50 protein-coding genes and 1 pseudogene (1 of these 51 running past the window's edge) are annotated in these 57,671 nt (G+C 69.7%); 19 read left to right on the forward strand and 32 right to left on the reverse strand.

The genetic code is table 11. The features are described from left to right. Positions 1 to 131 precede the first annotated feature (131 nt). The 4 genes from NAM01S_RS19615 to NAM01S_RS19630 form a co-directional block, all read right to left on the reverse strand. Entirely contained in the window at positions 132 to 569 is a 438-nt protein-coding gene (locus NAM01S_RS19615; RefSeq protein ID WP_307188692.1) for a PIN domain-containing protein, read from the reverse strand. 17 nt (positions 570 to 586) lie between these two features. Continuing rightward, on the reverse strand, positions 587 to 808 hold the full coding sequence (locus tag NAM01S_RS19620) for a hypothetical protein (RefSeq protein WP_157107805.1): 222 nt from the start codon (positions 806 to 808) through the stop codon (positions 587 to 589). Positions 809 to 870: 62 nt separating this feature from the next. Further along, positions 871 to 3,573 (reverse strand): ComEC/Rec2 family competence protein, encoded by a 2,703-nt coding sequence (locus tag NAM01S_RS19625; protein WP_067787346.1) that lies wholly within the window; start codon positions 3,571 to 3,573, stop codon positions 871 to 873. Further along, entirely contained in the window at positions 3,570 to 4,634 is a 1,065-nt protein-coding gene (locus NAM01S_RS19630; RefSeq protein WP_084483096.1) for a ComEA family DNA-binding protein, read from the reverse strand. Before NAM01S_RS19630 ends, NAM01S_RS19625 begins: the two co-directional genes overlap by 4 nt. 214 nt (positions 4,635 to 4,848) lie before the next feature. On the opposite strand from NAM01S_RS19630, the pseudogene NAM01S_RS19635 reads away from it, so the two are divergent. Continuing rightward, positions 4,849 to 5,067: pseudogene (locus tag NAM01S_RS19635) on the forward strand (imine reductase family protein); the annotation flags it as partial. 10 nt (positions 5,068 to 5,077) lie between these two features. Here NAM01S_RS19635 and NAM01S_RS19640 read toward each other — a convergent pair. The 12 genes from NAM01S_RS19640 to NAM01S_RS19695 all read right to left on the reverse strand — a co-directional run bounded on the left by NAM01S_RS19640 (position 5,078) and on the right by NAM01S_RS19695 (position 17,036). Further along, positions 5,078 to 5,920 (reverse strand): DegV family protein, encoded by an 843-nt coding sequence (locus tag NAM01S_RS19640; protein ID WP_067787349.1) that lies wholly within the window; start codon positions 5,918 to 5,920, stop codon positions 5,078 to 5,080. Positions 5,921 to 5,923: 3 nt separating this feature from the next. Next, the gene (octT, locus tag NAM01S_RS37090; RefSeq protein ID WP_067787481.1) at positions 5,924 to 6,673 is read right to left on the reverse strand and encodes a diglucosylglycerate octanoyltransferase; all 750 of its coding nucleotides are present in this window, start codon (positions 6,671 to 6,673) and stop codon (positions 5,924 to 5,926) included. 856 nt (positions 6,674 to 7,529) lie between these two features. After that, on the reverse strand, positions 7,530 to 8,189 hold the full coding sequence (locus NAM01S_RS19650; RefSeq protein WP_067787350.1) for a histidine phosphatase family protein: 660 nt from the start codon (positions 8,187 to 8,189) through the stop codon (positions 7,530 to 7,532). Then, entirely contained in the window at positions 8,186 to 8,590 is a 405-nt protein-coding gene (gene rsfS / locus NAM01S_RS19655) for a ribosome silencing factor (RefSeq protein WP_067787352.1), read from the reverse strand. Before rsfS ends, NAM01S_RS19650 begins: the two co-directional genes overlap by 4 nt. A 6-nt stretch (positions 8,591 to 8,596) precedes the next feature. Then, positions 8,597 to 9,238, reverse strand: coding sequence for a nicotinate-nucleotide adenylyltransferase (gene nadD / locus NAM01S_RS19660; protein ID WP_084483097.1), 642 nt, complete (start codon positions 9,236 to 9,238; stop codon positions 8,597 to 8,599). 155 nt (positions 9,239 to 9,393) lie between these two features. Continuing rightward, positions 9,394 to 9,825, reverse strand: a complete 432-nt coding sequence (locus tag NAM01S_RS19665) for a hypothetical protein (RefSeq protein ID WP_218018422.1) — start codon at positions 9,823 to 9,825, stop codon at positions 9,394 to 9,396. 12 nt (positions 9,826 to 9,837) lie between these two features. Continuing rightward, entirely contained in the window at positions 9,838 to 11,961 is a 2,124-nt protein-coding gene (locus NAM01S_RS19670; RefSeq protein ID WP_067787356.1) for an ATP-binding protein, read from the reverse strand. Positions 11,962 to 12,119: 158 nt separating this feature from the next. Beyond that, positions 12,120 to 12,998 (reverse strand): hypothetical protein, encoded by an 879-nt coding sequence (locus NAM01S_RS19675; protein ID WP_067787357.1) that lies wholly within the window; start codon positions 12,996 to 12,998, stop codon positions 12,120 to 12,122. A gap of 57 nt (positions 12,999 to 13,055) precedes the next feature. Further along, on the reverse strand, positions 13,056 to 13,400 hold the full coding sequence (locus tag NAM01S_RS19680) for an MmcQ/YjbR family DNA-binding protein (protein WP_067787359.1): 345 nt from the start codon (positions 13,398 to 13,400) through the stop codon (positions 13,056 to 13,058). Between the two features lies 1 nt (position 13,401). After that, positions 13,402 to 14,829, reverse strand: coding sequence for a vWA domain-containing protein (locus tag NAM01S_RS19685; protein WP_067787360.1), 1,428 nt, complete (start codon positions 14,827 to 14,829; stop codon positions 13,402 to 13,404). A 3-nt stretch (positions 14,830 to 14,832) separates the two neighbouring features. Continuing rightward, on the reverse strand, positions 14,833 to 15,708 hold the full coding sequence (locus tag NAM01S_RS19690) for an AAA family ATPase (RefSeq protein WP_067787362.1): 876 nt from the start codon (positions 15,706 to 15,708) through the stop codon (positions 14,833 to 14,835). A 62-nt stretch (positions 15,709 to 15,770) separates the two neighbouring features. Beyond that, complete coding sequence (locus NAM01S_RS19695) at positions 15,771 to 17,036, reverse strand: glutamate-5-semialdehyde dehydrogenase (protein WP_067787364.1); 1,266 nt, start codon at positions 17,034 to 17,036, stop codon at positions 15,771 to 15,773. 115 nt (positions 17,037 to 17,151) lie between these two features. Between NAM01S_RS19695 and NAM01S_RS19700 the strand changes: the two genes are divergently transcribed. The 3 genes from NAM01S_RS19700 to NAM01S_RS19710 all read left to right on the forward strand — a co-directional run bounded on the left by NAM01S_RS19700 (position 17,152) and on the right by NAM01S_RS19710 (position 20,604). Then, positions 17,152 to 18,030 (forward strand): ribokinase, encoded by an 879-nt coding sequence (locus tag NAM01S_RS19700; protein ID WP_067787366.1) that lies wholly within the window; start codon positions 17,152 to 17,154, stop codon positions 18,028 to 18,030. Between the two features lie 107 nt (positions 18,031 to 18,137). Then, positions 18,138 to 19,499 carry a type I glutamate--ammonia ligase gene (locus NAM01S_RS19705; RefSeq protein ID WP_067787368.1) on the forward strand — a complete coding sequence of 454 codons (1,362 nt, stop codon included), beginning with the start codon at positions 18,138 to 18,140 and terminating at the stop codon, positions 19,497 to 19,499. 13 nt (positions 19,500 to 19,512) lie between these two features. Further along, positions 19,513 to 20,604 carry an amidohydrolase family protein gene (locus NAM01S_RS19710; RefSeq protein WP_067787369.1) on the forward strand — a complete coding sequence of 364 codons (1,092 nt, stop codon included), beginning with the start codon at positions 19,513 to 19,515 and terminating at the stop codon, positions 20,602 to 20,604. Here NAM01S_RS19710 and NAM01S_RS37365 read toward each other — a convergent pair. Continuing rightward, positions 20,562 to 20,789: a GNAT family N-acetyltransferase gene (locus NAM01S_RS37365; protein WP_373862688.1), complete on the reverse strand. Its 228-nt coding sequence runs from the start codon at positions 20,787 to 20,789 to the stop codon at positions 20,562 to 20,564. The two genes, NAM01S_RS19710 and NAM01S_RS37365, sit on opposite strands and share 43 nt — an antisense overlap. Before the next feature lie 129 nt (positions 20,790 to 20,918). Here NAM01S_RS37365 and NAM01S_RS19720 point away from each other — a divergent pair, with 129 nt between their 5' ends. Next, positions 20,919 to 22,142, forward strand: a complete 1,224-nt coding sequence (locus tag NAM01S_RS19720; RefSeq protein WP_067787373.1) for an RtcB family protein — start codon at positions 20,919 to 20,921, stop codon at positions 22,140 to 22,142. Here NAM01S_RS19720 and NAM01S_RS19725 read toward each other — a convergent pair. After that, a complete protein-coding gene (locus tag NAM01S_RS19725; protein ID WP_084483098.1) occupies positions 22,132 to 22,962 on the reverse strand; it encodes an LAGLIDADG family homing endonuclease in 831 nt (276 codons plus the stop codon). The two genes, NAM01S_RS19720 and NAM01S_RS19725, sit on opposite strands and share 11 nt — an antisense overlap. A 160-nt stretch (positions 22,963 to 23,122) precedes the next feature. Then, positions 23,123 to 23,605 carry a hypothetical protein gene (locus NAM01S_RS19730; protein ID WP_067787375.1) on the reverse strand — a complete coding sequence of 161 codons (483 nt, stop codon included), beginning with the start codon at positions 23,603 to 23,605 and terminating at the stop codon, positions 23,123 to 23,125. A 638-nt stretch (positions 23,606 to 24,243) separates the two neighbouring features. Between NAM01S_RS19730 and NAM01S_RS19735 the strand changes: the two genes are divergently transcribed. After that, positions 24,244 to 26,376: a RecQ family ATP-dependent DNA helicase gene (locus tag NAM01S_RS19735; protein ID WP_067787377.1), complete on the forward strand. Its 2,133-nt coding sequence runs from the start codon at positions 24,244 to 24,246 to the stop codon at positions 26,374 to 26,376. A gap of 1,215 nt (positions 26,377 to 27,591) precedes the next feature. On the opposite strand, the gene NAM01S_RS19740 is transcribed toward NAM01S_RS19735, so the two are convergent. Together NAM01S_RS19740 and NAM01S_RS19745 are read right to left on the reverse strand one after the other, a co-directional pair. Beyond that, positions 27,592 to 27,900, reverse strand: coding sequence for a hypothetical protein (locus NAM01S_RS19740; RefSeq protein ID WP_067787380.1), 309 nt, complete (start codon positions 27,898 to 27,900; stop codon positions 27,592 to 27,594). Further along, positions 27,897 to 28,148 (reverse strand): DUF6364 family protein, encoded by a 252-nt coding sequence (locus NAM01S_RS19745; protein ID WP_067787381.1) that lies wholly within the window; start codon positions 28,146 to 28,148, stop codon positions 27,897 to 27,899. The genes NAM01S_RS19740 and NAM01S_RS19745 overlap by 4 nt, the downstream gene beginning before the upstream one ends. Before the next feature lie 96 nt (positions 28,149 to 28,244). On the opposite strand from NAM01S_RS19745, the gene ligD reads away from it, so the two are divergent. The 7 genes from ligD to NAM01S_RS19780 all read left to right on the forward strand — a co-directional run bounded on the left by ligD (position 28,245) and on the right by NAM01S_RS19780 (position 36,187). Beyond that, a complete protein-coding gene (gene ligD / locus NAM01S_RS19750; protein ID WP_067787383.1) occupies positions 28,245 to 29,210 on the forward strand; it encodes a non-homologous end-joining DNA ligase in 966 nt (321 codons plus the stop codon). A 210-nt stretch (positions 29,211 to 29,420) separates the two neighbouring features. Next, on the forward strand, positions 29,421 to 30,371 hold the full coding sequence (locus NAM01S_RS19755; protein WP_067787385.1) for a D-isomer specific 2-hydroxyacid dehydrogenase family protein: 951 nt from the start codon (positions 29,421 to 29,423) through the stop codon (positions 30,369 to 30,371). Between the two features lie 520 nt (positions 30,372 to 30,891). Further along, positions 30,892 to 31,878, forward strand: coding sequence for an alpha/beta hydrolase (locus tag NAM01S_RS19760; protein ID WP_067787386.1), 987 nt, complete (start codon positions 30,892 to 30,894; stop codon positions 31,876 to 31,878). 1 nt (position 31,879) lies between these two features. Further along, a complete protein-coding gene (locus tag NAM01S_RS19765) occupies positions 31,880 to 32,779 on the forward strand; it encodes an SDR family NAD(P)-dependent oxidoreductase (RefSeq protein WP_067787388.1) in 900 nt (299 codons plus the stop codon). Between the two features lies 1 nt (position 32,780). Next, a complete protein-coding gene (locus NAM01S_RS19770) occupies positions 32,781 to 33,710 on the forward strand; it encodes a ferritin-like domain-containing protein (protein ID WP_301318051.1) in 930 nt (309 codons plus the stop codon). A gap of 11 nt (positions 33,711 to 33,721) precedes the next feature. After that, a complete protein-coding gene (locus tag NAM01S_RS19775; protein WP_067787489.1) occupies positions 33,722 to 35,230 on the forward strand; it encodes a flavin-containing monooxygenase in 1,509 nt (502 codons plus the stop codon). A 195-nt stretch (positions 35,231 to 35,425) separates the two neighbouring features. After that, positions 35,426 to 36,187: a MerR family transcriptional regulator gene (locus tag NAM01S_RS19780; RefSeq protein WP_067787491.1), complete on the forward strand. Its 762-nt coding sequence runs from the start codon at positions 35,426 to 35,428 to the stop codon at positions 36,185 to 36,187. 65 nt (positions 36,188 to 36,252) lie between these two features. On the opposite strand, the gene NAM01S_RS19785 is transcribed toward NAM01S_RS19780, so the two are convergent. Both NAM01S_RS19785 and NAM01S_RS19790 read right to left on the reverse strand, forming a co-directional pair. Beyond that, positions 36,253 to 37,008 (reverse strand): ABC transporter permease, encoded by a 756-nt coding sequence (locus NAM01S_RS19785; RefSeq protein WP_067787390.1) that lies wholly within the window; start codon positions 37,006 to 37,008, stop codon positions 36,253 to 36,255. Positions 37,009 to 37,057: 49 nt separating this feature from the next. After that, entirely contained in the window at positions 37,058 to 38,338 is a 1,281-nt protein-coding gene (locus NAM01S_RS19790; RefSeq protein WP_067787392.1) for a glycosyltransferase, read from the reverse strand. Between the two features lie 68 nt (positions 38,339 to 38,406). On the opposite strand from NAM01S_RS19790, the gene NAM01S_RS19795 reads away from it, so the two are divergent. From NAM01S_RS19795 to NAM01S_RS35135, 3 genes are all read left to right on the forward strand, one after another. Then, positions 38,407 to 40,971 (forward strand): cytochrome P450, encoded by a 2,565-nt coding sequence (locus tag NAM01S_RS19795; protein WP_067787394.1) that lies wholly within the window; start codon positions 38,407 to 38,409, stop codon positions 40,969 to 40,971. A 111-nt stretch (positions 40,972 to 41,082) separates the two neighbouring features. Further along, positions 41,083 to 42,183: a methyltransferase gene (locus NAM01S_RS19800; RefSeq protein WP_067787395.1), complete on the forward strand. Its 1,101-nt coding sequence runs from the start codon at positions 41,083 to 41,085 to the stop codon at positions 42,181 to 42,183. 29 nt (positions 42,184 to 42,212) lie between these two features. Continuing rightward, a complete protein-coding gene (locus NAM01S_RS35135) occupies positions 42,213 to 42,383 on the forward strand; it encodes a hypothetical protein (protein WP_157107806.1) in 171 nt (56 codons plus the stop codon). A gap of 4 nt (positions 42,384 to 42,387) precedes the next feature. Here the strand turns inward: NAM01S_RS35135 and NAM01S_RS19805 are convergent, their stop codons facing one another. Genes NAM01S_RS19805 through NAM01S_RS19840 form a run of 8 tightly spaced genes read right to left on the reverse strand, consistent with a single transcriptional unit; the run spans position 42,388 to position 53,625 of the window. Next, positions 42,388 to 43,335 carry a UbiA prenyltransferase family protein gene (locus NAM01S_RS19805; RefSeq protein ID WP_253798973.1) on the reverse strand — a complete coding sequence of 316 codons (948 nt, stop codon included), beginning with the start codon at positions 43,333 to 43,335 and terminating at the stop codon, positions 42,388 to 42,390. Then, positions 43,311 to 43,931 (reverse strand): nitroreductase family protein, encoded by a 621-nt coding sequence (locus tag NAM01S_RS19810; RefSeq protein WP_084483107.1) that lies wholly within the window; start codon positions 43,929 to 43,931, stop codon positions 43,311 to 43,313. The genes NAM01S_RS19805 and NAM01S_RS19810 overlap by 25 nt, the downstream gene beginning before the upstream one ends. A gap of 11 nt (positions 43,932 to 43,942) precedes the next feature. Continuing rightward, entirely contained in the window at positions 43,943 to 44,929 is a 987-nt protein-coding gene (locus NAM01S_RS19815; RefSeq protein ID WP_253798971.1) for a ScbA/BarX family gamma-butyrolactone biosynthesis protein, read from the reverse strand. Further along, positions 44,926 to 45,852, reverse strand: coding sequence for a nucleoside-diphosphate kinase (locus NAM01S_RS19820; RefSeq protein WP_067787402.1), 927 nt, complete (start codon positions 45,850 to 45,852; stop codon positions 44,926 to 44,928). Before NAM01S_RS19820 ends, NAM01S_RS19815 begins: the two co-directional genes overlap by 4 nt. Beyond that, positions 45,849 to 46,940 (reverse strand): SDR family oxidoreductase, encoded by a 1,092-nt coding sequence (locus tag NAM01S_RS19825; protein ID WP_067787404.1) that lies wholly within the window; start codon positions 46,938 to 46,940, stop codon positions 45,849 to 45,851. Before NAM01S_RS19825 ends, NAM01S_RS19820 begins: the two co-directional genes overlap by 4 nt. After that, positions 46,933 to 47,199, reverse strand: coding sequence for an acyl carrier protein (locus NAM01S_RS19830; RefSeq protein ID WP_067787406.1), 267 nt, complete (start codon positions 47,197 to 47,199; stop codon positions 46,933 to 46,935). Before NAM01S_RS19830 ends, NAM01S_RS19825 begins: the two co-directional genes overlap by 8 nt. Continuing rightward, positions 47,196 to 50,921: an AMP-binding protein gene (locus NAM01S_RS34180; protein WP_084483100.1), complete on the reverse strand. Its 3,726-nt coding sequence runs from the start codon at positions 50,919 to 50,921 to the stop codon at positions 47,196 to 47,198. The genes NAM01S_RS19830 and NAM01S_RS34180 overlap by 4 nt, the downstream gene beginning before the upstream one ends. Continuing rightward, the gene (locus NAM01S_RS19840) at positions 50,911 to 53,625 is read right to left on the reverse strand and encodes a phosphoenolpyruvate synthase (protein ID WP_084483101.1); all 2,715 of its coding nucleotides are present in this window, start codon (positions 53,623 to 53,625) and stop codon (positions 50,911 to 50,913) included. Before NAM01S_RS19840 ends, NAM01S_RS34180 begins: the two co-directional genes overlap by 11 nt. 219 nt (positions 53,626 to 53,844) lie before the next feature. Between NAM01S_RS19840 and NAM01S_RS19845 the strand changes: the two genes are divergently transcribed. The 3 genes from NAM01S_RS19845 to NAM01S_RS19855 are packed head-to-tail and all read left to right on the forward strand — an operon-like array spanning position 53,845 to position 56,308. Continuing rightward, positions 53,845 to 54,558 (forward strand): ESX secretion-associated protein EspG, encoded by a 714-nt coding sequence (locus tag NAM01S_RS19845; RefSeq protein ID WP_067787408.1) that lies wholly within the window; start codon positions 53,845 to 53,847, stop codon positions 54,556 to 54,558. Positions 54,559 to 54,602: 44 nt separating this feature from the next. Then, positions 54,603 to 54,977 carry a hypothetical protein gene (locus NAM01S_RS19850; protein ID WP_067787410.1) on the forward strand — a complete coding sequence of 125 codons (375 nt, stop codon included), beginning with the start codon at positions 54,603 to 54,605 and terminating at the stop codon, positions 54,975 to 54,977. Further along, positions 54,974 to 56,308, forward strand: coding sequence for a hypothetical protein (locus NAM01S_RS19855; RefSeq protein ID WP_067787412.1), 1,335 nt, complete (start codon positions 54,974 to 54,976; stop codon positions 56,306 to 56,308). Before NAM01S_RS19850 ends, NAM01S_RS19855 begins: the two co-directional genes overlap by 4 nt. A 317-nt stretch (positions 56,309 to 56,625) precedes the next feature. Here NAM01S_RS19855 and proB read toward each other — a convergent pair whose 3' ends face one another. Next, on the reverse strand, positions 56,626 to 57,671 hold the 3' portion of the coding sequence (gene proB / locus NAM01S_RS19860) for a glutamate 5-kinase (protein WP_067787494.1). It continues 70 nt past the right edge of the window; only the last 1,046 of its 1,116 coding nucleotides appear in the window; the start codon falls outside the window, past its right edge; it ends in the stop codon at positions 56,626 to 56,628.

A 57,671-nucleotide genomic window follows, 5' to 3' on the forward strand; every position in this document is an offset into this window, starting at 1 on the left:
CCGTTCGCTCACGCCAGCGCCTCGCTAGCGCTCGGCTCTGGCGTGCGCGAAGCGCGCTGAGTCATGGTTCGCTCACTCCGTTCGCTCACGCGCCCGATCCTACGTCCCCCCACCGACACCCCCGCCCGCTCTCACAGACTCCCCCGCGGCACTACCCACTCGTGCACGAACTCGGGGACGACATGAGCGATGTGTTCGAAGTCGGAGTCGTAGTGCACCACGATCGCCCCGTACTGCACCGCCGCAGCGGCTACGGTTACATCGATTACGCCGACCGACCGCTTTCGACCGCAGCGCCACAGGCGTCCCTGGATGTCCACAGCTAACTCATGCGTACGCCGAGTGTGTGGCAGCAGCGAGTGCTGTACCAGCTCTGCGCGAAGCGCGTCCCACTTGGCCGGGTTTCGCGCGGTGAACAGCATTTCCAGGATCTGAGCGGTCGTGGTGACGAGCACCGAGCGGTCGTCCACGTAGCGACTCAGCACCTTCTGCTCGTCGAGTTGCCCTGCCTTCATTCGAGACCACGCGCTGCAGTCCAAAAGAAATCTCTTTTCGACAGCAGGGCTCAACGGGTCGAGAGGCAGCGTCAGCCGCGCGCCCTCGCTCGAAAATCCTTGTCCAACAGCTTCGGTAGGTCCGTGCCGAGCTCGAGGATGCGTCCCACCGAGATGCGCTGGCGCCGCTGCGTCAGTGCCAGTTTGACCAGCTCCAGCAGCATCTCCTGTTTGGTAGCGAACCCGAGCTCGTCCTTTGCCGCCTCCAAGAACCCCTCCGGGGCTCGCACGGTGGTCGCCTTCATGTTTGCCATGGGCATGCCCCTCATTGATAGCCGACTCCTCTCGTGATTCTAGGGTGATCAACTTCGGTCGTTCACGGATTGCGGGTGAGGATGTGCAGGTGGGGTGGGGTGCCGGTGATGAGGATGTCGCCGTGGTGGTCGGTGCGGGCGATGGTGGTGCCGAGGGCGTGGAGAGTGGTGAGGATTTTGGGGTGGGGGTGGCCGAAGGTGTTGTTCGCGCCGGAGCTGATGATGGCCAGGCGGGGATGGACGGCGGTGAGGAATTCTTTTGTGGTGGTTTGGGATCCGTGGTGGGGGACCTTCAGGATGTCGGCGCGCAAGGCGGTTGGGTTGCGGAGTAGGCGGAGTTGGGCTGGGGATTCGATGTCGCCGGTGAGGAGGATTCGACCGGCGGGGGTGGTGGCGGTGAGGACGAGGGAGCGGTCGTTGGGTTCGTCGGCGGGTTGTCTTGGGCGGGGGTGCGTGGCGGAGGGTGAGAGGACCGTCAGTTCGACTGGGCCGAACTGCATTACATGACCGGCGGACAGTTCGAGTATCGGGATTTCGGCCCGTGCCGCGATCTCGGCGATCTGCGCGACGCTGGTAATGGGTGTTCGGTCGTCGGGAGCAGGCGGGCGCTGAGTCGCAGGGCCGGAGCCGATTTCGCCGCCACCCGGCGCCGCCTCGGTACGACGGGTGGCACCACCGCCGACTTCGTCACCTCGCAGCGCCGCTTCGTCGCACCGACCGCCCGGCATGACGAGCGGCTGGACATCACGGTTGATGGGAATCGGTCTCGGCACGATGCGCTCGGGCAGGGGGTACGCGGTCTCAGGCTCGGAGACGTTCGCCGGTATCGGCTTGTCGCGCGGGCTGGACTGGCGCTCAATGCCTTTGGGTACGGGATGGGTGGGGGTCGCGGCGTGGTCGAGTTCGCCGGGGGCGATGGCGATCGCGGCGACGGTGCGGCCGTGGATGGCGCCGGTCAGGCCGCCGATGTGGTCGGCGTGGGGGTGGGTGAGGGCGAGGAGGGCGATGTGGTGGATGCGGAGGCGGTCCAGGCAGGTGCGCATGGTGCGGGGGTCGGGTCCGACGTCGATGACGATGGCCGTTCCGTGGCCGACGGAGAGGGCCAACCCGTCGCCTTGGCCGATGTCGCAGGCCGCGAGTACCCAATCGGACGGTGGCCAGCCCGGGTTCCACAGCCGGACTGGCAGCAGGACGGCCGCCGAGGACAACACGATGACCGCCGTGACTCGGCGGACCAGAGCGATGCGCAGCACACTCACCGCGACGAGGACGAACGCGGCCGCGGTCAGGCCGCCGATCGATCCGCCGGGCACGGTGATCGTCGCGCCCGGTAGAGCGGCGGTGCGCTCGGCGACGGTGAGCAACCACCACAGCGGCGGGCCCGCGCAACGCAGAACCAGTTCGGCGACGGGCGGCCACGCCGAGGCGCAGGCGGCACCGAGCGCGCCGACGACGGTGAGCGGCGCGATCACCGGTGCGACAAGCACATTCGCCAGGATCGCGACGACGCTGATCCGGCCGGTCAGGGCGACCATGATCGGCACGGTGACCGTGAAGGCGGCTGCCGAGACGGCGACCACCTCGGCGGGCAGCCGCCACCAGCCGCGGGCGCGCAGCCAGTCGGCCCAGCTCGGCGCGAGCAGGATGAGCCCGGCCGTCGCGAGCACCGACAGCGCGAATCCGGCGTTCACCGCGAGTTCCGGCCAGACCAACAGCAAACCGATCACCGCCGCGCACAGTGCGGGCAGCGCCTGTTTGCGCCGGCCGGTGACGAGTGCGAGCAGCGTGATCGCACCCATCGCGGCCGCGCGGAGAACACTCGGATCCGGCCGGGCGACCACCACGAACATGACCAGCGCCGCGGTCGCGGCCGTCGCCGCCGCACGCGGACCCAACGTGAGCGTGCGTACGACGAACAACACGACCGTCAGAAGGATCGTGAAATTCGCTCCGCTCACCACGCAAAGATGCTGGAGCCCAGCAGTTTTGAAGTCCTCGCGGACCGGTTCGGGTAGGCCCGAGGTATCTCCGAGTACCAAGGCCGGAATCAGTCCTGCGGCGTCCTCGGGCAGCACGGCAGCGGCCGCGTCCGCGAAGTCGTGACGCACCGACGCGGCCGCTCGCTGCCACCACGGCGGTGCTGCGACGGGCTTCGGTGGCCCGAGCGCATGCAGGGCGGCGACCGTCAGATCGCGGTTCTTCGGCGGCTGCGGCTGCGCCCGGAACTCGATCGGCTGTCCGGGCAACAGTTCGCCCCACTCCCGCCCCGAGGCAAAGACGACCACCCGGCCGCCGGAATGCACCCTCGCGTCGGCGCGGTGATACTCCCGCAGCGCGGCCCTGACGACCCAGCGCCGCTCCCCACCGAAGCCATTGCTCGGCAACGGTTTCGGATCATCGGTCGGCGTGACGACGATTCGCATCGAAAGGCCGTACGCCTCGCGCATCGGATGCGACGCGACGCGATAGTCCCGCCACGCCGCCGCCAACGCGAAGCCCGCGCCGAGCAGGACAGCCGCCAACACTGTCGACGCGACTGCCCGATGCACCTCGGCACGCGTGAAACGACCCTGTCGCGACATCGCCGCCAATCCGGCTGCTGCCACGGCCGATCCGAGCGCCACCGCGATACCGACCAACCAGCCCGAGACCAGCACGACGATCGTCACACCCCAGCAGCACAGTGCGGCGGGCAGCAGACGGGCGTCCACGATCCGCGAACGTTCGGCCGATTCCGGCGCCCGCGAACCGAGTGACGAGGTCATATCGTCACCAGATCGCGCAGGCGGGCCAAGCGGGCGGGGCCGATGCCGTCGACCTCGCCGAGCTGTTCGAGGTCGGTGAAGCGGCCGTTGGCCCTGCGCCAAGCGGTGATCGCGCTCGCCGTGACGGGTCCGATGCCGGGCAGGGCGTCCAGCTCCGCTTCGGTGGCCTTGTTGAGATCGACTTTGCCGGTCGGTCCGGCGCTGGGGCGGGAGGAGGCCCCGCCGGTCGCGGTGATCGTGGTGCTGCCGGACTGGGACGACGTTCCGGGAGCCGGGGCGGTGGGGCCGACGAGGATCTGGTCGCCGTCCTGAACGCGCTGGGCCAGGTTGATGCCGGTCAGATCAGCGCCGTCGCGGGCGCCACCCGCCGCGGCGAGCGCGTCAGCCACCCGAGCACCGTCGGGCAACCGAACCAGTCCGCCGCGCTGGACCAAGCCGACCACGCTGACGACCAGCTCGGCGGCTTCGGGTGCGGGCAACGCTCCCGTCGCGGCCGGAACGGTCTGCGCCGAAACAGGATGCGTACCAACCGGAGTCGCGCTGGTGCGTACTGCGGGCAACGGCGGTACCGCGTGCGCCACCGGACGCTCCCGAAAGACCATCACCGTCGCGACGACCACGGCCGCCAGACCGACCATCGCCAGAGTGAGCACTCCCCGGCGGCCTGGATTGATTCGCGCACCGTGAAAACGTTCCGGGACAAGACGTTCCCACCAGCCCGGACCGCGCGGCGGTTCGTCCAACCAGCGCGGGGTCTGCACCTGACCGACCGGCTCGTCGTCGTCCACCTCTTCGCCCGATTCCGTGGCGCGACGATTCGGCGACGGCAGCCGCTCGAAATGCCAACGACCTGCGGCTTTTCCGGCTACATCAGCGGGATGATCCGTCTCGTTCTCGGGTGACGCGTAGGCAGGCACCTCCCCACGAGCAGCTTCCCGGAGACTGCCACCGGAGGTAGCGGGCGCCCCGGAGCCGAACCCAGCCCCGCGGCTCGCCCCTACCCGGACGGTCAGCGCCCCGAGCTGCCGTCGTATCCGCTCGCGTTCGTCGTGTCGTCCCATGCCCGCGACCGTACGCAGCCGCCAGACCGAACAACCCGCTGCGACCAGGCATTTCGCTAGACCTGTTGATAACCCCATCCCTGGGGACAACCCGCCGGCGCGGAGCTCCGGCCGATGTGTCACCCACCACGCAGGGTTGACCTTCACATCGATATGAGACTTTACGTTCGGCCCATGACCCCACAGGACTCGATCACCCCGGACAACCGCGTCAGCCTCGGACGCCGCCGACTATCCGGGCACCTTCGGCACCATGACGATGAACCTGACCGGTCTGGAGCACATCGCGCGCACCAGCGAAGAGCAGGGCGTCGACACCGAGCTGCCGCGGCTGATGAAGGAGATCGCCGAACGCGCCATCGCCGAGGGTCACGGCAGCCACAGCTACCTGTCGGTCTACGAAGTCTTCAGGAAGGCGGTTCCGCGGGGCTGACTCTCGGCGTTCACGCGCACCCGCCGGGCACCACCAGCACACCGACCGCGCCGAGACCCAGGTGCACGCCGAGCACCGGGCCGAACTCCGCGACGATGAGCTCCCGGATTCCCGGAATCAGTTCGCGCAGTTGGCCTGCCAGGGTTTCGGCCGCCTCGGCTGCCTCCAGGTGCTGCACGGCCACCGCCGCACCGTCTTCACCCGCGGCGTCCACTGCCGCGGCGACGAGTTTCGCGTACGCCTTGGAACGGGTGCGCGCCTTCTCGCGCAACTCGAGCCGACCCTCGACGATCTGCAACAGCGGTTTGGTGACCAACTCGCTGCCGAAGAACGCCGCCGCGCTGCTCAACCGTCCGCCGCGGCGCAGCTGCTCGGTGCGGTTGACCAGGAAGAAGGTGCGCGCCCGGCTGGCGGTGGCGACGGCCGTGTCGTAGACGATGTCCAGCGGCGCACCGGCCCGCGCCCTACGCGCCGCCGCGAGGGTCGGCAATCCGGTGGCCAGACCCGCGCCGAGGGAATCGACGAGCCGAACGTGGTCGGCGGCGTCCATGTCGCGCACGGCCTGCCTGCCCGCCTCCCAGGTACCGGACAGCTGACGCGAAAGGTGCACGGCCACAACACCGTCCCCGCCGCTGCGCGCCAACGCCCGCTCGTAGACCTCGCGCAGCTCGCCGGGCGAGGCGGCCGACGTGGTGACGGTGTCGGCGGCGTAGTCGATGTCGATCGGTTCCACGCCCTCGCGGATGGCGCGGTCGCCGACCAGGACGTGCAACGGGACGACGGCGATATCCAGCTCGTCGACGAGTGCGGCAGGGAGGCTCGCGGACGAATCGGTGACGACCACGACGGCCACGGACTACCGAACCTCCTGCAAGGTCTTGACCATCGCGTTGGCGACGGCGGTGTGCCCGGCCCAACCCCAGTGGATCCCATCCGGATTGGCGTCGCCGGAGAAGATGTTCTCCCGCACCGCTTCACCGAGATCGACCAGCGGCACCGAGCTGCGCTCCGACCACGCCTGCAGCGCCTTCACCGCGCGCGGCCTTCCGGAGTGCACCCGCCCGTAGGCCTCGCAGTTGTGCACCGAGGGCAGCACCGCGACGAACGGTAGATCCGGGCGCAGCTGCGCCAACGCCTCGCGGGATTGCTCCAGGTAGTCGACACTCACCTTCGGCGGCAGCGCGACCGGGCGACCCAGCTTGGACAGCTTCGGTTGCAGCCAGTTGTACACCGAACGGACGCGCCTGCGCAGACCCGGCGGACGCACATAGCGGATCAGCTCGCGCAGCGCGGTCGGCAGCGGCGACGGCAGGGTGTCCATACCGCCGACGGCGAAGACCACCGCGCCCGCGTTCGGCACGGCCGCCCACACCCGCGGGTCGCCGATCAGCGCCCAGTAGGCGTCGCGGCAGGTCCAGCCGATCCGGCCGACCAACTCCACATCCCAATCCAGTTCGGCGCCGACGAGATTCGGCCAGATTCGCGGATCGTCGGCGGGCAGACCGCCCTTCGGACCGAAGTAGGACAGCGAGTCGGCGATCACCAACAGCACCGGACGCTTGGCCGGGACCTCCTCGGGCGCGGGAACGACCTCACCGGCCGTCACCACACTCGCGCCTTCGCCCACCAGCTCCGCGGCAAGCTCGGAGGTATCCGAAACCGGTGCCGCGGACGGGATCAGCGCCGAAACGGAGGCCGTCGACGGGTTTGGCTCGGATAACGCAGCGGGAGCCGACACGGCAGCAGATGCCGCCGGAGCTTGCGGCGCTGAAACCGCGACCGTCGCAGCGGCATCGGACGTCGCAGGATCCACCGGCGCCGATTCACCGGTCAGCGCAGACTCGGCAGCTCGCCCTTGTGCATCCGCCGAATTCGATGCCGCAGCAGAGGCTGATGCGGAGGCCGAGGTCGCGATGTCGTCCTCTTCGACGCGCGGAACGCTCTCACCCGCAGCCACTTCCGTTGGGGTCTCGGCGGGATCAGGCGTCGCCGAATCGTCCTCGACGCCACGCCGCACTTCGTCCGACGCGACACCGGCACCCGCTACGGATCCCGAATCCCCGTCGGCGACTTCGGTTCCCGACGCGCTGTTCCGCACCGCACCGGTCTCCCGGTCCGATTCCGCATCGTCCTCGCCGCCCGGTTCCGCCGCATCCCCGCCCGGTTCCGCCGCGTCCCCGCCCGGCTCACCACCGTCGGCCGAACCCGCCGCAGCCTCGACATCCTTCTCCGGCGGCGGCCCACCGAACAACGCGTCCGGCAGCTGCCGTTCCGGCTTGGCCGTCACCTGCTTGAACAACTCGTCCGGCACCGTGCGCAGGGGTTCATCACCCTTCGCGGCGCTCTTCGCGGGCGGCGCGGGCTCGGCGGCGGGGCCGCCGAACAGCGCGTCCGGAAGCCGGCGTTCCGGCTTGGCGGTCACCTGCTGGAACAGTTCGTCCGGCACCGACCTGATCGGCTCTTCAGAGGACATCGGGAGCTACCTTTGCCGCTGCGTTCCACACATCGAGGCGCCACCCGGGCTGTTCGATGCCTGGACCGTGGCTGCTCAGTTGCACCCAGCTGGTATTGGCCAGTCCTCCGAGGATCGGCCAGTTCTGCGGCGGCAGGTCGAGCAGCGCGGCCGTCAGGGCGGCGATCAGCCCGCCGTGCGCCACCAGGATGATAGTCCGGCCCGGCCAATCCTGTCGCTCGCTGAACAGTTCCTGCACCACAGGAAGCGAGCGCGCGCCCACCTCGAGTTTGCTCTCGCCGTTGGGCGGCCGATAGGTGGCGTCGAGCCGCCAGGCGACCCGTGCCCCTGGGTAATCGGCGTCGACCTCGAGGTGGGTGAGCCCTTCCCAGTCACCGAGATGGGTCTCCCGCAGGCGCGGATCGCGCACGACGGGCATCGACGTGTGCTCGGCGAGGGCGAGCGCGGTGTCGTAGGCGCGCTTGAGATCGGAGGAGACGATCGCGATGGCGTTGCGCGAGACCAGCTCGCGCGCCGCCTCTTTGGCTTGTCTGCGACCGAGTTCGGTGAGATCGGTGTCGATCTGGCCCTGCATCCGATCCGAGGCATTCCATTCGGTCTGCCCGTGCCGCAACAGGATCAAGGTGCGCACACCGGCATACTTGCTCACTCGGCGCCGTTCCCCTCGTCACCCTCGGCGGCGCGCGGATCACCGACACCGGACACCGGAACCACCGGGCAGTCCTTCCACAGCCGTTCCAGCGCATAGAAATTGCGCTCGTCGTTGTGCTGGATGTGCACGACGACGTCGACGTAGTCCAGCAGCGCCCAGCGACCCTCGCGGGTGCCCTCCCTGCGGACGGGCTTGTGGCCGGCCTGCCGCAGCCGCTCCTCCACGTTGTCGACGATCGCGTTGACCTGGCGTTCGTTCGGCGCGGATGCGATCACGAAGCAGTCAGTGATCACCAGTTGCTCGGAAACGTCGAGCACGACCACATCGGCAGCCAGCTTCTCGTCCGCCGCCCGCGCGGCGACCTGCGCCATCTCGACCGCCTCGACAGATGCGCTCATGCCTTCTCAGCTACCTTCCGCTGCTCCGGGCACGTAGAGGTGCCGCTTCGATATGTACTGGACCACGCCGTCGGGGACGAGGTACCACACCGGCCGATTCTCGGCGGCGCGTCGCCTGCACTCACTCGACGAGATGGCCAGGGCCGGGACCTCGATCATCGTCACCGCATCGGCCGGAAGATCACGCAGATGTTCCTGGAGATGATCGGCGTTCAGCTCGTAGCCCGGACGGCTCACCCCGACGAACTTCGCCAGTTCGAACAGTTCCGCCCAATCCTGCCACGAGAGGATGTTGGCCAGTGCGTCCGCTCCCGTGATGAAGTACAGCTCGGCGTCCGGATACTGCGCGCGCATCTCGCGCAGGGTGTCCACGGTGTAGGTGACCTTGCCGCGGTCGATGTCGGCCCTGCTCACCGAGAACCGCGGGTTGGAGGCCGTCGCGATGACGGTCATCAGGTACCTGTCCTCGGCCGGACTGACCTTCTTGTGTGCTTTCTGCCACGGCTGTCCGGTGGGGACGAAGATCACTTCGTCGAGGTCGAACCGGTTGGCGACTTCGCTGGCGGCGACCAGGTGCCCGTGGTGGATCGGGTCGAAGGTGCCGCCCATCACCCCCAGCTTGCGTCCGGTCCGGCCTGTCTCTTGCATGAGTGCCGAGCTTAATGCTCGGCCGCCGGCCACCGCCCGGACGCCCGGCTCCCGGGCGGGCGTCCGGTACAGCGGCACCGGACCCGCCCGGCGCCGGAAGGCCGCCGCTCGCGACCGGGTGGATCACCGTGGGATGCGGCAGGACGCCGCGCTGCTCAGGCCCCGTCCGCCGAACCGAACCGGCGCACGAACTCCCCGGCAAGTCCCGCGCCCGCCGCGGCGACCAGCGCGCCGACGGCGGGATGAACGATCAGGCCGGTCACCGCGCCCGCCAGTTCGGGCAGCCGCCGCGCGAACCAGTTGCGCACGTATTCCATGGTCGACAGGTCCGGCTCGTCCGCCGTCACCGCCTCCTCCAGTTCGTCGACCCGCTCCGCGGCCTGGTCCCGCAGCGGACCGTCGGTGGGCAGCTGCGCCCGCAGCCGCTCGAACTCGGCGCGCAGACCGGTCAGGTCGACGCCGGCGTTCTGGGTGGAGTCTCGGCCCGCCTCGACCCGGCTGACGGTGTTGTGGTGTCCCACGGCGATCTGGCCTGGCACGTCACCGCCGACGTTCAGGTGGTAGTTGGCTCCGGATGTCTCGGTCACGGTGCGGTCCTCTCAGGTCGGGGGGATGGATGGGATCGGGAGTTCCGAGGTGCTGGACGGCGGCGGAAGGGTCACCGTCGGCGATGGCGGAATGGTCGTCGTCGAGGACGGGGCGGTGGTGGAAGAGGACGAGCCGGTCGGCGAGGTGGTCCCGGTCGGTGGGAGCACCGCGACGCCGCGCAGTTCGAAGGTGATGGCCGAGCCACCCGAGTCGGACGGAATGACCAGCTTGGCGGCGTAGTCACCGGGCTCGGTCGGGCTGAAGGTGAAGTCGTACACGCATCCGCCCACTCCGACGGGCGGACAGGGGTTGGGCGTCGCCTGAAAGACCGGGTCGCCCGAGAGCGCGGCGGCCGCCTCGTTGTCGCAGGACAACCAGGGAAACCCGTCCGACCGGGTCACGGGTTCCCCGCCAACCACCGCTTCGAAGGTGACCAGGTAGGTCTGGGGAGAGCAGTCGGTGGATCCCGGTCCTGGGTCGGCACGCGGCGGTGCGGGCGTCCGCGGCGGGACCTGGGCCGGGCCGGTGGTCTGCGCCAAGGTCGTGGTGACCGGGATCAGACCGGTCGTCGCCGTGGGCAGCACCGTCGTGATCGGCGCCTGCCCGACCGCGGGCGGCGCGTCGCCGGAGGTGAGGCGTACTCCGGTGACCGTCGCGGCGAGCGCGAGCGCCGCGACCACGGAGCCCGTCGCGACCGGATGACCGAGCGCGGTCGAACGCAGCGCCTCCCGCACCGTGTGCGAACCCGCCTGCTTCGTGGCGACGACCGTCGCGCTCGCACCCACGCCGGCTGTCATCCCGACGGCCATGCCGAGCGCCTGCTCGCGAACGTGCGTTTCCCTGGTGAAGTACGCGAGATCGGCGGCGTGCCCGACGTGGGTCGCCGCCTGCAGGCCTAGCGCGAGCACCTCTTTCCAGCATCCCCACCGCAAGGACCTGCCGAGGACCGGTGAGACCGCCCTGGCCAGTTCGCGCACCGGGTCGTGCCGTCCGCGCACCATTCCGGCCCGGAGCACCCGCACGACGACGATGTCGACCTCGCGTATCTCCGCGGGCGTCGCCGTCCCGACCACCCAATCGCGCAGCTGGACAAGGTAATCGGACGGATCGGGCGGCGGACCCTGCCACTCGGCGGTGAGCGCCGTCGGATTGCCGGTCAGCCGGTAGCCGGAGGCGAACGGTTCGGCGAGGTGGATGCGCTCGAGCGCGGTCAACGCCGCCGCCGCGTCCGGTCGGCGGATCAGCACGCCGAGCACGGTGGGGGTCACCGTGGCGCCGGCCAGCGCGCACAGCGCCCGGAGCGCATCGCGCACGTGACCGGCCAAGCCGGCGACCATCGCCCGCTGGAGCACGCCGGGATCGGCGAAGAACTCACCGGAGCCCGAGGCACCGACCCACGCGGCGGCGCGCACCAGGGCGAGCGGATGCCCGCGCGCCGCCCGGCACAACTGTCTCGCCGCTTCCGTGTGGCGGCCGAGCCCACGACCGAGCGTGCGCGCGAGCAGCGCCATCGCCTGCGGCTCCGGCAGGCCCTGCAACTCCAGCGAATAGCCGTGGCCCCACAGGGTTCTCGTCGTCGTCGCGACGATCAGATCCCCCGAGGGCACCGCGTCCAGCACGCTGTCCAGGTCGGCGGCGGAGCCCTCGAAATCGTCGAGGACGATCAGCGCGCGGATCGATCCCATCAACCGGCGCAGCGCGGTGGGGTCCGGCCGGTAGTCGACCGCGTCGTAACAGGCTTCGAACAGAGATTGCAGCAGATCCTCGACGGCGAGCCCGGCCGCCGAAAGATAGACGACGGGGTGACCGCCCCGGGCGCGGTCGGCGGCGAAACGGCGAAGCAGCGTCGTCTTGCCGACGCCCGGTGGTCCCGAGATCTCCACGGGCACAGACCGATCCAACGAAGTGGCCACGCCGTGCAGCTCGCGCAGCCGCCCGATCATGTCGCCGCGCGGCGGCGGAATCGGCAACCCGACCGGCCTGCTCCGCCGTCGCACCGCGGGCGGTGGGCCGTCGCGGACGAAGACCTGTGATCCGTGCGCGTTGATGACGACGTTGTGTTCGCCGACGACAACCTGCCCCGCAACGCTCCCGCCGACGCTGACTCGGTGGACCCTACTGTTTTCCCCATCCATGCGAATCTCCCCGGCGACCTCGGTCGTAGCGCAAGAGTAATCGATGGATTACTTTCCGGCTCAGCATTATTCGCGCGCCGAATGGGAATGTCTTTAGTTCGGACAATCAGTCAATTCTTGGCATACCCAAACGGCTGAGCATCCGCAGAAGAACGCCGTCAGCGCTCCCGCATGTCCGCGAGCTGGTTGCGGGTGTATTCGAGTTCGAGGCTCACCTGCGCCGAGGGTTCGCGTGCGGCCAGCGCCTCCAGTTCGGCGAGCACCGCACCGAGCGCGGCGATCCCGTCCGCCCGCTCGGTCTCGGAGTCGGCGGTCCAATACCGCAGCCAGGCCGCCGAACGCAGACAGCGCGAGCGAGGACCGATCCGGTCCAAGTCGCCCCAGAGCTCGGCGGCCCGCAGGTACACGAGCCGGGCCCGGTCCTCCGCGCCGCCCGCGTCCAACGCGGAGGCGGCCGACCAGACCAGCTCGGCTTGAAGTTCGACACGCGCGCGATCGGCGCGTATCAGTCGCGCCCCTTCGAGAAACTGCTCGCCCGCTTCGCGATACCTGCCGACGACACGCAACGATTTGCCGAATTGCCCACGCAGCACCGCCATTTCGGCCGCCGGATAGGGCGCGACGCCCGCCGCGAGCGGCGGCTCGAAGAGCCCGACGGCCTCGGCGTGCCGTCCCGCCCTGTGCAGTGCGCGCGCCGCGACCAAGGTCAGGTGCACCGCGTCCGCGTCGGACACACCACCCCAGCGCGCGGCGGCGTGCAGCGCCGTTTCCGCCAGCTCCAGCTCCCGCCCCGGTCTGCCTGAGAGCACCATGACGAGCTGCGAATGCCACCGCGCGAGCGTCTCGACCGGCAGCGCGCCCGCGCCGAGGGCCAGCGCATTGCGCAGGTACTCCTCCGCCTCAGCGGGCGCGTCGAGCAGCCGGGCCGCGGCCAGCTCGGCCAGGCGCTCGGCTTCCTCGCCCCGTTCGTCCCCTCCCCCGTCGCCGCTCTGCTCGGCACACCCCGACCCGACGCCTTCCGGCGCTTCGTTCCCCATGCGGGGATCGTTCGCGAAACCGCCAAAGAAACGCTTAACGAATCCTGATCGTCTCGGTCATGGCTTGGGGCGCTTGGATTTCGGCAGCTTGCCGACGATCGCGTCGTAGGACTGGTCGACGAGCTCGCGCAGTTCGTCGGCCGGGACCGCCCCGCCGAGGCGGATACTGTTCCATCCGTAGCGGCCGATGTATGCCGAGGCGGTGACGTCGTCCGGGTAGATGCGCACGAGTTCGTCGGCCTCCTCGCGATTTCGCCCGCATTTGAGGCCGACCGCGTCGCCACCGCCGAGGAACGCGAAGATCTTGTCGCCGACCTTCGCGACGACGTCGCCCTCCCACGGTTCGTCCTGCCACGCGCCCGGTTTGGCGAGGCAGTAGGCCAGCAGCTGTGCGTCGTCCATCTCAGACCGGCAGGAGTCGGGAGACGACGTCGGTCAGCTGTCTGGCCGAACGGCATTCGTACATGTCGATCACCTCGCGATAGCGGTCGGCGGCGGAATCGCCTGAGCCCCATTGGGTTCGCGGTTCCGGGTTGAGCCAGTGCGCGTGCTTGGCGACACCGACCAGTGCGCGCAGCGTATCCAGTTGCGGATCACGGTAATTCGTGCGGGCATCACCCAGGATCAGCAGCGAGCTGCGGCTGGTGACGGCGTCGGGGAACTCGCGCGCGAACGCGGTCAGCGCGCCGCCGTAGTCGGAATGCCCGTCGAAGCCGACGACGTCGGACTCGGTGAAGATCTTGGCCATCGCCTCGTCGAGCTGCGTGCTCGGATCGAAGAACCGGGTCACCTCGTCGGTGTTGTCGACGAACGCGAAAATCCGCACCCGCGAGAACTGTTCACGCAACGCGCTCACCAGCAGCAGGGTGAAGTTGCTGAAACCGGCCACGGAACCCGAGACATCGCACAGCAAGACCAGTTCCGGACGCCCCGGATGCGGCTTGCGGTTCACCAGATCGATCGGCACGCCGCCGGTCGACATGGACTTGCGCAGCGTGCGCCGCAGGTCGATCTCGCCGCGGCGAGCGTGCTTGCGCCGCACCGCGAGTCGCGAGGCAAGGATCCGGGCCAAACGCTGGCTGCTGCGCCGCAATTCGGCGAGCTCGCGTTCGGAGGCACGCAGGAAGTCCACGTCCTCGGCCTGCCGCGCGACACCGTAGCTCGCGACCCGCTCGCGGCCGATGCGTTCGGCCACCCGCCTGCGCGTCTCGGCCTCGACGGCGGCGCGGAAGCCGTCGATGCGCTGACGAGCCGCGCGCCGGGCGATCTCGGCGTCGAACGCGCTGGTGTCCGGCCCGACGGCGAGACCGGCCAGGATCTTGGCCAGCAACGTCTGCGGCTGAACTTCTTTGAGCGCCTGGTAGGCCGAGAACGAGGGACCGCGCGCGGACTGATACTGGCCGAGTTGTTCGACCAGCTGCCCCGCCAACTGCTCCAGCCGCCTGCGTGGATCGTCGAGTGCCAGCAACTCGGCGAGCATGTCGCGCAGGGCCGGAATGTCCACCTCGCCCGCGGGTGTGTGCGGGATCGCCACCTCGTCGGCGGCGACGCCGCGCTGACCCACCGCGACCGGGAACCACAGGTCGAACAGCCCGTCGAAGGTCGCGCGATGGGTGGTGCGGCGCAGCAGCGCGCACGCCAAGCCCTCGCGCAGCACCTCGCGATCCAGCAGATCCAGCACCGTCATCACCCGGCCCGCGTCCACGGTTTCCGACGGTCCGACCGGGATGCCGCGTGCCCGCAGCGCCTCGACGAAACCGACGAGATGGCCGGGCAGCCCGTGCGGGGCGTCCAACGACACCGAATCCGCCGGGCCCGATCCCGCGACCACGGCTCAGGCCAGCTTCAGCTCGGCCAGCGCGCGCTGGTGATCGCTCTGGTGTTTCAGCACGACGCCGAGGGTGGCGCGCACGGTGGAGTCGTCCAGGTCCTTGAGGCCGAGCGCCAGCAGGGTGCGGCCCCAGTCGATGGATTCGGCGACCGAGGGCAGCTTCTTCAACTGCATCCCGCGCAGCACGTGCACGATGCGCACCAGCTGCGCCGACACCGCGGCGGACAGCTCCGGCACCCGGCTGGCCAGGATGCGGCGCTCGAGTTCCTCGTCCGGGAAGTCCAGGTGCAGGTACAGGCAGCGGCGCTTGAGCGCCTCGGACAGCTCCCTGGTGGCGTTGGAGGTCAGCACCACGAACGGCTTCCGGCTGGCGGTGATCGTGCCCAATTCCGGGACGGTGACGGCGAAATCGCTCAGCACCTCGAGCAGCAGACCCTCGATCTCGACGTCGGCCTTGTCGGTCTCGTCGATCAGCAGCACCGTGGGGTCGGCGCGGCGGATCGCGGTCAGCAGCGGCCGGGAGAGCAGGAACTCCTCGGTGAAGACGTCGGCTTTCGTCTCCTGCCAATCGTTTTCGCTGGAGGCCTGGATGCGCAGGATCTGCTTGGCGTGGTTCCACTCGTACAGCGCGCGGGCCTCGTCGACACCCTCGTAGCACTGCAACCGCACCAGTTCCGCGCCCGCGGTCTGCGCGACGGCGCGGGCCAGCTCGGTCTTGCCGACACCGGCCGGGCCCTCGATCAGCAGCGGCTTGCCCAGGCGGTCGGCGAGGAACACCGAGGTGGCGGTGGCCTTGTCGGCCAGATAGCCGGTGGTGGCGAGCCGCTCGATCACATCGTCGACCGAGGAAAAGATCGGCTCTTGCGGTGCATCGGCCACTGGTCAGTCCTTCCTTCGAAAAGCAGGAGGCGGTCGCCTCCGTCGAGCCCGCAAGCGGCGGACTACACGGGCCGAGTCTGCCCGTCGCCCCAGACGATCCACTTGGTGGAGGTGAGCTCCGGCAGCGCCATCGGGCCGCGCGCGTGCAGCTTCTGGGTCGAGATGCCGATCTCGGCGCCGAAGCCGAACTGCTCGCCGTCGGTGAACGCGGTGGACGCGTTGACCATCACCGCCGCGGCGTCCACCCGGCTGGTGAACTCCCGCGCCGCCGCCAGTTCGGCGGTGACGATGGCCTCGGTGTGGCCGGTGCCCCAGGTGTTGATGTGCTCGACGGCGGCGTCCAGATCGTCGACGATCTTCAGCGCGATATCCAGGGTGAGGTACTCCTCGCCCCAGTCGGCGTCGGTGGCGGGCACCTGGCCGGGCAGATCGCCGTGAATGGTGACGCCGTGCTTCTCCAGGGCGGCGGTGAGCTTGGGCAGCGCGGTGTCGGCGATGGCCTTGTCGATCAGCAGCGTCTCGGCCGCGTTGCAGACGCTGGGGCGGCGGGTCTTGGCGTTGATCAGGATCCGCTCGGCCATCTCCAGGTCGGCGGCCGCGTGCACATAGACGTGGCAGTTGCCGGTGCCGGTCTCGATGGTCGGCACGGTTGCGTCGCGCACCACCGCGTTGATCAGCCCGGCGCCGCCGCGCGGGATCACCACGTCGACCAAGCCGCGCGCCTGGATCAGGTGGGTCACGCTGGAGCGGTCGTGGCTGGGCAGCAGCTGCACGGCATCGGCCGGAATACCTTGGGACGTCAGCGCTTCGCGCAGCACCTCGACCAGCGCGGCATTGGACTCCGCGGCCGAGGAGGAACCGCGGAGCAGGGCGGCGTTGCCCGATTTCAGCGCTAGACCGAAAGCGTCGACGGTGACGTTCGGCCGCGCCTCGTACACCATGCCGACCACGCCGAGCGGCACCCGCACCTGACGGACCTCGAGGCCGTTGGGCAGCGTCGAGCCGCGCACCACGCCGCCGATCGGGTCAGGCAGACCGGCCACCTGCCGCAATCCGGAGGCGATGCCGTCGATGCGCGCCTTGGTCAGGCGCAGCCGGTCGAGCAGCGAGGTTTCGGTGCCCGCGGCCTCGGCGGTCGCGATGTCCTTGTCGTTGGCCGCGAGCACCGTGTCGGCCGCCGCGAGCAGCGCGTCTGCGGCGGCGTGCAGCGCCTCGTTCTTCTGCGCGGTGGTCAGCTGGGCCAGCGCCCTTGACGCGACGCGGGCCTTTCGCGCGGCGTCGTGTACCGCCTCGCGGACATCCAGCTCGGTCGTCGTTCCTACCGTCATGGGTACAGCCTACGCACCGGGTCGGCGGCGTTTTCCACCTGCTCGAGCACCCGGCGCGCGGACGTACCGTTCGGTTGCGTGCAGGTGCGGCGACCGGGGACTACCGTCCGGCGGTATGACCGCTGACGCTCCCGCGATAGCCGTGCTCGGCAGCATCAACATGGATCTCGTCACCACCACACGGCGACGCCCCGCACCCGGCGAGACGGTGCTCGGCAGCGGGTTCACCATGGTGCCCGGCGGCAAGGGCTCGAATCAGGCGATCGCGGCGCGGCGGGCAGGCGGTGCGGTGTCGTTCCTCGGCGCGGTCGGATCCGACGTTTTCGCCGGCGACCTGCGCCGGGTGCTCACCGCGGGGGGCGTCGGCGCCGACCGGCTGCGCACGGTGCCTGGGCCGAGCGGGATCGCCGCCATCGTGGTGGACGGCGCGGGCGAGAACAGCATCATCGTCGTCGGCGGGGCCAACGCGGCACTGACCGAGCTGACCTCGGACGATCTCGCGGTGATCGCCGCCGCCGATGTGTTGCTGTGCCAGTTGGAGATTCCGGTGCCGACCGTCGTCGCCGCGGCGCGGCACGCTCGCGCCAACGGCACCGTCGTCATACTCAATCCCTCTCCGGTGCAACGTCTTCCGTCGGCGCAGTGGGACTACGTCGATGTGGCCGTGGTGAATTCGGGTGAGGCGGTGGATCTGGGCGGTGCGCTGGACGCGGTCGAGCACCTCGTGGTCACCCGAGGGGCGGCGGGCGCGACCTATCGCGGCCCGGACGGCGCGGAACTGTCGGTGCCCGGGGTGCCGGTGGACGTCGTCGACACCACCGGCGCTGGCGACACTTTCACCGGCGCGCTGGCCGCCGCCTGGCACCGCGGACCGCGTACCGCCCTCCAATGGGCTTGTGCCGCAGGCGCTCTGGCTACCACCCGGCTCGGCGCGAGCAGCGCCATACCCGACCGGGAACTCATCGAGGCACTACTGGGTGAACACACGGCCTAGCCGGATCCGCAGGGCCACGGAACCGCGAAGGCAGCCTCGCCGAGCACCGGCGCGTCCCCCCGCGTTGTCCCCACGACCGCGCGGCACAGCGCCTATCGTTGGGATTCATGCCCACTATGCCCGAGCGCATTCCGGCCGACGGGGAAGCAGCGGAGCTCATCGCCCGCGTCGACCCGGAGATGGTCGCGCTGTCCTTCGTGGACAACGCGGGCATCACGCGGGTGAAGACGGTGCCGGCCGCGCGGCTGGCGCATGCGGCACGGTTCGGCGTCGGCGTCTCGCCGTGTTTCGAGACCTTCGGTTTCGACGACCTGATGACGGTCGGCCGCTATCTCGGCGGACCCGACGGGGACCTGCGGCTCGTCCCCGATCTCGCCGCGCTCACCGAACTCGCCGGTCAGCCGGGCTGGGCGTGGGCGCCCGCGGGCAAGTACACCCAGGACGGCACGCGGTTCGCGGCCTGTCAGCGCGGTTTCGCGGAGCGCCAAGTGGAGGCGGCGCGGCGGGCGGGGTTGCGGCTGTCGATGGCCTTCGAGACGGAATGGGCGCTGGGCCGAGCCGAGGACGAGACGGGCTTCACCCCCGCGATCCGCGGACCCGGCTACGGCATCATCCGGCTCGGCCAAGTGGCGGACTATGCCCGCGAATTGGTGGGTCTACTGATTCAACAGGGCCTCAGGGTCGAACAGTTCCACCCGGAATACGCGGCCTCGCAGTTGGAGATCTCCATCGCGCCCACCGATCCGGTCGCGGCGGCCGACGCGGCGGTGCTGCTGCGGCACACGATTCGGCAGCACAGCGCCAAGTACGGCTGGCGTGCGACGCTGGCGCCCTGCCTCGTGCCCGATGGCGCGGGTTCCGGTGCGCACCTGCATCTTTCGGTGCACGACGAACGCGGTTCACTGTTCGCCGACGGGCCAGGTCCCTATGGCATGCAGGAGCAAGGAGCGGCGTTCCTCGCCGGTGTACTACGGGAACTGCCCGCTCTGGTCGCGATCGGCGCCGGGAATCCGGCCAGTTTCCTGCGGCTGCAACCCTCCCGGTGGGCGGGGATCTGGCAGTGCTGGGGACGTGAAACACGCGAGGCGGCAGTGCGTTTCGTCACGGGTGTGCGTGGTACCGAACGCTGGGCCGCCAACGCCGAGGTCAAATGCTTCGACGGGACGGGCAATCCGTATCTCATCGTCGGCGCCGTGATCGCCGCCGGGCTCGCGGGTATCGCGGCGGGCTTGCCCCTGCCCAACGAAATCATCGGTGATCCAGCGACTTTCGGGAAAAAGAACCAGGTGCGCAGACTTCCGACCGATGCCGCGGAAGCGGCCGATCACCTAGCGGCCTCCGCGGTGCTGGCCGAGGCGATGGGGCCCGAACTGCACGACGCGCTGCTCACCGTTCGGCGGGCCGAGGCCTATCGCTACCGTGACGCCACGCCGGACGAGCTGGTCGCACGCACCCTCTGGCGGTTCTGACGAGGAGCCGATCATGCTCACCGATGACATCACCCTCACCGACCACCACTGCCACGGCGTCACGACCGCCGACCTGGACCGTCCCGGTTTCGAGGCGCTGCTCGGCGAAGGCCAGCGCGGCAGCTTCGACTCCGCGCTCGGCCTCGCGGTACGGCGCTGGTGCGCGCCGGTGCTCGACCTGCCGCCGCACACGGGGGCGGACGCTTACCTGGCGCGCCGCGCCGATCTCGGCTGGCGTGAGGTGGCCGCGCGACTGCTCGGCGCGGCGGGGACGGCGCGCTGGCTGGTCGACACCGGACTGCCCGAGGGTCTCACCGATCTGTCCGAATTCGGCGCACTGGCCGGGGGCGAGGTCGGCGAGATCGTGCGGCTCGAGCAGGTCGCCGAGCAGGTCATCGTGGAGGTCGGCGGCACGGCGAAGGTCTTCGAGCGCATCGAGGCCGCGGTGCGGGAACGGGCCGAGGGCGCGGTGGGGCTCAAGACCGTCGTCGCCTATCGAATCGGCCTCGATTTCCCGCTCACGAGCACGCCGCCAGTCATGCTCGAGCCCGAACACCGCCTCACCGACCCCGCCACGCTCGGCTGGCTCGTCGGACTCGGCGCGCGGCTCGGCGCGGAACTGGGCCTGCCGCTGCAAATCCACACCGGTTTCGGCGACCCCGACCTGCGCCTGCACCGCGCCGACCCGCTGCTGCTCACCGACTTCCTGCGCGCGAACACCGGCCTCACCGTCGTGCTACTGCACTGCTGGCCGTTCCACCGCAACGCCGCTTATCTCAGCAACGTATTCGAGCACGTCCACATGGACCTCGGCCTCGCCATTCCGCACGTCGGGCGTGGTGCGCGGGCCGTGCTCGGCGAGGCTCTGGAGCTCGCGCCGTTTCGGTCGCTGCTGTACTCGTCGGACGGGTACGGGCTTCCGGAACTGCACTACCTCGGCGCGGTGCTGTGGCGAGCTGCGCTCGGCAAGTTGGTAGACGAATGGCTCGGCGACGACGTCATCACAGTCGCCGACGCCGAAGCCCTGGTCTCCGGGCTCTCCCATGGGAACGCGGAGCGCATCTATCCGTCCTCGGATACTTCGCGGAAGCCCAAACCGCGGTAGAGCGCGATCGCCGCGACACGGAAATCCTCGGTGCGCAGAGTCATTCGGGCATACCCGTGGGAAATCGCGAAGCCGCAGGCGGCTCGCACCAAGGCGTTGCCGATGCCATGACCGCGCCACCCGGTGTCCACGGCGAGCCAGTGCAATTTGGCGACTTCCTGGTCCCCGGTGGAATGCACCGACACGAAGCCGACCAGCCGATCGTCGGCGCTGCTGCGGACCGTCGGCGCCTTGTGACCAAGCGTTTTAATCGCGTGCGGAGCGGTCAACCAGTCTTTACGGTGGAATCATCGAGAGAGAAAGAAGGTAGACCGATGTTTCCCGTCGAGCTGCGCGGTACCCGAGCGCAGACGCTGATGTGGGCCAACGAGCACGATATCGAGCCTGCCGCGCTGCGGCAGCTGCGGAACATCGCGCAACTCGAATGGGTACACGGGGTGCGCGTGATGCCGGATGTGCACCTGGGGAAAGGGGCGACGGTCGGGTCGGTCATCGCGATGAAGAACGCGGTGGCGCCAGCGGCCGTCGGCGTCGACATCGGTTGCGGAATGGAGAGCGTGCGGACGGACTTGACCGCCGCCGACCTGCCCGACAATCTGCACTGTCTGCGGTCGCGGATCGAGGCCGCCGTGCCGGTGGGCTTCCACGCGCACGACCACGCGGTCAACGTCGGCAAGATCGGCGCCGAGGCCTCGGCACTCGGCGCGAGCACTCCGACGTTGCGTTCGGGATGGGATCGGTTCTGGGGTTCGTTCAGGACCCTCGACAAGGGTGTGAGCGCGCGAGAGTCCAAGGCGCACAAGCAGATGGGCACCTTGGGATCGGGCAACCACTTCATCGAAGTCTGCCTGGATCAGGACGACACGGTGTGGATCCTGCTGCACTCAGGTAGCCGCAACATCGGCAAGGAACTGGCCGAACGGCACATGACCGTCGCGCGTTCGCTGCCGCACAACGTGGACCTGCCGGACCGCGATCTCGCCGTATTCCTTTCCGGCACCCCGGAAATGGACGCCTACCGCCACGACCTGACCTGGGCTCAGGAGTACGCGGCGCGCAACCGCGCGGTGATGCTCGCTCTGGTCTGCCGTGCGGTGCGCGACGAATTCGCCGGTCGCACCGTGCGTTTCGACGCCCCGATCTCCTGCCACCACAACTATGTGGCGGAGGAGATCATCGACGGCATGCCGATGCTGGTGACGCGTAAGGGCGCTGTTCGTGCGGGCGAGGGCGATCTGGCGCTGATCCCGGGTTCGATGGGTACGCGGTCATATGTCGTGCGCGGCAAGGGAAATCCCGACTCGTTCCAGTCCGCCTCGCACGGCGCGGGCCGCCGGATGAGCCGGAACGCGGCGAAGAAGCAGTTCACCGTCGCGGACCTGATCGCCCAGACCGAGGGCGTCGAGTCCCGCAAGGACGCCGGTGTCGTAGACGAGATCCCGGCCGCCTACAAGGACATCGACGAGGTCATCAACGCCCAGCGCGACCTGGTCGATGTGGTGGCGACACTGCGCCAGGTGCTCTGCGTCAAGGGGTGACCTTCGCAGCGGCCGGACAGTCATGGTCCGGCCGGTGCCGCAGCCGCCACCTCCGGGCAGACACACTCGATACCGTGCGTCCCAGCATCCGTGCCGCCGCAGCTTGCCCGTTAGCCATGAGGACTTGGTCGTCGTGAGCAGTCCACCTCTTCCTTGGCACGCCGTAGCGGGCTGCCTTCTCACTAGGCGGGAGCCATTCGGCAACCTGCTGTGCGGCGGCGCGCTTCCTTTCCAGGCCAAGCACTTCAGGCGAGTACCAGGCCCACGCCGCGAGTTGGGCCGCTGCTTGGTTCAGCAACATGACATTGATAGCGCCGTCCCGCTTGTTCGGTCGCGCTGTCCTGGTTACACCGCAGACGTCTTTCACAGTGCGGCAGAAGTATTCGGCCATGGCGGGACTCGCGGTCACGAAACCGACAAAAGGCTCGCCCTTTCGAGTGAACCCGATGGAACCGTCACCATCCAGCAAACCACGCAGGTAGTCGGCCTCGGCAATTGGGCCGGCAGGGGGTTCGATAGTTGTCGCCTTTCTGCCCACGGGCACGCCCGCACCTGCTATCGCTCGGCGGGTTGCCTGATCGTAGAAGCGCAACGTGGCCGTCTCATAGTGGCTTGCGAAGTTGGTCGTGCGGGTTCGGTAGCCGATCGACGCGTAGCACGGGAGAATGTCGGCGATACGGGTGAGGACTTGCTCATCCCGAATGCCCAGTTCAAGTGAGACTCGTCCTTTTCCATCGAGGTTTCCCTCATGGGAACCGTCGGTCTGCAGGAGGCCGACGGTGTAGGCCACCGCGGGCGTCGTGAGGTCCAGCACGCACACTTGCACCGTCCTTCGAGCTAGTTGGGTGATTCCTTCGATGCCTCCGATCAACGGCACCGATCGCGCGATAACTCCAACAGGTTTGCGAGATCCTCCGACAAGGAGGCTAGCGGCGAAAGTGCTCCAGATTGATGATCGCTGGATCAACGCGCGCTCGAGATCAGCGGCGGCGCAGGGTGCCTGCGATACCGGCGCCGAGGAGTAGGACGCCCGCGAGGAAGATGCTGCCGTTGATCACCCAGGCGTGTACCGCGAGGCGGGTTTCCGCGGAGAGTAGCGGTAGTTCGTCGATCAGGCGGAATGTGTCGTCCGGGAAAAGGAAATAGACGATGCCCGGAAGTACGCCCCACACCAGACCGGCCACGATCGTGCCGACGGGCGCGTAGGCGGCGAGCGCGGCTACCAGGAGGAGAAGCGTTGCGCCGCCGATGATCTGGAAGGTCGAGCCGAGGCGGTCGGCGGTGTCGCCGAGGATCACCCACTGCCTGGTGTCGGCGGCGCCGTGCGCGGCCAGCGCGATCCCGATCGGCGTCACCACCAACCCGATCAGCACGGCGACCAGCGTCCTTCCAGCGTTTCCGCTGGTGCGGAACTGCGCGCCGGGCGGGGTCCAGTTCGGGGGCGGCTGGTACTGATACGACATCGTTCGCCTCCTGCGATCCGCCACTGCCGTTCATTGTCGCCCCGCGGCACCGTTTTTCGAGTGGCAATGGAAGACCACGAGGATCTCGTGGACGCACCGGTTCGGTGCCGGATCCGGACTGGGCGGGGTCGACGGCGGGGCACTCCCCCAGCGAACCGTGTATGTCGCGGCACGTCCGCCCCGGAGCGGCGTCGTGGCTCCCACCCGAAGAACGCCGTGCCGGCTGCCGCACGAACGGCACCGCGGCAGGCGGCCGACACCATCGTGCGTACCCGGATCCGGCCTGTGCCCCTGGAGAACGGTGTCATGGCTACCACGCCCCGACGGGTGGCGCGCACCGTCTGCCTGTGTGCGCCGCGGCCTTGGTCCGAAGAATGGCGTGCTGACGGCCGCGAAACTGACATCGCCCGAGCAGTGCGTAGCTTCTGCAGCTGCCTTCGGCTCGTAGAACGGCGCGCCGCTGACGCGCTGACAACACTGCGGCGTGCGTGCGCCACCTGGGTATCCATGGCACGGCGGCCGTCCGTGCCCTGGTCCCGCAGAGCGGCGGGCCGGCTGCCGAGCACGGGCAGCGTGACGGGCGATGCCGTCCCACCTCGAGGGGCGGCCCGCGGCAGGTGTCGGTGGGGTGGGGCACGATGGAGCGCGTGACCACGACCGAGGAGAGTTTCGCGATCGACGGCACCGCCTCCGACCTGCGGGAGCGGGCCGAAGCACTGCTGCGCGAGCTGGCGGGGGCCGGGGCGCGGCTACGGGAGGATCAGTGGACCGCGATCGAGGCGCTGGTGGTGCAACGGCGACGGGCCCTGGTCGTGCAGCGCACCGGCTGGGGTAAGTCGGCGGTTTACTTCATCGCGGCGAAGCTGCTGCGCGCCGAGGGCCGGGGGCCGACCGTGATCGTGTCGCCGCTCCTGGCGCTGATGCGCAACCAGGTGGCGGCGGCCGAGCGCGCGGGCGTGGTCGCGGCGACCATCAATTCCGGCAATGTCACCGAATGGGACGAGATCCACGAGCGCGTCGCCCGTGGCGAAATCGACGTGCTGTTGGTGAGCCCGGAACGGCTGAACAACCCGGACTTTCGCGATCAGGTCCTGCCGAAGCTGGCCGCGGACGCGGGCTTGGTCGTCATCGACGAGGCGCACTGCGTCTCCGACTGGGGCCACGATTTCCGCCCGGACTACCGCCGCATCCGCACCCTCATCGCCGATCTCGGTTCGGACGTGCCGGTGCTCGCCACCACCGCTACGGCCAACGACCGCGTGGTCACCGACGTCGCGACCCAGATCGGCACCGACACCCTCGTCCTGCGCGGCACCCTCGACCGGGAATCGCTGCACATGTCGGTGGTGCGCTTCGACGACGCGGTGGAGCGCACGGCCTGGCTGAGCGGCCACCTGCACCGGCTGCCCGGCTCCGGCATCGTCTACACGCTCACCGTCGCGGCCGCCCACGACCTGGCCGACGTGCTGAACTCGCACGGCCACAACGTCGCGGCCTACACCGGCCACACCGATCCGACCGAGCGCGAGGCGCTGGAATCGGCGCTGCTGCGCAACGAGGTCAAGGCGCTCGTCGCGACCTCCGCGCTTGGCATGGGCTTCGACAAACCCGATCTCGGATTCGTCGTGCACGTCGGCGCGCCCTCCTCGCCCATCGCCTACTACCAGCAGGTGGGCCGCGCCGGTCGCGGCACCGAGCGCGCCGAAGTGGTCCTGCTGCCCGGCCCCGAGGACACCCGGATCTGGAGCTACTTCGCCTCGGTCGCCTTCCCGCGCGAGCACATCGTGCGCAGCGTGCTCGACGCCCTCGACCGGGACCGAGCGCTCTCGACCGCCGCGCTCGAACCGCTGGTTGAGCTGAACCGTTCCCGCCTCGAGATGGTGCTCAAGGTGCTGGACGTGGACGGCGCCGTGCGCCGGGTGCGCGGTGGCTGGATCGCCACCGGCGAGCCGTGGGTCTACGACACCGAGCGCTACGAACGGCTGTCCGCCGCCCGCGAGGTCGAACAGCAGGCGATGCTGGACTACCAGTCGACCACCGGCTGCCGGATGAACTTCCTGCGCCGCCAACTCGACGATCCCGGCCTGCCCGCACTGGACGGCCAAGCCCCGGGCTGCGGCCGCTGCGACAACTGCACCGGTTCACGTCCGGACGCCACGGTGGACGCCGACGCCGTCGCGGCCACCCGCTCTCGCTTGGACCGCCCCGGCCTGGACCTCGCGCCGCGCAAACAGTGGCCGACCGGCATGGCCAAGCTCGGCATCCCGCTGTCGGGCAAGATCAGCGATGGCGCGGAGACCGGCCGCGTCCTCGGCAGGCTCACCGATCTCGGCTGGGGCCAGCGCCTCCGCGCCCTGCTCGACGCACCCGACGACCCCGTCCCCGACGCCGTCTTCGACGCGTGCATCGCGGTCCTGCGGGATTGGGATTGGTCCACCCGACCGACCTCGGTCATGGCACTCGCCCCCGACCGCCATCCCGTGTTGACCGCCACCCTCGCCGCGCGCCTGGCCGAGGTCGGGCGCCTGCGCGATCTCGGTACGCTCCCGACCCGCCCCGGCCACCCGCCGGTCTCGGCCGCCAACTCGGCCCACCGGGTCGCGGGGCTCTACGACTCCTGGGACGTGCCCGACCTTTCCGGGCTCGACGGGCCGGTGCTCTTGGTCGACGCCCTGACCGATACCGGTTGGACGCTCACCCTCGCCGCCCAGGCACTTCGGCGCGCGGGGGCGCCCGCTGTTCTTCCGTTCGCCCTGGCTTCGGTCACCTAACGCGGGCGCGCACCGCTGCAATCGGCCATGCTCGGCGGACCACATTCCAGCAGTCTGCGAGCGCGCCGCCGCGGATGGTTTCGTGGGCACTTGGGCCTGGGATCGCGGCGTCGTCGGGGCTCGGCTCGCAGGTCGGCGCATCGCGGCGTCCGGATCGAACGGCTGCACGTGTACCGCCGTGCGTCGCCTCGCAGTTCGAGCGGTCTTGGAGCACCCGTCGCGTGAGGGTGTGGGTTTCAGCCGGGCTTCCATGCGTTTCGATGGGCGCGCGGGGGCGGCCTTGAACGCAGACGCGCGGTTGGGAGTGGGGGTGGTCTCTTGCGAAGGGGGCCAGCCAATCTCTCGCGAAGGAGCTGGCCAATCTGTACTCACCGGGGGTAGGTGGACCGGGTCCGGCTGGTTGGGTGGATGGTCGCCCTGGGTGACGTTATGCCCGGGGTTTTGCCGGTCCAAATGGCTTGGCCTACCCAGGTATTCCTCGAACGGTGCTGGGCACGTCGTGTGCCGTACCCGGCTGACCTCCCGCAGTCGGGTGCGCGGTCCGGGCTTCCGGCCGGGTCGACCGGCTGTGGTTGCGTTCCGAATGGGTCATGTAGGGGTGTTCTGTTGCGTCTTGTCTAGGGGGCTACCGCCATTCGACTACCGTCGATTTCCGCACATCAGATTGCCCGCACGCCCACCGACCCGCAGCGAACTCCCCCACGCACCCACCGCAAACGCGACCACAGCCGGTCGACCCGGCTGGAAGCCGAACTCACGCATACCGACTGCGGGAGGTAAGTCGGGTACGGCACCTTCGCGCCCAGCACCGTTCGAGGCCAACCTGGGGGAACCGCGCCTGCCTGCACGTGAACATCCGGAACCCGTCCCCGAAGCCGCCCAGCGCCGAAGGTTCCGCCAGCTGCCACACAGGCTCGACCCGTATCCGGTTCCGAACCGCGGCGCCGCCAACGCAACCCACCTCATGCAAGCAGCAGCCCGAAGCCGAACCGGGCGGAGAGTTCCGCGAGCGCCCCACTGCCGCACAGGCTCAACCCGTATCCGGTTCCGAACCGCAGCGCCGCCAACGCAACCCACCTCGTGCAAGCAGCAGCCCAAAGCCGAACCGGCGGAGAGTTCCGCGAGCTGCCCCACTGCCGCACAGGCTCAACCCGCATCACCCGCAGCGACGCCAACGCAACGACCTCCTGAAGCCGACCCCGGGCACGCGAGCACCTACAAACTCAACGTAGCCCGCAGACTCGCATCCAGCGACTCGCTCTCCGCGGCCGTCAACTTGCCCAGCTTCTCGGCGAGCCACGGTCGATACGCGCGGTGTAGTTCCAGCGCGTCCGCCCAGCCGTGTTCGGTGTAGACGCCCAGCACATGCCCGGGATCGGTGGCGACGACCGGGACCACGTGCAACCACCGGTACGGCGAGGTAATGACGGCCGGGTCGGAGACAAGCACCACGGTGCTGCGGCGCGGGAAGGGCGTGCCGTCGCTGAGGGTCGGTGCGTAGCTCCAGATTTCGCCGCGCCTCATGCGGCACCGCGGGAGCGGCGGCGGGCATCGGCGGCGGCGGACTCGGTGAGGTCGAGTTCGTCTTGGGCAGCCGCCCGGTCGGCTTCGTCGTCGACGGGGAGGCTGGTGAGGCTTTCGTGCACGAGGGCGGTCCGCAGTGAGGAGTTGATCAGGGAGGAGAGGCTGCGGTTCTGGCGCTCGGCGGCCTGCTTCGCCCATTCGGCGACCTGCGGATCCAGGGTCACCGTGATGCGCGTCGCCTTGCTCATACCTTCATGCATACCAGAACGGTGCACCACACGGAACCGCCACGATCTGCGGACTTTCGACCGGCCACGAGCGGTCCGCCCCAGTAAGCTCGCACCGTGGCCAGCAAGTCCGCGACACCCGCCGTCGAGTTGGATGTCGGCGACCATACGGTGCGAATCTCGAACCCGGATCGGGTGTACTTCCCCGAGACCGGCGCGACCAAGCTCGACCTGGTGCAGTACTACCTGAGCGTCGGCGACGGCATCGTCAACGCGCTGCGCGACCGACCGTGCATGCTGCACCGCTTCCCCAAGGGCCTGGCGGGCGACAAAGTGCATCAGAAGCGCTTGCCGCAGGGCGCGCCGGAGTGGATTCCGACGGTCCGGGTCTTCTTCCCGCGCTACGGCCGCCACGCCGACGAGCTGTGCGTGCGGGAGCTGGCCGACGTGATCTGGGCTGTGCAGATGTCGACGGTCGAGTTCCACCCGTGGAACTCCCGCCGCGCCGACACCGAACGCCCCGACGAGTGGCGCATCGACCTGGACCCGATGCCGGACTGTCCGTGGTCGCGGGTGCGGCGGGTGGCGGGCGTCGTGCACGAGGTGCTCGACGAACTCGGCGCCGTCGGCTGGCCGAAGACCTCCGGCGGCAAGGGTCTGCACGTGTACGTGCGGATCGCGCCGGAGTGGGGCTTCGCCGATGTGCGAAGGGCCGCACTGGCTTTCGCGCACGAGGTGGAGCGCCGGGCCCCCGACGACGTCACAACCACGTGGTGGCGCCGCGATCGCGACCCGAACCTGCTGTTCGTCGACTACAACCAGAACGCGCGCGATCACACCATCGCCGCGGCGTACTCGGTGCGCGGCGTGCCGGAAGCGACCGTCTCCACGCCGGTCCGCTGGGACGAGATCCCCGACATCGACCCGCGCGACTTCACCATGAAGACCGTGCCGTCCCGCTATGCCGAGTTGGGCGATCTGCACGCTGGGATCGATGACGCCGTGTTCGCCATCGACCCGCTGCTCGAATGGGCCGACCGGGACCGGATCGAAGCGGACCCGCCGGAGGACGACTCGGAGTGACTCGCGGACGGGCGTGCGCATAGCCTCCTGGTGCTAACGTCGCGGTGGCGAGCAGTCGGTCCGCGCGTGGGCCGCCGGTACCGGGTGAAGGAGGTCCGCGATCATGAGTGAGCGCCGGGGAGCGAACCGACGACACAGCGCGTCCGCGCGCTCGGCCGGTCAGCGAGCGAACCGAGTGCGCTCACGTGCGAGCGTCGGCGGGGGGCGGTCGTGACCGAGACGGCAGTACCGATCGCGATCGGACCCACCCAGCCAGCGCCGACCCTGCTGGAGAAGGCGGTCACCGAAGGTGGCGCGACGCTGAGCGACCTCGCCGACGCCAGAGCGCTGATCTGGGCGGGCGGCCCCGGCGAGTTTCCCGAGCGACTGCCCGACTCCGTCGAGTGGGTCCAATTGCCCGCCGCTGGCGTCGAGGACTGGTTCACCGGCGGTCTGATCGCCCGCCATCCGAACGTCCGGTTCACTTCCGCCGCAGGCGCTTTCGCCGCGAGCGTGGCCGAACACGCGCTGATGATGCTGCTCGCCGGGGTTCGCTATCTGCCCGAACACCTGCGCGCGGGCAGCTGGCGACAGCAGGACTTCTTCCCGCACGTCGGAACCCTGCGCGGCAAGACGGTCACCATCGTCGGCGCGGGCGGCATCGGTCGCGCGCTCATCCCGATGCTGGTGCCGCTCGGCGCGCACATCATCGCGGTGAATCGGTCCGGACGACCGGTCACCGGCCCCGGCATTCCGCCGACCGTCGAGACGATCTCCGCCGAACACTTGTCCAAGGTGTGGCCGCGCACCGATCACGTGGTGGTCGCCGCGCCCGCGACCGCCGACACCCAGCACCTGATCAGTGCCGACGTCCTTGCCCGGCTGAAGCCCTCCTCGTGGGTGATCAACGTGGCCCGCGGCAGCCTGGTCGACACCGACGCACTGGTCGCCGCGCTCGCTTCCGGTGCGATCGGCGGCGCCGGACTCGACGTCACCGACCCGGAGCCGCTGCCCGACGGACATCCGCTCTGGGTGCTGCCGAATGCCATTGTGACGCCGCATGATTCGAACCCACCGCAGCTGCGCTTCGCAGCCTTCGCCGACCACGTCGAGGCGAACGTCATCCGCTTCGTCGAGGGACGCAAACTGCTGGCCCTGATCGATCCAGCACGCGGCTACTGAACTCACCTCGAGGCTCCTCGCCGCCGCTTCGCATACCCGCGCCGCTACCCCACGCAGCGCCTCGGCCGCCTGCCTGAGCCAGCGCCGCCGCTTCGCACGCCCGCCCCGCCACCCCACGCAACGCCTCGACCGCCCGACTGAGCCCAGCGCCACCCGCCGCAGAAGCCGATGCCCGGGCCTCCACGGAAGCCCAGCGACTCCGCACCCGGCGCGCCTACACCAACACCGGCGATCACGGCGCCATCAGCCTGGCATCGCGTGCGTCGGACGCCTGCCTGCCGCCGATGCCCGCCACGGAGCCGATGGACCAGGGCGCCTGTCGTCAGGCCGCGCCGGCGTGGGCGTAAGCCGTCATCGAGGCCTGTGCGTGGCAGCGCTCGCGTAGTGATACGACTACACCGGCCATCCCGCGCCGCATCATCCCCCGGCGCAGCAAACCGGCACCCTCCACCGCACCGTGACCCCGGCGTTCCCAATCCGCCATTGACAAATGGCACATTAGGAGATGATCCTTATCTCCATGACAAGGTCAACGAAGACCTCGGTCCCCGGCGTTCCGGCCGCGCCCTCGCTGCGCGCCGGGTTTGCCGCCGCGGCCGCCGAGTACGGATTGCGGCCGCTGAACTGCGCGATTCCGCTGAACACGCCGGGTATCTGGTTCGCACGCAAACTGATCGCGACGATCATGGCGGCGGGCGGGCCACCGCCGTCCGGCACGAGCGTGAGCCAGGTCCGCGCCGGCGCGGTGCGTGGCGAGTGGGTGCGCGCTGACGGCGTCGAATTCGGGAAGCGGGCGATCTACTACATCCACGGCAGCGGGTACGTCCTGTGTTCGGCGCGTACCCACCGCGGGCTCGCCGCGCGGCTCTCCCGCGAGACCGGCCTTCCGGTGTTCCTCACCGACTATCGGCTCGCGCCCGAGCACCGCTTCCCCGCCGCGGCCGACGACGTGGCCGCGGGCTACAACTGGCTGCTGACGCATGGCTTCGAGGGGAAGGACATCGCCGTCGCCTGTGATTCCGCGGGCGGCCATCTCGCCCTGGATCTCTTGGTGCAGAACGGAACTCGGTCGGTGCCGCAACCCGCCGCCGTGGCGATGTTCTCCCCGCTGCTCGACCTCACCCTGAGCCTCGCCGCGGAACAGGAACTGCGCAAGCGCGATCCCGTCATCTCCGCACGCGCCGCCGCTCGGCTGCCCCGCCAATACACCCGCGGCCTGCCCGCCGACACACCGCGACTGCGGCTGACCGTGCCCTCGGGCATCGAGTTGCCGCCGATCCTCGTGCAGGCCGGTGGCGCCGAAATGCTCAGCGCGGACGCCCGGCATCTGCACGACATGGTGCGCGCCGCGGGCGGTAGCTGCGAGCTGGAGATCTGGCCGGGCCAGGTGCACGTCTTCCAGGCGCTGCCCCGACTGGTTCCGGAGGCCGACCTGGCGCTGCGCCGGGCCGCGGAATTCCTCGGCGCGGCATTGGCCGCGCGCACCGAAGTGGAACAGGTGAGCTGAGATGTTGGAAAGAATTGTGCCGCTGAGTCTTCGAGCGCGCCGCAGCCATGGCGCGCGAGCCGTGGTGACCGGGGCGGGCAGCGGCATCGGCCGCGCCTTCGCTGTCGAGCTCGCGGCCCGCGGCGGTCGGGTGATCTGCGCCGATATCGACCAGGCGCGCGCCGAGGAGACGGTCGCCCTGATCGAGCGCACCCGCCCCGGCGCCGCGCACGCCTTCCGCTGTGACGTCTCCCGGCGCGCGGACGTGGAGGTCCTCGCCCGGTTCGCCGAGTCCGTCTTCGACGAGCCGGCCTCACTGGTGATCAACAACGCCGGTGTCGGCATCGGCGGAAAGCCCGTGGGCGCCATCGGTTTCGCCGACTGGGAGTGGGCGCTCGGCATCAACCTGTGGGGCGTGGTGCACGGCTGCGAGATCTTCACCCCGATGCTGCGGGAGGCGGGGCGCGGCGGCATCATCAACGTCGCCTCGGCGGCCGGTTTCGCGGCCGCGCCGTCCATGGCGGTCTACAACACCTCCAAGGCCGCGGTGCTCTCGCTGTCCGAGACCATGGCCGCCGAACTGGGCGGCAGCGGTGTCGCGGTCACCGTGCTGTGCCCGACGTTCGTCAAGACCAACGTGGCCAAGGACGGTCGCATCACCGCGCAGTCCATGAAACTGGCCGAAACTCTCATGCGCTGGACCGGTTTCACCCCGGAGCACGTCGCACGCGTCACCCTCGACGCCAACGACCGCGGCAGTCTCTACGTCCTGCCGCAACTCGACGCGCACCTGATCTGGCGCCTCAAGCGCTACTTCCCCGCGCAGTACACCTTCGTCCTCGGCCTGCTGGAACGGCTGCTGCCGCAAGACGATTCGACCACACCGGACCGCGCAGCGGTCACCGACAGAACAGGAGTCTGACATGGCCGCCATCGCTATGGACTTCGAGGACATGCTCCGCAAGATCAAGGACCGCCAGTGGGCCCTTGCCGACATCGACTGGGACGCCCCCGGCGCCGAGACCATCACCCCGGAACTGCACGCCCGCCTCAAGCCGTTCATGGCCGATCTCATGTGGATCGAGAACGTCGGCGCACGCGGTTTTGCCGCCATGGCCAAGAAGGCGCCCACCGAGACCCTGCGCGAGATCTACCGCTACTTCCACGCCGAGGAACAGAAGCATGCCAACGCCGAACTGGCGCTGATGCGCCGCTGGGGCATGCTCGAGGGCGACGAGATCCCGCAGCCGAACGTGAACGTCAAGCTGGTCATCGACTTCCTGGACAAGTACTCCGACGACATGTCGCTGTCGTTCCTCGGCACCGTGATCCCGATGCTCGAGGTGGCGCTGGACGGCGCGCTGGTGAAGTTCATCATGGACGAGATCGAGGACCCGGTCTGCCAGGAGGCGTTCAAGCGGATCAACGCCGACGAATCACGCCATCTGGCGGTCGATTTCGCGGTGATGGATCTGCTCGGCCACGCCGAGATGCGCAAGCTGCTCATCGAGCTGGTCGGCGGCTGGGTCAAGCCGACGTTCCTGATCGGCGTGCTGAGCTACGTGCCGCTGCTGAACAAGATGCGCGACAACATCGTCGCGATGGGCGTGGACGAGAACAAGCTCTACAAGGCGCTCGAGCGCTACCGCAATGTCGGCGAGCGCAGCGAATTCGCGCGCAGGCTGCCGATGTATCAGATCGTGAAGATGCACGGCGGCTGGGTGGTCGACCGCGACCACCCGTATCACCTGCTGGCCGACGCCCTGGTCAAGATCACCGCGCGGGTCCCGAAGCGGCTGCTGCGCCGAGACCCCGCCTGGGCCAAGGAAATCACCTACGAGCCCGCCGCATGAGGAACGACACCATGACCAACGCACAGACGCTCGACGTCGCGGTGATCGGCGGCGGCTTCGCCGGTATCGGCGCCGCGATCCGGCTGAAACAGCACGGCATCGAGAACTTCGCCATCCTGGAGCGCGGCACCGCGCTCGGCGGCACCTGGCGCGACAACACCTATCCCGGTGCGGCATGCGACATTCCGTCGCGGCTCTACTCCTACAGCTTCGCGCCCAATCCGAACTGGTCGCAGACCTATTCGGGCAGTGCGGAGATTCTCGGCTACATCGAGTCCATGGCGACACGGTTTCGGCTGCGCCCGCACGTCCGATTCGGTTGCACCGTAACCGGAATCGCCTTCGACGAGGACGCGGGGCTCTGGGACGTCGCGATCGAGGGCAACGCCGTGCCGGTGCGGGCACGGACCGTGGTGCTCGCCTCGGGACCACTGTCCAACGCGGGCTTCCCCGATATCCGCGGCATCGAGACCTACGAGGGCCACAAGATCCACAGTGCCCGTTGGGATCACGACTACGACTTCACCGGCAAGCGGGTCGCGGTGATCGGCACCGGCGCGAGTGCGGTGCAGATCATTCCCGAGTTGGTCGAGAAGGCGGCCTCGGTCAAGGTCTTCCAGCGCACAGCCGGGTGGGTGCTTCCCCGGGTGAACCGGCGGACCAACCCGCTCACCAAGAGCCTCTACCAGCACGTGCCAGCGGCGGAGTCACTGGCCAGGCGCGCGTGGTTCTACGGGCACGAGTCGGTGGCGCTCGGCGTCGTGTGGAACACGCCGCTGACCCGCGTCGTCGAGTTGGTCGGACGGGCACAGCTGCACCGGCAGGTGCGCGATCCGTGGCTGCGCCGCCAGCTCACGCCGGACTTCCGCGCCGGGTGCAAACGCCTGCTGATGACCGACGACTACTACCCGGCGTTGCAGCGCGACAACTGCAAACTGATCACCTGGCCGATCGCGCGCCTCGCGCCGAACGGCGTCCGCACCGCGGAAGGCGTTGAGCACCAGGCGGATTGCATCGTCTTCGCGACGGGGTTCGAGGTGTCCAAGGCCGGTACCCCGATCCCGATCGTCGGGCGTGACGACCGGGTGCTCGCCGAGGAATGGTCGAAGGGGGCTTACGCGTACAAGAGCGTCTCCGTGTCGGGCTATCCGAATCTGTTCTTCACCTTCGGACCGAACTCCGGACCGGGTCACAACTCGGCGCTGGTGTACATGGAAGCCCAGATCGACTACCTGGTCCGGGCGATCGGCACCATCCTGGACCGCGATCTGCGCATGCTCGACGTCCGCCGGGATCGCCAGGACCGGTACAACGAGACCATCCAGCGCAGACTCACCGCGACCACCTGGAATTCCGGCTGCCACAGCTGGTATCTGACCGACGACGGTTTCAACGCCACCATGTATCCCGGCTTCGCGACGCAGTACGTCAACCAGTTGCGCAGTCTTCGGCTCGAGGACTACCACGTGGTGTCGGCCGACGCGGGCACGCGGGCGGCGCGGGTCGCGGCGGTCTCCTGACAGATGGACCAGGTTCGGCCGAATTCCGCGCATGGCGGAGCGAAGGCGTAGGTACGCCTCGCTGACCCGCCGCAACGACACGAGCCCGGCGCGCGCCCACGCCGGTGCCGCCGGGCTCGTCTCGATAGACTCGGTCTTTCGACGATCAAGGTCGCGACCGTCCGATGCGGCGCGGCGGGCGAGGAGGTGAGCGCGGTGGCGGAGTATCGGATCGACGATCTGGCCCGCGCGGCGGGCACCACCACCCGCAACGTGCGCGCGTATCAGGAGCGTGGCCTGCTGCCGCCGCCGATCGGCAAGGACGGCCGCGCCAGCATCTACGGCGAGGCGCACCTGGACCGGTTGCGACTGATCGACGCGCTGTTGCAGCGCGGCTTCACCACAGCGCACATCGCCGACTTCATCACCAGCTGGGAGACCGGCAAGGACCTGACCGAGGTGCTCGGGCTGCAACACGCCGTCACCGCATCGTGGGCCAAGGCCGAGACCTTCGAGGTGCCGCGCGAGCTGATCGACACGCTGCTCGGCGCCGAGGCCGGCGACCTCGTCGACCGGTTGACGGAGATGAAACTGGTCCGCGTCGAGGGCGAGACCGTGGTGTTCACCGACACCCAGCTGCTCGCCTCGTTCGCCGAGCTGCACGAGTACGGCCTGGAACTGCGCACGCTCATCGAGATCTACGCCAAGGTCGCCGACCGGATCGACGACATCACCCACATCATGATCACCGCCGCCAAGCAGCACATCATCGACGAGCACGGTCCGGGCTGGCTGCCGCAGACGAGCGCCGAAATCGCCGAGACCACAACGATGTTGAACAAGATGCGGGAGCTGGCCACCACCTCGGTGCACGCCACGCTCGCCCGTTCGCTCGACGTGACGCTGCGCCGCGAGCTCGGCGACTACCTCGCCACCGCCGCCGAGCGGGAAGCCAAGCGCACCGGCAAAGGCGCCTGACTCAGCGCGCGTGCGCCCGATCTCGCGCCGTGCGCCCCTGATCTCGACGCCGCGCGCCCCAGATCTCAGCGTCGCGCGTACAGCACCGTGGCACAGAAATATCCGAGCAGCGCCAACCCGAGACACCACAGCACCGCGGCGACGGCCGCCCCTCCTCCACCGTCCGTGAGGAACATACGCACGGTGCCGATCACGGGCGTGGCGGGCTGGTTCTCGGCGAACCCGCGCAACCAGCTCGGCATGGTGTCGATCGGGACGAAGGCGCTGCTGATGTAGGGAACGAACATCACCGCGTAGGTGAAACCGCCCGCCGCCTCCGGGCTTTTCGCCAGCATGCCGAGCGCGACCGCGATCCAGGTGACAGCGTGCACGAACAGCGCGATCACCGCCAACGCCGCCATCCAGTCGAACACCCCTGCGCTGGAACGAAACCCGAGCGCGAAAGCGACCGCCAGCACGATGCCGACCGCGGCGAGATTCCGCACGACCCCTTCACCAGCGTGCCCCGCGAGAAGCGCCTGCCGGAAGGCGGGCAGCGTCCGAAACCTTTCCACGGCTCCCGAGACCATGTCCACCGAGACGGCCGCCGCCGTGATGGACGCACCGAAACCGGTGCACAGCAGGATGATTCCCGGCAGCACGTAGTCCAGGTACGGCATGCCGACCTGGATCGCTCCGCCGAACACGTACACGAACAGCAGCATGATCAGAATCGGCAGCGCCAGCGAGATCACCAGGGTGTCGCGGCTGCGTACGGTGCGCCGCGCCGCGCGCCGGTACATGACTACGGAATCCGCGACGGCCGCGCCGACCCGCCTCATCCGCCTCGTGCTGCGGCGCGGCTCGACAGCGGATGGAACACGAGCGGGATCATTCTGCCGTCCGCTCGACGATGTCGGCCGTGCGCCGGGTCGCGTCCGAGCTCGAATGCAATTGCACCGCGAGGCTTTTCGCCCGCTGGCCGGTCTCCGGCGCGAGCAGCGTCCGCACGCCTTCGGTCAACCGCTCCGCGTCCAGGCGCTGGAACGGAACATGCGCGCCGACCCCGAGTCGTTCGACCTGCCCGCCCCACATCGGCTGGTCGAACGACACCGAGCAGACCAGCGTCGGCAAGCCCGCGCGCAGGCTCTCGAAGGTGGTGCCGATCCCGCCGTGGTGCACGGCCGCGGCACACAGCGGGAAGACGATGTCGTGCGCGAGCGGTCCGACGACTCGCACGTTCGGTCCGGTCTCGGCGTTCGCGGCGTCCAGATCGCTCCACCCCGCGCTGACCAGCCCGCGCCTGCCGAGCCGTCCGCACACCTGCTCGACGATGGCCAGCACCGCGTGCGTGTCCCGGATGGGCATGCTGCCGAATCCGAAGTACACCGGCGGCTCGCCCTCGGCGATCCAGGCCAGCACCGCACCGTGGTCGGCGGCGAGTTCACCGATCGCCTCGCGCGCCGAGCGTTCGAGCGGCAGGAAACCGACCAGCGGCCTGCGCTCACCCCACTCCTCGGCCAGGCCGGGCACCAGCGCGCGGTCGTAGATCTGCACCTCTGGCACGCCGCGGCGGTCGAGCATCGCGGCCGGACTCGCCGCCGACCTGGGCAAACCGAGTTCGCGGCGCAACTGGTTGAGGTAGCGCAGGAAGACCACGCGACGCAGGTTCTCGGCAAGCGTCCACGTGGCGCGGTTGACCGCGGCGGGCGGACGCCAGTGCGGCGGGAGCGCGCCGGGGAACGGATACGCCCCGTTCTTGCGGCCTGGGAAACCGTGCATGGTCACCATCGGCACGCCCATCGCCTCGGCGACCGACGCGGCCCGATCCTCGGTGAGCAACGTGGAGACGATGACATCGGCGTCCCGGCAGACCTCGATCACCTCGCGGTTCATCCGCTCGGCGTAGTCGGCCATCTGCTTGCCGACCAGCTGCATCAGCCGGAAACTGCTGCCCGCGGCCAGCGCCCGCTGGCCCTCGTCGGAGGCATACAGCTGCTGGACGTCCGGACCGCACGGTGTCGCGGCGAGTCCGGCGCGGGCGGTGAAGTCGACCAGATTGGGCGGTGCGCCGACGGTCACCTCGTGACCGCGTCGGCGCAGTTCCAGTCCGAGCGCCACCGCGGGCTGCACATCCCCGCGGGTGCCGGTCAGCGGTATCGCCACTCTCATGCCGTCGCCTCCGCCCGCTCGGCGCGATTTACCCTCATCGGACCTCCTGCGTCCGTACGGTGGTGGCCATGCACGTCGCGTTGTTCACCGACTTCCATCCCGCCACTCTCGGCGGGATCCAGACTTCGGTGAACGCCTTGCGGCGCGGCCTGGAACGGGCTGGTCACCGGGTCACGGTGTTCGCCGCGCCCACGCCGGAATCTACCGAACCCGACCCGGACCTCGTGGTCCTTTCGGCACTCGCGGGCGTGCGGGTCAACGGATTCGCGATGGTGCTGCCGACGCCGGACAACACCCGCCGCATCGACGCGGCCTTCGCCGACCGCGGCCCGATCGACGTCGTGCACTTGCAGACCACCTACGGCGTAGCGATCGCCGGACTGCGCGCCGCGCGCAGGCACGGCATTCCGGTCGTGCAGACGGTGCACAGTCGCGACGACTCGTTCATCCAGCACACCTCGCCGACGCCGTACCTGTCCGCGCTCGCCGTGCGCCTGCTGCACGGACGCTTCGTTCCGCACCGGAAAACGTTGTCGCACAGCGCTGAATCGCGGGCCGCGCGGCAGGCGTGGCACACGATGGTGAACCACGCCCGCGCCGCCGACCGGGTGATCGTGCCCACCGAGCACTTCGCCGACCGCTTCCGCGCGCACGGGCTGGACCGCCCGATTCGGGTGATCTCCAACGGCATCGACGACGAATTACTCGACATGGCCCGTTCCGCCCGTCCCGCAACAGCTTCCACGCCGACAGCGGCGCCGCTACGCGTGCTGTGGTGCGGGCGTCTGTCACCGGAGAAACGGATTCTGGACGCGATCGAGGCCGTCCGCCGAACACCGGGCTGCACGCTGGACGTGTACGGAACCGGCGATCAGGAGGCGGCGGCCCGCGCGGCGATCGCGGCGGGCGGCATCGCGGATCGGGTACGGCTGCACGGTGGCGTGCCCCAGCTCGACTGCCTCACCGCGATGGCGGCGCACGACGTATTGCTCTTCCCCTCTTCGGGATTCGACACGCAGGGCATGGCGCTGCTGGAAGCCGTGGCCATGGGGCTGCCCGTGGTGTACTGCGACTCCGATCTCGCGGAGACGGCGCCGCCGGGCGGCGGTGTTCGCACCCGTGACCCTTCGGTCGCTTCGATCGCCGCGGCGCTGCGCGATCTGGTCGCCGATCCCGCGCAGCTGATCCCGATGCGAAAAGCCCTGAGCGAGTATGCCGATACGGCTCGACAGTCCCGGTTGATCGCGCAGGTGACCGCCGAGTACGCCGAGCTGACGGCCGCGCGAGGCGCCGATCGTGCCGCATCGCTCGCGGGCATTCCGACCGCCCCGGGCAGACTCCCGCTCCTAGGCCACAGCCTCGCGGCATTGCGCGGCGCACTGCCGTTCGTCGCGTCCCTTGCCGAGATCGGCCCGATCGTGCGCATCTATCTCGGCCCGCGCCCGGCGTACGTGCTGACCACGCCCGAGCTCATCCGCGAGGTCGGCTTCGGCGATGCGGGGTCGTTCCATCGCGAGGAGCTGCGGGACGCGATGCACGAGGTGATTCGCGGCGCGTCGAATGTGCTCAGCGGGACACCGCACGAGGTGCGCCGCCGCATGATCGCCCCGGCGCTGCGCCAGCGCAGGCTGGCCGAATACACCGCCGTGGCCGCGGATCTGGCCAATGCGTGGGCCGACGCACTGCCCGCGGACCGTCCGCTGAATCTGGTGGACGAGGCGCACCGGCTGGTCCTGGACACCATCTCGGCCACCCTGTTCACCGCCGATTTCGGGTCCGATGCGAAACGCGAAGTGCGCGCGAATGTTCCGTGGCTGCTCGGCCAGGTGATCCAACGGGCCGCACTGCCGCGGGCCGTGCAACGGCTGCGCGTGGTCGCCAATCGCCGCTTCGCCGCGAAGTCCGCCGCGCTGCGCGCACAGATCGCGGCGGTCGTCGCCGAATACCGCAGGGCCGACCGCGATTTCCACGACGTGCTCTCCGCCCTCGTCCGGCACACCGATCCGGAGACCGGCGCGCGACTGTCCGACGAGGAGATCGTCGACGAGCTCATCCTGATGCTGGCGGCGGGCGTCGGCTCGACCGCCTCGATCATGGCGTGGGTCTGGCACGAGACCATGCGCAATCGCGATATCGGCGACGAATTGCGCAGGGAACTGGACGATTTCGTCGGTGCGGGGCAGGTCCGGCCGGATCACCTCGTCGCACTGCCCTACTTGCGACTGGTGGTGTTGGAAACGCTGCGGTTCTGGGGGCCGTGGGTCAGCACCCAGACCGCGGACGGCCCGGTCACCCTCGGCGGCGTCACCCTGCCCGACGGCGCGACCGTGGTCTACAGCCCGTACCTGGTGCACCACACCGAGCGCTACTACCCCGCACCGGAGACCTTCGATCCGGACCGGTGGTTCGCCGGGCGGGTCGAGGAGATCGACAAGAAGGCGATCCTGCCGTTCGGCGTGGGAGCGCGGCACTGCCCCGGCAACAACTTCGCCGTCATGACCATCACGCTCGCCACGGCGGCGCTGTTCGCTCGCTGGCGGCCGGAGCCGGATCCCGGCTACCGCGTCCGGCCGACGACCCTCGACTTCGTGCCGTCGCCGTCCAAGCTGCCGGTGGTTCTGCACCGCAGGTGAACGACGCCGTTTCCGGGCGTCTACCCGCGCCTTCCCTCGGACGACCCGGCGGGCGACGTACCCTGCTGGACAAGTGTGTGCCGCCTACCGACCAACGGAAATGGACCACCTATGGCCTCCGGACGCCCGATGATGCCGCCGCTCCCGCTCCTGCGCGCGGTCGACCGGTTCCGCGGCGCGCTCGCCGTGCTGCATCGAAAAGTGGTTCCCGGCCACATCGCGCTGATGGAGATGATGACCTCCGGCTGGCTGGCGCAGGCCATCGCGACGGCCGCCGAGCTCGGCATCGCCGACGAACTCGCACGCGGTCCGCGGCAGGGCGCGGAGCTGGCCGCCGCGGTGGGCGCCGACGAGGACGCGCTGCACCGTCTGTTGCGGCTGCTGATCAGCCACGGCATCTTCGCCAAGCGGCGCGACGGCGCCTACCGGCTGACCCCGCAGGCGCAAGCGCTGCGCAGGGACGCCCCGGTCTCGCTGCGCGACGCGTTCCTGTTCTTCGGGTCCGTTCAGCATCGCGCGCACTGGTCGCACCTCACGGACGCGGTGCGCAGCGGCCTGCCGGTCGGCCCGGCGCTGGACGGGATGCCGTTCTTCGACTACGTGCAGACCGACCGCGAGCTCGGCGAGCTGTTCGACAACGCGATGACCAGCATCAGCACACTCGCGCTCGAACCACTCTTGGCCGCCTACGATTTCGGGCGCTACGACACCGTCGTCGATATCGGCGGCGGCCACGGCAGTCTGCTCGCCGAGATCCTGCGCCGCGCACCGCGCACCCGCGGCGTCCTGTTCGACCTGCCCGAGGTGGTCGCGGACGCCGCGCCGTATCTGGCCGAGCGCGGCGTGACCGACCGCTGCTCCGTGACCGCCGGGTCGTTCTTCGAGGCCGTGCCGGAAGGCGGGGACGCGTACCTGCTCAAACACATCATCCACGACTGGCCGGAGGACGAGGCGGACCGGATCCTGCGCACCCTGCGCGCCGCCATGCACCCGGACTCCCGCCTGCTGCTGGTCGAACTGGTACTGCCCGAACACGACAGGCCGCACCCCGGCAAGTACATCGATATCGAGATGCTGGTCAACGCGGGCGGACGCGAGCGCACCGAGACGGAGTACCGAGAACTGCTGGCGCGCAACGGCTTCACCCTGCTGCGTGTGGTGCCGACGGTGTCGCCCGACAATATCCTCGAAGCGTGCCCGGCCGATAGGTAGCATCGGGGTGACGCTTCGAGGGGGACGCCATGGCACACGACGAATCCGATCGCTCCGAGGACCCGCGCGCGCACTGGCGGCAGCTGCCGCCGGAGCCGACACGGCATATCGAGGAGATCTACCTCGGCCCGAGCGCGTCCGACTGCGCCCTCCCGCCTTTCGACCCCGATCAGGATTTCATCCGGCGCTACGGCGCATGACCGGTCAGGTCGTGCGGATCAAGGCTTGGGCGATGAGCGCGACATACAGCGCGAGAACGAAGGCGACGGCGGGTAGGACCGGATGCTCGGATTCACTCGATCGCAGGAACCGCCATTCCCCGTAGATCGGAATCATCAGCAGCGTCAGCGGAATCCACGCCACCACCGTGTGCCATTCCCACGGCTGGACCAGTGCGAGCTCGACGACCACCGCGAGCACCGCGAAACCGAGAATCACGCCCGCACTGCCCGCTAAACCCAGCCGATTCGAATACAGGTGCTCACTGGGCCGCCGTTCCCGCGCTGTCTTGCGCGCGAACTCGAAGTGCAGGAACGCGCCCGCGAAGACCACCACGACCGCAGCGGTCCGCCACCCGGCGGCAACCTCCCCGGTGTCCCTCGCCGAGACGAGAACATACGCGGCGACCAACAGCTGAACCGGATACGTGACAACGAGATTGAGCAGAATATCGTCGCGCACCGCGGCCGAGCGCCGCTCCAAGGCCCACAGGAACACCCCGTACGCCAGGACCACCGCGATCGCCACGGCGGAGGACACCGAAAGAACCAGGCTCGCGCCGACAACCCCCACCGCGATCACGCCCATGGCCGCGCGCAACTCCCCCGCACTCACCGCGCCGGTGACCAGCGGCCGGTCCGGGTTGTGGACGCGGTCGTAGTCCAGATCCTTCTGCTCGTCGACCATCCGCAGATACAGCAGCACGAAGGCGACGACGACGATACGAAGCACGGTGGCCCAGCGCGGACGCCACGGCGTATCCGGTTGGGACACAAGGGCGGCCGTGCCTTCGAGGGCCAGCACGAAGAGGATGCCGTACAGCAGGTAGTGCGGCTTGTACATGACGGCGGTGAAGCGCGCGACGCGCCGCGCGGAGCCGAGCGGGCTCGCCGACCGCACGTCACCGCTCATGCCCCACCCCACCGTTCCCACGCGGTGACCTCGGCGGCGGGCAGCCTGCGCGACGACGACTTCGCCGGGCCGGGCCGCAGATGCGCGACCGGAACCAGCGCGACCTGGGTGACCTCGTCGAACGGAATCCCGAGCAGCTCGGCCACCTCGCGCTCGTAGGCAAGGTGAGCGGTCGTCATGGTGCCGCCGAGCCCGCGCTCGTGCATCGCGAGCAGGAAACTCCAGACAGCCGGATAGATCGAGCCGTAGAAACTGGCCAGGTGCAGGGCCGAACCGGTCGCTGGCGGGCGGCCGAGCGAGCAGACCAGCACCAGCGCGGGCACCTCGTGCATGCGCTCGGCCAGATACCGGCCGGACGCGAGATCGGCGAGCTGATCGGGTCGCGGTGTGCGAGCGGACAGGTATGCCGCGAAACCCTTGCGGTAGTAGTCCGCGATCTGCTGCCGGGTGGTCCGGTCCTGCACGACAAGGAAGCGCCACGGCTGCCGGTTGGTGCCGCTCGGCGCGTGCACGGCGGTGTCGAGGCAGTCCAGCAGCTCGGCGCGGTCGACGGGGCGGGTGAGATCGAGCCGTCTGCGGAAGGCGCGGGTCGTCCGAAGCAGCTCGGCGGCGTTCATCGGGGCGGAGCTCATCGGGATTCGGCGATCGTCTCGGAATCCAAAGCGTCCACGTCGAATTCGAGATCGACCCGGGCCGCGACGGCGCCCGCCTGGTGGATTTCGCAGTGCACGACGGTGGTGTCGAGGCCTGGTTCGGTGATCTCGGCGACGCACTCGGCCGGCAGATCCAGTTCCACGAACCGGTCGAAGGTGCTTGCCACGCAGACCAATCGGGGTAGATCGCGCAGCACCATGCTCAGCGCGGTCTGCCTGCACGCCTCGATCAGCAGGCTGCCCGGCACATGGTCGAGCTGGTGATCGAACAGGAAGGGGTGGGACAGGTCGGGTACCAGTGCGGCGCGGGCGACGCGACCGTCCGTGTCCGGCGGCGCGATCACGACATTGCGCCAGTTCTCCCGGCCGACCGTCGCCGCCCCGGCGCGCTCGCCGAGTGCCGCAGCGCCGTGGAAAGCACCGAGTCCCAGGCTTTCCCGGAACTGGTCGCGCAACCCCGTCCACTGCCGCGGCGTGGTCCAGGAGAAGGAGCCGTCGACGGTGAGCATCGCCTCGCCGCCGGAGAAGATCTCCAGCATCATGTCCAGGCCATGGAGCGTCTCACCGCGGCGGTGCCTGCGCGGAACCCGCACGTGCATCACCAGATCCGCGGGGGCGATGCCGGTCTCCCACGCCGGGGTGTCCGAGCCGGTGCCGTTGAACGTTCGCACGATGAACGCCATATCCTCTGGCACACCGTAGAACTCGTGGGTGAGCGAGATCGCCGCCTGCCGCGCCGCCTCCATCACCAGCAGCGGGTCGTGGCGCAGGCCGAGCGATCCGGCGTGGTCGCCGTAATAGGCGTGCATGCGCGGTAGCTGGGCGCCGACCAGGAACGTGTCGGGCCCGATGGTGTCCAGCGAGGTGACGAACACCTCCGAGACCGCGCAGCGGTGCGCCAACTGCCTGGGAACGGTGCGGTTGTGCGTGGCGGTCTTCTCGACTGCCGCGTGTGTTGTCACGATCGGCCCTCCAACCATTCTCGCGCGGCCACCGGCGGCAGCGTCTGCGGCCCCGTACCGACCCGCATCGGAAGCACATACGACCCGAGCACCAAGACCGACCAGGGATCCAGTTCCGCGCCCGCGGCCCACGCCGAATACAGCAGGCGCGCGCCGTCCGCGTCCTCGGACACGTCGATTCCACTGCGGCGCAGGTCCTTTACGATGTCGTGCAGCGCCTCGTCCCGATCGAAGCTGCGCGCCGGGACCGTCGCGTACAGGTCGGCCGCCAACGCACTGACCGCCGCCGTGCGATCCAGCCCGGCCGTCACCTGCCCGAGCAGTTCCCCTCGGGTGTGCTCGTCGAAATAGATGGCCAGTTCGCGCAGCACGTCGGCCGGATCGTCGGGCGAGTGCACCAGGTTGAGCAAGAAGTTGTGTCTGCCGAGCACGTACCGCAATTCGCCTGGCTTGCGCTTGCGCGGATCGGTGGCGCCCTTGGCCTCGGTGAGGCGAATCGGCACGGGCAGCGCGTCGTCGGCGCCGTGCACGACCAGCACGAGCACATCGGAGATGTCGACCAGCAGGTCGGCGAGTCGCCTGCGCTCCGGCGAGGCGATGTTCCACGCGAAGTACCACAGTGCGCGCACCAGGTGCCGGTTCACTCGCATCCGGTGCGCGGCGACCACACGAAAGCCGTTGGCGGGCAACCATTGCAACGTGGGTTCGACCGCGCGCGCCACGATCGCGTCCGGCTTCAGCAGCAACAGCGAATGCTGCCTGGCGAAGGCGGCGGGATCGATGCCGAGCCGCTCGAGCTGGTCGACGGCCTCCTGCACGTAGGTGTCGTCCGCGTAGGCGTCGATCTTCGCAGCGGCCGGTGTCAGGCGGCCGAGCAGCGCGTGCAGCGACGCGCCGCCCGGTTCCGTCGGCAACGCCGTCATCGGATCGCCCCGTCGAAACCGTTGGCGGCCAACACTTCCTCGATCGAGGGCAGCGGCACGCCGAGATAGCCGGATTCCAGGCAGTAGTCCAGCAGCAAGCGCAGGTACTCCTTGCCGGTGGGCGGCGACGGACGGCCGAGCAGTATCTCGGCGCGGGTGGTGTCGAAGTCGAGGCGGCGCTCGAAATAGCTGGTGTAGAGCGCGCCGATCCGGCGGTAGTACTCGCGCTCGACCGTATCCAGATCCGCTTCGGCGAACGACGATTTCGGCACGAAGGTCGCCACCTCGAACGACGGGTACTCGGCGAGCACGTCGGACACCTCGCGCAGCGAGAGCGCGTCGCGACCGAGCGCGTGCAGCGTGCGGGAGTCCGCCGAGTCGAAATCCAGGACGGCCGCGGCGATCACATCGGCCACGTGGTCGACCGGGGCGAGCGCGAGGGTGGCGTCGTAGCGACCGGGCAGGGTCCGCAGCTTGCCCTCGACCATCAGCTTCACGACGGTGTACAGGTTCTTGTATTCGCGGATCTCACCGGTGGCCGCGTGACCGGTGACGATGCCGGGCCGCACGATGGCCCACCGCAATCCACGCTCGGCCGCCGCGTGCACGAGCTGTTCGGCGCGAAACTTGCTGCGCTCGTATCGGTTTCCGAACGACTGGCCGAAGTCGAGTTCGTCTTCGCCGATCGTGCCGCCGCGCGTTCCGCACACGTAGGCGGTGCTGACGTGCACCAGCGGCACATCCCATTCCAGCGCGAGCGCGATGGCGTGCTCGGTGCCGCGCACGTTGAGTTCGGCGTAGTCGGCGTCGGACGCGTCGAAGGCGGTGGTGGCGGCGCAGTGCACGATCATGCCGACCCGCTCGGCGAGGTCTTCGCAGTCGCGTGCCGAGAGGCCGAATCCGGGGCGGCGGATGTCGCCCGCCACGGGCGTGCCCGCCTCCAGCACCGTGCCGTCGTTGCGGACGATGTCGGCGTTGCTGTGCAGCACCGCGGCGACGGGCCTGCTCGCCGCGGACAACCGAGCGACCACTTCCGCGCCGACCAGCCCGGTCGCGCCGGTGACCAGCACGGTCTCGCGCTCACCCATGATCGCTCCCCCGCGCGTTCCCGACCAGCGCGATCACCTCGCCGACCCGGCGGACACCGACCAGGTCCTGCGGCCGTTGTCTCGGCAGTTCGAATGCCCGCTCGAGCGCCAGGGTCAGCTCCATCAGGCGCAGCGAGTCGAAACCCAGATCCTCCACGAGGCGGTGCTCGTCGGCCAGGTCGGCGGGCGGTTCCGGCGCCATGGCCTGGACGAGGCGCCGCACCCTGGCGGCGAGGGCGGTGTCGGCGGCGGCGGTCATGACGGTTCACTTTCCCGGAGATGGGGCTGGTGGCCACCGGTGGTGAGCAGGTCGCGGGCCTCGTCTAGCGGCAGGTCGGTGTCGAGGTAGGCGGCGAGGCGCAGCCAGTCGTAGCCGATCGCGAGGGTGCGCCGCCACTGCTCGCGCGAGTCGAACGAGGCCGGGAAGACGAGCGCCGCGTCATCGCCGCCCGCGACGGTGCGCACCGAGGCGACGAAATCGTCGAGGACCGCGAGTCCGCCGAGGGTATCGCCGCCGCGAGCAAGCAGTTCCGAGAAGCGCACTCCGCGTGCGGTGTCCAGCTGCTCGAGCACTTCCGTGCGCCGCCGCGCGCCGGTCGGCACCAGTCGCGCGACCGTGGTGGACGGCGCCACGTCGGCGGGTAGCGGATGGATGCCGAAGGCGGAGAGCAGGACTCGCACCGCCATGGCGATCAATCGGTGCGCGGCGATGTCGGCGACGCCGCCTTGACCGTTCTTGACAGCGCCCGCCAGATCCTCCCTCGCGTTCTCCAGGACGATGTTCGACCAGACCAGGTGTAGCGCGCACTCGGTGAAGCGGCGCGCGGGCAGCGGCGAGAGGGTGGCGATCGCGTCGTCGCGCGCCGCGCCGGTCAGACCCAGCGCGGGACTGTGCGCGCTCGGCACCGGCGTGTAGGGCGCGGCGGGCTTGCACATGGCGAGCGCGGGTTCGATCGGGCCCGCCGCGCGCCACTGCAAGCCGACGAGTCCGAGGCGCACGAATTCGGCCAGTTCCGTGGCGATGTCGCGCGGGGCTCGGGCGAGGACGTCGCGCACGGAGTGCTTGAAGACCACCGATCGCCAGGCTCGGGCGGCGGTGTCGGACAGCGCGAAGACGTCGCGGTCGTCGCGCACGACATGGATGCGACCGCCGATGGTCCAGGTCGTGACGGCCGGGCGGCGGGCGAAGAGGACGCGGTGCGGGTCGTCGGTGGTGTCTTCGATGCCGAGGTCGGCGACCAGCCGCCAAAGTCCTTGCCAGGTCGCGTCTTCGGCCAACTGCCGCGCCTCGGAGTCCGGCAGGAAGGCGGCGCCAGGGTCCGGCGCGGTCGGCTTCGCTTCCCCGGACGACACGTCCGACTCGATGCTCGGCACAGACGCTGCGTGGCGATGCCCATCGGTCGCCGGCTCGGGCAAGTCATCGCCGCCGAACCCCTTCTGGAAGGTCCTCGTCGTGGGGTCGCTCAGCTCCCGATACCGGTCGATGAATTCGTGACGGCCGATCCGGTCGAGTTGTCGCGGCAGCCATTTGGTCTCGAGGTAGGTCTCGCCATGGCGGGCCGCCCACGCCTTCACGGCTTGCAGCAGTCCGTCCATGGCCCACTCGTTCGCCTCGTCGGCCGCACGCAGCGCGCGCAACGCCACCGCGTAGCGCAGCGCCTGCACCGCGCGAGCCGTCCACCACCGCGACATCAGGGTTCGGAAGTCGTCGTGTGGCAGGAGGGCGCGCATGCCGTCGAGATCGACAGCGCCCGGCCGGACCACCGTGGCGCGCAGGAAGCGCTGGCAGCGGTTGAGCAGGTCCTCCTCCAGCTCGGCGGGAACGCCCGTGGCCGCCCGCTCCAGCTGGCGGCGCATTTGGGCAACCGAGCGGGTGCGGACCTCCACCCGGCGGCCGTCGATGAACAGGACCGTCGGCAGGGTCGGGAGTTCTTCGGTGCCGGGGACGACCGCGAGGAAGTCCACATCGGAGCCCTCGTTGCCGAAGCCTTCTGCCAATGAGCCCTCGAACAGCACCGCCGAATCGTCCGGTAGCGCAGTGCTTTCCAGCGCGGCGTCGAGGAGTTGACGCACGCGCTCGGTCGGCAGAGCGGACACCGGGGCCGGGTCGCCGCACGGCACCACAGCCCGGTCACCCGAAGCCGCCGCGAGTCGGCCGCCCGAGGGCATAGCGGCCTGGTCACTCGAGGGCGTTACATCCCGATCGTCCCCTCCTGCGGCGAGCTGTGCGTCCGGGACCGTGCGAGCCTGTCCGTTCGACTCCGCTGCGCGCGAATCCGCGGTCAGCGCGGTGGTTCCGTCCGCCTCGTGCACCTGCACCCCGGCGAGTCCGCCGTCCCGGAACAGCTGCCACAGGTGGCGGCGGCGCGGCTTGCCGCTGGACGTGCGGCGGATGGTGCCGCGCGGACCGGTGATGATGGTGATCGCGGCCGCCGGACCCAGCTCGCCGCGTAGCACCTTGCGCGCCTGCGCTGTCCACGCACCGGGCGGCGCTTCGGCGAACAGCGCGATGCCCGGCGCGCCTACGTCGGTGAGCGCGACGGCGGCCAGTTTGCCTTTGGTCAGGCCGGTCTCACCGGCCACCCGGGATTCGATGTCTTCCATGAACACCGAGCGGCCGCGCACCTTGAGGCTGGATCCCATCCTGCCGAGCACGAAAACCTCGCCGCGGTAAAGGAATCCGGCGTCTCCGGTGTAGAGCTCGCCGTTCGCGATTCGGGTCGCGCCGCCGTCGTCGTCGCCGGTGTAGCCCATCGCGACCGAATCGCCGACGACCACCAATTCACCAAGCACGCCGTCGGGTAATTCGCGCCCTACTTCGTCGACGGCTCGGACAGTCGATTCCGGCGTCGAGTAGCCGAGTCCGGTGATCCAGCCCGCACCGTCGACGCCGTGGGTGTCGTCCAACCGCGCCTCGCCCAGCACCCCGACCGGGCGTCCGAAGCGCAGGTTCGGCGTGTCCAGGCGCAGCGCGGTGATCGGCCGTCGCCGGGCCGAGGACGTCACCATCAGCGTGGCCTCGGCCAAACCGTAGGCCAGCGTGTAGGCGTCCATCGAGAAGCCGCGTGGTCCGGTGAGCTCGGCGAACGCCTGGAGATCGGCCACCTCCACCGGCTCGGAGCCTACGGCCAGGGTGCGCCAGCCGGACAGGTCCAGATCGGCGATCTCCTCCGGCCGGACCCGGTGCGCCACATAGCCCAGCGCGAACGAGGGTGACGGCGAGTGCTGGGCCGAGGCCATCGCGCGCAGCCAGCGCGCCGGGTCGCGGACGAACTGGTCCGGCCGCATCAGGTAGAGATCGCCCTGGTTCGTGACGGTCGTCAGGAACGCGCCGACCAGGCCCATGTCGTGATAGAGCGGCAACCACGACACCATGGCCTCGCCGTGACGCCAATCGATGAGCCCGGAGATCATGGCGATGTTGTTGGCCAGGTTGCGCCAGCTGACCCGCACCCCACGCGGCGTCCCCGTGGAGCCGGAGGTGAATTGCAGCAGAGCGCATTCCGCGGGCGCGCCGAGTTCGCGCTCGGCGGGCGGCTGCGGCAACTCGGCGCCGATCACCAGCGGCTCGTCGCGCCGACCGGCCGCCACCGCCGCCCGGCGCACGAGGTCCTCGAATTCCGGTGCGGTGACCACCAGCCGCGGCGCGGCGGCGGTCAGTATCGCGGCGATGTGCGCGACGATCTGGTCGAGATCGCCGAACATGGGCGGCGCGATGGGGGTGAACACCCCGCCGCAGGCCCACACCGCGTAGAAGGCCGCGGTGCAGGCGAATCCGGTGGGCATGACGACGCAGGCGCCCTCGCCGCCCGCGAGTCCGTGCTCGCGCATCAGCGCGGCGATGGACCAGGACTGCTCGGCCAGTTCGCGATAACTGCGGAATTCCCAGCCGTCCGCCTCGTCGGCCAGGTGAATGCCGGCCTCCCGCGCCGGACGCAGGAGCCAATCTCGCACGGCCGCAACGTCTTTGTCAGGTGCCATCGCGGTCAACTCCTTCGGACAGCACAGTAACCGTTCCGGCCGTTCCGTCCACCCGAATTCGCATACTGGTCCGTACTTTCTTCGTGACGTCCTTGACCTGAACGACCGTCGGCACCCCGAGCTCGCGTGCCACGATCGCCACGTGCGTGAGCGGGCTACCGCGCTCGATCACCAGCGCGGACGCCGAGGGCAGCGCGGCGACCCATCCCGGGTCGGTGCGGTAGGCCACCAGAATGCCGCCCGCGACATCGCTCGGCTCGCCGACGACCACCGCCTCGCCCTCCACGATCCCCGCCGCCGACGGCGTACCGCCGAGCACGGTGCCCACTGCCGCCGCGGGCGTCTCGCCGACCGGCACCCAGCCCTGCGCGGCCAGTTCCGCGCGCCCGAACGTACCGCCACGGGTGACGAACCGGGCGGGCGCGACAAGATCGGCGTCGGCGGCGCGCTGCGCCTTGCGCGCGGCGACCAGCGCGCGCAGCGGCTCGGTGTCGGCGCCCTCGTAGCTCCCGCGCAGTTCGTCAACGGTCAGGTAGAACACGTCGGCGAATTCGTCGAGCACGCCGCGCTCGACGAGGTCCCGGCCCATCGCCCGGATCATCCGCTTCACCATGCCGAAGGCCCTGGTGCGGCAGAACCGCAGGCGCTCGCGGTGCGCGGCGCACCGAGAAACCTTGGCGCGCAGGCGTTCGTAGATTCGGCGGCGCGCGCCGCGCAGGTGCGCGTCGAGGTAGGCCTCGGCTTCGTCGCGACGGTCGGACGGGGGTCCTTGCTCGTGCACCCGGCCGAGCGCGCTGCGCAGCATGATGAACAGACCCGACGGGTCCTCCCGCAGGTCCGGCGTCTCGAGCTTCAGTTCGTCCAGGCTGCGGTAGCCGTAGCTGTCCAGGTAGGCGTCGACCTCGGCGCGGAACTTCGGATGGTCGGCGAGGGCGTCGTACAGCCGGTCCGGCGGGGTCGAGCGCACCAGCGCCGTCAGCTCCGCATCCGCCGCCACGGTTTGGGCGAGCGCGGTCATCGCGCGGGCGGGCTCGGCCGATTCGACGTCGGCGCCGGGGCCGACGACCGCGTACAGGAACCACTCCGGCGCGTTCGGCAGCAGCGCCTTGGTCAGCGCGTAGAGCAGGCCGGTACAGGTCAGCAGGATCGCGTCGAGCACCATCAGCGGGCCCCAACGTTCGACGAGATCGCGATCGACCGTGCGGTAGGCCTGGTAGGCCTGTTCGCCGGACAGCGACGCGTAGTCGAGTCCGTCGTATTCGTCGTAGACGCGGTAGAAGTCGGCGAGGAAGTCCTCGACCATCGCGTCGATGCCGAACAGCCGACGCAGGTACACTGCCGTGGTCACGGTGCGGGACCGCAGCCGGGTCAGCGGATTGCGGAAGGTGAAGGGCCGCAATGTCTTCGCGAGGTCGTCGGCGAGTGGCTCGGCGACACCGAGCGCGGCCTCCAGCACCCTTCGGTTGAGCGGATAGCCCGGCGCGATGCCGACCATCCGGTACCAGTGCAGCAGGTTGTAGTACACCCGGCCGTGAAAACAGCCGAGCAGCACCGGAGTCCACGCGTCCGTCTGGCGCAGCTGGGCGGGCGGCACGCGTAGCGAGGCGGCGTAGCCGCGGTACACGCGACCGTAGATGCCCGCCGCGGTGGTGTAGGTCAGCGGGGAGGTGATGCCGCTGAAACTCTCGATGATGTTGGAGTTGTCCCAGATTCGCAGTTCGCGTGGCGCGAGCGTCTCACCCGCACCGCGCAACAGCGCGTCCGTCGCCTCGACGGGCGCGGTGGTGATCGGACGGGACTGAAGTATCCACAGTCCCACGTCGTCCAGCGCCCACTCGACGTCTTGCGGTGCGCCGCAGACGATTTCGATCTTGCGGCCGAGTTCGACCAGTTCGGCGATCTCGTCGTCGGCGAGCACCGCCCGCTCGCGCAGCTCCGCCGCCACTTCGCCGACCTCGCAGCCCTGCTCCGCGGCGGGGCGGTAGCTGCTGTCCTTGTCGCCGACGATCGTGTCGAGCACGACGCCGGTCGCTTTGTCGACGGTGACGGTGTCCGCGTCCACCGCGCCCGACACCAGCCCCTCGCCGAGGCCGTACACCGCGCTGATCACCAGCCGGTCGGACGCGCCCGTGCTGGGATCGGCGGTGAACAGCACGCCGCTGGCCCGCGCGGCCACCAGCCGTTGCAGCACAACGCCCGGCGCGCCGCCGACCGGGCGCGACCGCGCGAAGGCGTACCGTATCGACCGCTCGGAGAATGCCGAGGCCCAGCAGTCCCGCACGCGGTCGGCGACCACCGCGACGCCGTCGACGTTGAGGAAGGAGTCGAACTGTCCCGCGTAGGAGTGCTCGGCGCCGTCCTCGACGACCGTCGAGGATCGCACGGCGATCCGGCCGCCGCCGATCCGTTCGTATCCGTCGGCAACGAGATCGCGCAGATCGGGGGGCAGCGGAGCGGAGCGGATCGCGGCGCGCAGGTCGGCGGCCAACGCCAGCGCCCGGTCCGGATCGTCCGCTTTCCGGAGCGCGGAAACTCGCTCGGCCAACCCGTGTTCGGCGAGGAAGCGCTCGAACGCGTCGGTGCCGAGCGCGACCCACTCGGGAACTCGGAATCCTCCGCTGTGCACGACGTGCAATCCGCGCGCCTTGCCGCCCGCCAGCGCGGCGATCGTCGCCGGTCGGTCCCACGTCCCGAGTACCTGCACGGCATCTCTCCCATCGCCCCTGATCGACGCGTCGGAGCCGGGCGCTCCAGGCCCGCGTACGGCCGCGCGAGAACCAAGGGTTCGTCTGGGTATATCCGAGTTGTCGCCGCGGCGTTAGCCCCTGATCCAGTGGTACCAGTTCTCGAACAGTTCGTCTCGCGGCCGGGGACCCCGATATGCTGCGGGCAGTTCGGTGGGTTCGGTGAGGAGTGATTCGGCGTGGGTTGGACGTTCACCCCGGACGAGTTCGCCCACATCTGGCGGGAGACGCAGGTGGATCGCCACCCCTACCCGCTGCGCATCCTGGAGACGCCACGCACCGAGCACGAGGCCGAGGTTCTGCGCGCCCAGCTGAATCAGCGCCTACCGCTCGGCGCGGACCCCGACCTGTCCGCCTGCCTGCGCATCCTGGCCGAACCGCACACCAGGATCATCGCCATCGGCGGCGCGCACACCCCGAACAGCGAGCTGCGACTGCTGGCCTGCGCGGTGTACGACCGCGCGGTGCTCGCCATTCAGGAACCCGGCGCCCGCCCCGATTTCGGCGGCCGAGTGCGCATCTCGATCGGACACGCGAGCAAACTGGGCGCCCGTATCGCCACGCTGCTGCCGAAGACACCCGCCGGGCGCGAACCCGCCCGCGCCGCGAGCGCCGCCGCGGTACGCGACACCGAGACCGTCGTCGCCACCCAGCCCGCCGCCAACCCCATTCGCAGGCTGCTGCTCAAACCGCACACCGCCGAGGGACACCTACGCATCGAAGCCCGGCTCGATCGGGACGAACCGGTCCCGCCGATCCACTACACCTGGATCGATGTGCAGGGCGACGGACGCTACCTGATCAAAGCGGACGAGACGGTGCACATCGTGCCAGCCTCGCCCGAGCAGATCGCCGCCCAACTGCAGAAACGCATTCCAGCACAGGCAAGATGAACTCGTTAAGCTGAAGCCAACCGACCGATCCCCGGGGGGTGCGCATGACGATCGAGAGCAGCCGAGCCGATATAGCGCGGTTCAAGCAGGAAGCGCAGGCAGGCACCGTCAAGTTCGATCCGGACGCGGCGCGGCGGTGCGCCGAGATCTACGAGAACCAGGCCGACCGGCTGATCTACCTTCAGCAGCGCCTCGAATCCGCCGCCGAACTGCACGGATTCGGCGGTTTCGTCTCCGCGCAGCAGCTACAGGCCGGATTCGGGCACAAGGCGCGCGACGCCGCCGCGCTGCTCGATCACTACATCGAGGCCGCCTATCGCATGAAGGAAGCGTTCCTGATCAGCGCCGGACTCTACGAAGAAGCCGACGCCGCCAATGCGGCCGCGCTGCGCGCGGTGGAAACGAGGCTGCCCCGATGACCGGCACCGATCCCACCTACATCAGCTCGATGGAGCACTTCGAGTCGATGCCGCACGAGGAGATCTACGCCAAGACCCAGCAGATCGACGCAGGCGAGATCCTGCGCGCCTCGGTCACCTGGCTCGAGGTCGCCGCCGCGCTGGCCGCCTCGATGCCGCTGAGCCGCGGCGGCGCGGACCGGGTCATGAACGGCATGGAATGGGAAGGCGCGGCGGCGAACGCCGCGTACGCGAGCACGCGGAGCTTCGCCGCCTCCGTCGACGAACTCAGCGCCGTCATGGGCCAGGTCGGTGCGCGCCTCGGCGGTGTCGCGGCGGCGGCCGAAGCGGTCAAGCTGGCAGTGGTGCCGCCCGGCAGCTCGGGACCGATCGGCGCCATCGCGCAACTGCTCGAGGCGGCGAACGTCATCGACGCGCAGATGGCGCAGGAGGCGCTGCGGCAGGAAGCCGTGCTCGCGATGAACATGGTCTACAAGCCCGCCTACTCGATGGCCGGGACCGGCGTGCCCGCGCTGCCGGAACCGCCTGTGCTGTCGATACTTTCGGACGAAGGGGCGATTCCGCAGTCGCCGAACGGGTCGAAGGAATACGGATCGGAGAGTGCGCCGGGAGGGTCGAACGGGTCCGCTTACGCGCCGCCGGAGAGCCGAGCGCCGGAAGACGTTCCGCCAGGCGCGGATTCGCAGCCGGAGCCACCCGCGGATGCCACGCCGGAGCCGTCGCCGCCCGAATCGCACGCGCCCACCGCACCGACCCCGGACGCGACACCCGATGTGCCGCCGGATGCGCCGCCGAGCCAGGAGACTCCTCCGCCCACGCAGGAGACCCCGGCACCGCCGACCTCGGACGCACCGCCGCCCACCCAGGAAGCTCCGACACCTCCGCCTACCCAAGACGCACCGCCGCCCACCCAGGCACCGCCGACGCAGGACGTCCCTCCGCCCACGCAGGACACCCCGGCGCCTACCCAAGAGTCGCCGGTGCCGCCGCCAACGCAAGAAACTCCCGCACCGCCGCCCACCCAGGACGCGCCGGTGCCGCCACCCACGCAAGAAACCCCAGCTCCGCCGCCCAGCCAAGAGTCGCCGGTGCCGCCACCCACGCAAGAAACCCCGGCTCCACCGCCCACACAGGAGATGCCTGCGCCCCCGCCTACCCAGGAGGCCCCTCCTCCCCCGCCGTCACCGGAACCGGTTCCGCCGCCCGGCGAGCCGCTGCCGGATCCGGGCGGCCAACCCGGCGTCACGGGGCCCATCCCGGAGGGTGCCAACCAAGGCTCGTCCCATACCGACCAGCCGGGCGTTGTCCCCCAATCCGGCACGACCAGCTAGCCCGCCGGATTCACAACGGACCACCGGGCCGCCGCCGCCGCGGGAGGCCGAGGCCCCCGGCCGCCACCAAAGGTGGCGGCGCGCACGAAACCCGCGCCGCCACAACCCAACACCCTCGCAACCCGTCCCACCTTCGCGGAAACAGCACTCTCCGCAAGGCAGCACGCAAAAGCCCAGCCCCAGCGTGACCCGTCCAGGCGGGGGTTCCCACACACCGTTCACACGCCTCACACAGCCGCCGCCTATGTGAGGCGTACGAACGGTGTGTGGAAGCCTCGTGGCTGACGGCCGAGCGATTCCACGCGGGAGCTGGAAGGTCAGGCTTTGACCAAGTCGTCGGCGTGAATCACCGGGCGCTGCATGGTGTCCGGTAGTTCGGTGGTGGAGCGGCCGAGCATGGTGGAGAGTTCGGTGCTGTCGTATTCGACCACGCCCCGGGCGATCAGGCGGTGGTCGGCGGCGAGCAGGTCGACCACGTCACCGCCGTAGAAGCGGCCGCGGACAGCGGTGATGCCCGCGGCGAGCAGGGAGCGGCGGCGCTGGGCGACCGCCTGCACGGCACCGTCATCGAGGACGAGGGCGCCGCGACTGTCGGCGGCGTGGCGGACCCAGAACTTGCGGGCCGACAGGCGAACCGGGCGCGCGGCGAACGCGGTGCCGACGGTACCGGAGGCGAGCGCGGTGGCGGCCTCCTCCGCGGCGGCGAGCAGCACGGGAACGCCCGCGTCGGCGGCAAGCCGGGCGGCCGAGAGCTTGGAGGCCATGCCACCGGTGCCGAGCGCGCCGCCGCTGCCCGCGATGACGCCATCCAGATCGGCGCTGCTGCGGACCTCGGGGATGAAGTTGGCGGCGCCTTTGCGCGGGTCGCCGTCGTAGAGCCCCTCCACATCGGAGAGCAGGATCAGCGCGTCCGCGCCGACCAGGTGCGCGACGAGGGCCGCGAGCCGGTCGTTGTCGCCGAACCGGATCTCCTCGGTGGCGACCGTGTCGTTCTCGTTGACCACCGCGATCGCGCCGAGCGAACGCAGGCGGTCCAGGGTGCGCTGGGCATTGCGGTGGTGCTCGCGACGGGAGAAGTCGTCGGCACTGAGCAGCACCTGACCCACGGTGCGGCCGTAGCGGGCGAAGGAGGTGCCCCACGCGTGCGCCAGTGCCAGCTGACCGACGCTCGCCGCCGCCTGCTTGGTCGCCAGATCCCTTGGGCGACTGGCCAATCCGAGCGGCGCGAGGCCCGCACCGATGGCGCCCGACGACACGACCACCACGTCCGAACCCGCGCGCATGCGGGCCTCGACCGCGTCGGCGAGCCGGTCCAGCCGCGTCGTGTCCAGACCGCCCTTCAGACTGGTCAACGCCGACGAGC

Source organism: Nocardia amikacinitolerans NBRC 108937, assembly GCF_001612615.1.
In the GTDB taxonomy this organism is placed as follows: Bacteria; Actinomycetota; Actinomycetes; order Mycobacteriales; family Mycobacteriaceae; genus Nocardia; species Nocardia amikacinitolerans.

Bases quoted from the DNA above. Each gene is read 5' to 3' on its own strand.
- NAM01S_RS19620 (WP_157107805.1), bottom strand. From the start codon at position 808: ATGGCAAACATGAAGGCGACCACCGTGCGAGCCCCGGAGGGGTTCTTG.
- NAM01S_RS19625 (WP_067787346.1), bottom strand. From the start codon at position 3,573: ATGACCTCGTCACTCGGTTCGCGGGCGCCGGAATCGGCCGAACGTTCG.
- NAM01S_RS19630 (WP_084483096.1), bottom strand. From the start codon at position 4,634: ATGGGACGACACGACGAACGCGAGCGGATACGACGGCAGCTCGGGGCG.
- rsfS (WP_067787352.1), bottom strand. From the start codon at position 8,590: ATGAGCGCATCTGTCGAGGCGGTCGAGATGGCGCAGGTCGCCGCGCGG.
- nadD (WP_084483097.1), bottom strand. From the start codon at position 9,238: ATGCAAGAGACAGGCCGGACCGGACGCAAGCTGGGGGTGATGGGCGGC.
- NAM01S_RS19670 (WP_067787356.1), bottom strand. From the start codon at position 11,961: ATGGATGGGGAAAACAGTAGGGTCCACCGAGTCAGCGTCGGCGGGAGC.
- NAM01S_RS19675 (WP_067787357.1), bottom strand. From the start codon at position 12,998: ATGGGGAACGAAGCGCCGGAAGGCGTCGGGTCGGGGTGTGCCGAGCAG.
- NAM01S_RS19680 (WP_067787359.1), bottom strand. From the start codon at position 13,400: ATGGACGACGCACAGCTGCTGGCCTACTGCCTCGCCAAACCGGGCGCG.
- NAM01S_RS19695 (WP_067787364.1), bottom strand. From the start codon at position 17,036: ATGACGGTAGGAACGACGACCGAGCTGGATGTCCGCGAGGCGGTACAC.
- NAM01S_RS19700 (WP_067787366.1), top strand. From the start codon at position 17,152: ATGACCGCTGACGCTCCCGCGATAGCCGTGCTCGGCAGCATCAACATG.
- NAM01S_RS19705 (WP_067787368.1), top strand. From the start codon at position 18,138: ATGCCCACTATGCCCGAGCGCATTCCGGCCGACGGGGAAGCAGCGGAG.
- NAM01S_RS19710 (WP_067787369.1), top strand. From the start codon at position 19,513: ATGCTCACCGATGACATCACCCTCACCGACCACCACTGCCACGGCGTC.
- NAM01S_RS19720 (WP_067787373.1), top strand. From the start codon at position 20,919: ATGTTTCCCGTCGAGCTGCGCGGTACCCGAGCGCAGACGCTGATGTGG.
- NAM01S_RS19730 (WP_067787375.1), bottom strand. From the start codon at position 23,605: ATGTCGTATCAGTACCAGCCGCCCCCGAACTGGACCCCGCCCGGCGCG.
- NAM01S_RS19735 (WP_067787377.1), top strand. From the start codon at position 24,244: ATGGAGCGCGTGACCACGACCGAGGAGAGTTTCGCGATCGACGGCACC.
- NAM01S_RS19740 (WP_067787380.1), bottom strand. From the start codon at position 27,900: ATGAGGCGCGGCGAAATCTGGAGCTACGCACCGACCCTCAGCGACGGC.
- NAM01S_RS19745 (WP_067787381.1), bottom strand. From the start codon at position 28,148: ATGAGCAAGGCGACGCGCATCACGGTGACCCTGGATCCGCAGGTCGCC.
- NAM01S_RS19760 (WP_067787386.1), top strand. From the start codon at position 30,892: ATGACAAGGTCAACGAAGACCTCGGTCCCCGGCGTTCCGGCCGCGCCC.
- NAM01S_RS19765 (WP_067787388.1), top strand. From the start codon at position 31,880: ATGTTGGAAAGAATTGTGCCGCTGAGTCTTCGAGCGCGCCGCAGCCAT.
- NAM01S_RS19770 (WP_301318051.1), top strand. From the start codon at position 32,781: ATGGCCGCCATCGCTATGGACTTCGAGGACATGCTCCGCAAGATCAAG.
- NAM01S_RS19775 (WP_067787489.1), top strand. From the start codon at position 33,722: ATGACCAACGCACAGACGCTCGACGTCGCGGTGATCGGCGGCGGCTTC.
- NAM01S_RS19785 (WP_067787390.1), bottom strand. From the start codon at position 37,008: ATGAGGCGGGTCGGCGCGGCCGTCGCGGATTCCGTAGTCATGTACCGG.
- NAM01S_RS19790 (WP_067787392.1), bottom strand. From the start codon at position 38,338: ATGAGAGTGGCGATACCGCTGACCGGCACCCGCGGGGATGTGCAGCCC.
- NAM01S_RS19795 (WP_067787394.1), top strand. From the start codon at position 38,407: ATGCACGTCGCGTTGTTCACCGACTTCCATCCCGCCACTCTCGGCGGG.
- NAM01S_RS19800 (WP_067787395.1), top strand. From the start codon at position 41,083: ATGGCCTCCGGACGCCCGATGATGCCGCCGCTCCCGCTCCTGCGCGCG.
- NAM01S_RS35135 (WP_157107806.1), top strand. From the start codon at position 42,213: ATGGCACACGACGAATCCGATCGCTCCGAGGACCCGCGCGCGCACTGG.
- NAM01S_RS19810 (WP_084483107.1), bottom strand. From the start codon at position 43,931: ATGAACGCCGCCGAGCTGCTTCGGACGACCCGCGCCTTCCGCAGACGG.
- NAM01S_RS19820 (WP_067787402.1), bottom strand. From the start codon at position 45,852: ATGACGGCGTTGCCGACGGAACCGGGCGGCGCGTCGCTGCACGCGCTG.
- NAM01S_RS19825 (WP_067787404.1), bottom strand. From the start codon at position 46,940: ATGGGTGAGCGCGAGACCGTGCTGGTCACCGGCGCGACCGGGCTGGTC.
- NAM01S_RS19830 (WP_067787406.1), bottom strand. From the start codon at position 47,199: ATGACCGCCGCCGCCGACACCGCCCTCGCCGCCAGGGTGCGGCGCCTC.
- NAM01S_RS34180 (WP_084483100.1), bottom strand. From the start codon at position 50,921: ATGGCACCTGACAAAGACGTTGCGGCCGTGCGAGATTGGCTCCTGCGT.
- NAM01S_RS19850 (WP_067787410.1), top strand. From the start codon at position 54,603: ATGACGATCGAGAGCAGCCGAGCCGATATAGCGCGGTTCAAGCAGGAA.
- NAM01S_RS19855 (WP_067787412.1), top strand. From the start codon at position 54,974: ATGACCGGCACCGATCCCACCTACATCAGCTCGATGGAGCACTTCGAG.